56 protein-coding genes (1 of these 56 only partly in view) are annotated in these 56,484 nt (G+C 66.9%); 1 reads left to right on the top strand and 55 read right to left on the bottom strand.

Features of this window, described 5'->3' with window-relative positions; translation table 11 throughout:
- From R5H29_RS01940 to flhB, 16 genes are all read right to left on the bottom strand, one after another.
- Positions 1–1,306 carry the 5' portion of a methyl-accepting chemotaxis protein gene (locus tag R5H29_RS01940; protein ID WP_312544981.1) on the bottom strand. 944 nt of this gene lie to the left of the window's left edge, so the window shows 1,306 of its 2,250 coding nt (coding positions 1–1,306); the start codon lies at positions 1,304–1,306; its stop codon lies beyond the left edge, outside the window.
- A gap of 387 nt (positions 1,307–1,693) precedes the next feature.
- Positions 1,694–3,667, bottom strand: a complete 1,974-nt coding sequence (locus R5H29_RS01935) for a chemotaxis protein CheA (RefSeq protein WP_332328650.1) — start codon at positions 3,665–3,667, stop codon at positions 1,694–1,696.
- Positions 3,668–3,712: 45 nt separating this feature from the next.
- A complete protein-coding gene (locus tag R5H29_RS01930; protein WP_005409521.1) occupies positions 3,713–4,078 on the bottom strand; it encodes a response regulator in 366 nt (121 codons plus the stop codon).
- Positions 4,075–4,383, bottom strand: coding sequence for a lipid asymmetry maintenance protein MlaB (locus R5H29_RS01925; protein ID WP_019659587.1), 309 nt, complete (start codon positions 4,381–4,383; stop codon positions 4,075–4,077). Before R5H29_RS01925 ends, R5H29_RS01930 begins: the two co-directional genes overlap by 4 nt.
- Positions 4,384–4,552: 169 nt before the next feature.
- On the bottom strand, positions 4,553–5,764 hold the full coding sequence (locus R5H29_RS01920; protein WP_332328649.1) for a chemotaxis protein CheW: 1,212 nt from the start codon (positions 5,762–5,764) through the stop codon (positions 4,553–4,555).
- Positions 5,761–6,543: a ParA family protein gene (locus R5H29_RS01915; protein WP_019659589.1), complete on the bottom strand. Its 783-nt coding sequence runs from the start codon at positions 6,541–6,543 to the stop codon at positions 5,761–5,763. The genes R5H29_RS01920 and R5H29_RS01915 overlap by 4 nt, the downstream gene beginning before the upstream one ends.
- 4 nt (positions 6,544–6,547) lie before the next feature.
- Positions 6,548–7,564 carry a flagellar motor protein MotD gene (gene motD / locus R5H29_RS01910; RefSeq protein WP_407073515.1) on the bottom strand — a complete coding sequence of 339 codons (1,017 nt, stop codon included), beginning with the start codon at positions 7,562–7,564 and terminating at the stop codon, positions 6,548–6,550.
- Position 7,565: 1 nt separating this feature from the next.
- Positions 7,566–8,306: a flagellar motor protein gene (locus R5H29_RS01905; RefSeq protein ID WP_010482457.1), complete on the bottom strand. Its 741-nt coding sequence runs from the start codon at positions 8,304–8,306 to the stop codon at positions 7,566–7,568.
- A 103-nt stretch (positions 8,307–8,409) separates the two neighbouring features.
- Entirely contained in the window at positions 8,410–10,242 is a 1,833-nt protein-coding gene (locus R5H29_RS01900; protein ID WP_026346971.1) for a chemotaxis protein CheA, read from the bottom strand.
- 2 nt (positions 10,243–10,244) lie between these two features.
- Positions 10,245–10,850 carry a protein phosphatase CheZ gene (locus R5H29_RS01895; RefSeq protein ID WP_019659591.1) on the bottom strand — a complete coding sequence of 202 codons (606 nt, stop codon included), beginning with the start codon at positions 10,848–10,850 and terminating at the stop codon, positions 10,245–10,247.
- Positions 10,850–11,242 (bottom strand): chemotaxis response regulator CheY, encoded by a 393-nt coding sequence (gene cheY / locus R5H29_RS01890; protein ID WP_019659592.1) that lies wholly within the window; start codon positions 11,240–11,242, stop codon positions 10,850–10,852. The genes R5H29_RS01895 and cheY overlap by 1 nt, the downstream gene beginning before the upstream one ends.
- Positions 11,243–11,299: 57 nt before the next feature.
- Positions 11,300–12,043: an RNA polymerase sigma factor FliA gene (locus R5H29_RS01885; protein ID WP_019659593.1), complete on the bottom strand. Its 744-nt coding sequence runs from the start codon at positions 12,041–12,043 to the stop codon at positions 11,300–11,302.
- Positions 12,040–12,927, bottom strand: coding sequence for a P-loop NTPase (locus tag R5H29_RS01880; RefSeq protein ID WP_005409532.1), 888 nt, complete (start codon positions 12,925–12,927; stop codon positions 12,040–12,042). The genes R5H29_RS01885 and R5H29_RS01880 overlap by 4 nt, the downstream gene beginning before the upstream one ends.
- Positions 12,914–14,530 carry a flagellar biosynthesis protein FlhF gene (gene flhF / locus R5H29_RS01875; protein WP_180877481.1) on the bottom strand — a complete coding sequence of 539 codons (1,617 nt, stop codon included), beginning with the start codon at positions 14,528–14,530 and terminating at the stop codon, positions 12,914–12,916. Before flhF ends, R5H29_RS01880 begins: the two co-directional genes overlap by 14 nt.
- Before the next feature lie 145 nt (positions 14,531–14,675).
- The gene (gene flhA / locus R5H29_RS01870) at positions 14,676–16,736 is read right to left on the bottom strand and encodes a flagellar biosynthesis protein FlhA (RefSeq protein ID WP_180832666.1); all 2,061 of its coding nucleotides are present in this window, start codon (positions 16,734–16,736) and stop codon (positions 14,676–14,678) included.
- 44 nt (positions 16,737–16,780) lie between these two features.
- Positions 16,781–17,911 carry a flagellar biosynthesis protein FlhB gene (flhB, locus tag R5H29_RS01865; RefSeq protein WP_134732470.1) on the bottom strand — a complete coding sequence of 377 codons (1,131 nt, stop codon included), beginning with the start codon at positions 17,909–17,911 and terminating at the stop codon, positions 16,781–16,783.
- Between the two features lie 196 nt (positions 17,912–18,107).
- Here flhB and R5H29_RS01860 point away from each other — a divergent pair, with 196 nt between their 5' ends.
- On the top strand, positions 18,108–18,527 hold the full coding sequence (locus R5H29_RS01860; protein ID WP_235643019.1) for a hypothetical protein: 420 nt from the start codon (positions 18,108–18,110) through the stop codon (positions 18,525–18,527).
- A gap of 292 nt (positions 18,528–18,819) precedes the next feature.
- Here the strand turns inward: R5H29_RS01860 and R5H29_RS01855 are convergent, their stop codons facing one another.
- From R5H29_RS01855 to flgB, 39 genes are all read right to left on the bottom strand, one after another.
- Positions 18,820–20,955, bottom strand: coding sequence for a bifunctional diguanylate cyclase/phosphodiesterase (locus R5H29_RS01855; protein WP_332328648.1), 2,136 nt, complete (start codon positions 20,953–20,955; stop codon positions 18,820–18,822).
- A gap of 274 nt (positions 20,956–21,229) precedes the next feature.
- Positions 21,230–22,021, bottom strand: coding sequence for a flagellar biosynthetic protein FliR (fliR, locus tag R5H29_RS01850; RefSeq protein WP_049397365.1), 792 nt, complete (start codon positions 22,019–22,021; stop codon positions 21,230–21,232).
- A gap of 13 nt (positions 22,022–22,034) precedes the next feature.
- Positions 22,035–22,304: a flagellar biosynthetic protein FliQ gene (locus R5H29_RS01845; protein ID WP_005413254.1), complete on the bottom strand. Its 270-nt coding sequence runs from the start codon at positions 22,302–22,304 to the stop codon at positions 22,035–22,037.
- 60 nt (positions 22,305–22,364) lie between these two features.
- A complete protein-coding gene (gene fliP, locus R5H29_RS01840; RefSeq protein WP_019659599.1) occupies positions 22,365–23,144 on the bottom strand; it encodes a flagellar type III secretion system pore protein FliP in 780 nt (259 codons plus the stop codon).
- A 1-nt stretch (position 23,145) separates the two neighbouring features.
- The gene (fliO, locus tag R5H29_RS01835) at positions 23,146–23,565 is read right to left on the bottom strand and encodes a flagellar biosynthetic protein FliO (protein WP_014037105.1); all 420 of its coding nucleotides are present in this window, start codon (positions 23,563–23,565) and stop codon (positions 23,146–23,148) included.
- Complete coding sequence (fliN, locus tag R5H29_RS01830) at positions 23,562–23,897, bottom strand: flagellar motor switch protein FliN (RefSeq protein WP_005409543.1); 336 nt, start codon at positions 23,895–23,897, stop codon at positions 23,562–23,564. The genes fliO and fliN overlap by 4 nt, the downstream gene beginning before the upstream one ends.
- Positions 23,894–24,898: a flagellar motor switch protein FliM gene (fliM, locus tag R5H29_RS01825; protein ID WP_332328647.1), complete on the bottom strand. Its 1,005-nt coding sequence runs from the start codon at positions 24,896–24,898 to the stop codon at positions 23,894–23,896. Before fliM ends, fliN begins: the two co-directional genes overlap by 4 nt.
- A gap of 10 nt (positions 24,899–24,908) precedes the next feature.
- Positions 24,909–25,424, bottom strand: coding sequence for a flagellar basal body-associated protein FliL (gene fliL / locus R5H29_RS01820; RefSeq protein WP_019659602.1), 516 nt, complete (start codon positions 25,422–25,424; stop codon positions 24,909–24,911).
- 137 nt (positions 25,425–25,561) lie between these two features.
- Positions 25,562–26,707: a flagellar hook-length control protein FliK gene (locus R5H29_RS01815; RefSeq protein WP_332328646.1), complete on the bottom strand. Its 1,146-nt coding sequence runs from the start codon at positions 26,705–26,707 to the stop codon at positions 25,562–25,564.
- A complete protein-coding gene (fliJ, locus tag R5H29_RS01810) occupies positions 26,707–27,174 on the bottom strand; it encodes a flagellar export protein FliJ (RefSeq protein WP_021203862.1) in 468 nt (155 codons plus the stop codon). Before fliJ ends, R5H29_RS01815 begins: the two co-directional genes overlap by 1 nt.
- A 3-nt stretch (positions 27,175–27,177) precedes the next feature.
- A complete protein-coding gene (locus tag R5H29_RS01805; protein WP_088610806.1) occupies positions 27,178–28,563 on the bottom strand; it encodes a FliI/YscN family ATPase in 1,386 nt (461 codons plus the stop codon).
- Complete coding sequence (locus tag R5H29_RS01800) at positions 28,560–29,201, bottom strand: FliH/SctL family protein (protein ID WP_180877476.1); 642 nt, start codon at positions 29,199–29,201, stop codon at positions 28,560–28,562. The genes R5H29_RS01805 and R5H29_RS01800 overlap by 4 nt, the downstream gene beginning before the upstream one ends.
- Complete coding sequence (gene fliG / locus R5H29_RS01795; protein WP_024958226.1) at positions 29,198–30,184, bottom strand: flagellar motor switch protein FliG; 987 nt, start codon at positions 30,182–30,184, stop codon at positions 29,198–29,200. The genes R5H29_RS01800 and fliG overlap by 4 nt, the downstream gene beginning before the upstream one ends.
- Positions 30,185–30,191: 7 nt before the next feature.
- The gene (gene fliF / locus R5H29_RS01790) at positions 30,192–31,838 is read right to left on the bottom strand and encodes a flagellar basal-body MS-ring/collar protein FliF (RefSeq protein ID WP_332328645.1); all 1,647 of its coding nucleotides are present in this window, start codon (positions 31,836–31,838) and stop codon (positions 30,192–30,194) included.
- A gap of 13 nt (positions 31,839–31,851) precedes the next feature.
- Entirely contained in the window at positions 31,852–32,217 is a 366-nt protein-coding gene (fliE, locus tag R5H29_RS01785; protein ID WP_005409552.1) for a flagellar hook-basal body complex protein FliE, read from the bottom strand.
- 448 nt (positions 32,218–32,665) lie between these two features.
- Positions 32,666–33,082 (bottom strand): hypothetical protein, encoded by a 417-nt coding sequence (locus tag R5H29_RS01780; RefSeq protein ID WP_134734887.1) that lies wholly within the window; start codon positions 33,080–33,082, stop codon positions 32,666–32,668.
- Positions 33,083–33,212: 130 nt separating this feature from the next.
- On the bottom strand, positions 33,213–33,683 hold the full coding sequence (locus R5H29_RS01775; protein ID WP_308305464.1) for a hypothetical protein: 471 nt from the start codon (positions 33,681–33,683) through the stop codon (positions 33,213–33,215).
- A 140-nt stretch (positions 33,684–33,823) separates the two neighbouring features.
- Entirely contained in the window at positions 33,824–35,329 is a 1,506-nt protein-coding gene (locus R5H29_RS01770; RefSeq protein WP_088610805.1) for a sigma-54 dependent transcriptional regulator, read from the bottom strand.
- Positions 35,326–35,703 carry a response regulator transcription factor gene (locus R5H29_RS01765; RefSeq protein ID WP_005409556.1) on the bottom strand — a complete coding sequence of 126 codons (378 nt, stop codon included), beginning with the start codon at positions 35,701–35,703 and terminating at the stop codon, positions 35,326–35,328. The genes R5H29_RS01770 and R5H29_RS01765 overlap by 4 nt, the downstream gene beginning before the upstream one ends.
- 14 nt (positions 35,704–35,717) lie before the next feature.
- Positions 35,718–37,127 carry an RNA polymerase factor sigma-54 gene (rpoN, locus tag R5H29_RS01760; protein WP_332328644.1) on the bottom strand — a complete coding sequence of 470 codons (1,410 nt, stop codon included), beginning with the start codon at positions 37,125–37,127 and terminating at the stop codon, positions 35,718–35,720.
- Positions 37,128–37,565: 438 nt separating this feature from the next.
- A complete protein-coding gene (locus R5H29_RS01755) occupies positions 37,566–38,198 on the bottom strand; it encodes a response regulator transcription factor (protein ID WP_005413261.1) in 633 nt (210 codons plus the stop codon).
- 92 nt (positions 38,199–38,290) lie between these two features.
- Positions 38,291–38,869: a PilZ domain-containing protein gene (locus R5H29_RS01750; RefSeq protein ID WP_019659609.1), complete on the bottom strand. Its 579-nt coding sequence runs from the start codon at positions 38,867–38,869 to the stop codon at positions 38,291–38,293.
- Complete coding sequence (locus R5H29_RS01745) at positions 38,866–39,159, bottom strand: hypothetical protein (protein ID WP_332328643.1); 294 nt, start codon at positions 39,157–39,159, stop codon at positions 38,866–38,868. The genes R5H29_RS01750 and R5H29_RS01745 overlap by 4 nt, the downstream gene beginning before the upstream one ends.
- The gene (gene fliS, locus R5H29_RS01740) at positions 39,156–39,572 is read right to left on the bottom strand and encodes a flagellar export chaperone FliS (protein WP_021201753.1); all 417 of its coding nucleotides are present in this window, start codon (positions 39,570–39,572) and stop codon (positions 39,156–39,158) included. Before fliS ends, R5H29_RS01745 begins: the two co-directional genes overlap by 4 nt.
- 128 nt (positions 39,573–39,700) lie before the next feature.
- The gene (gene fliD, locus R5H29_RS01735; protein WP_111104208.1) at positions 39,701–41,119 is read right to left on the bottom strand and encodes a flagellar filament capping protein FliD; all 1,419 of its coding nucleotides are present in this window, start codon (positions 41,117–41,119) and stop codon (positions 39,701–39,703) included.
- 441 nt (positions 41,120–41,560) lie between these two features.
- The gene (locus R5H29_RS01730; RefSeq protein ID WP_134731958.1) at positions 41,561–42,796 is read right to left on the bottom strand and encodes a flagellin; all 1,236 of its coding nucleotides are present in this window, start codon (positions 42,794–42,796) and stop codon (positions 41,561–41,563) included.
- An 86-nt stretch (positions 42,797–42,882) separates the two neighbouring features.
- Positions 42,883–44,100, bottom strand: a complete 1,218-nt coding sequence (locus tag R5H29_RS01725) for a flagellin (RefSeq protein WP_134731956.1) — start codon at positions 44,098–44,100, stop codon at positions 42,883–42,885.
- A gap of 72 nt (positions 44,101–44,172) precedes the next feature.
- A complete protein-coding gene (locus tag R5H29_RS01720) occupies positions 44,173–45,393 on the bottom strand; it encodes a flagellin (protein WP_019659613.1) in 1,221 nt (406 codons plus the stop codon).
- Positions 45,394–45,788: 395 nt separating this feature from the next.
- Positions 45,789–46,991, bottom strand: coding sequence for a flagellar hook-associated protein FlgL (gene flgL, locus R5H29_RS01715; RefSeq protein WP_019659614.1), 1,203 nt, complete (start codon positions 46,989–46,991; stop codon positions 45,789–45,791).
- Positions 46,988–48,868 (bottom strand): flagellar hook-associated protein FlgK, encoded by a 1,881-nt coding sequence (gene flgK / locus R5H29_RS01710; protein WP_332328642.1) that lies wholly within the window; start codon positions 48,866–48,868, stop codon positions 46,988–46,990. Before flgK ends, flgL begins: the two co-directional genes overlap by 4 nt.
- Positions 48,869–48,876: 8 nt before the next feature.
- Entirely contained in the window at positions 48,877–50,076 is a 1,200-nt protein-coding gene (gene flgJ / locus R5H29_RS01705; RefSeq protein ID WP_111098329.1) for a flagellar assembly peptidoglycan hydrolase FlgJ, read from the bottom strand.
- A gap of 1 nt (position 50,077) precedes the next feature.
- Entirely contained in the window at positions 50,078–51,214 is a 1,137-nt protein-coding gene (locus R5H29_RS01700) for a flagellar basal body P-ring protein FlgI (protein WP_019659617.1), read from the bottom strand.
- Positions 51,215–51,216: 2 nt separating this feature from the next.
- Positions 51,217–51,909 carry a flagellar basal body L-ring protein FlgH gene (gene flgH / locus R5H29_RS01695; protein ID WP_019659618.1) on the bottom strand — a complete coding sequence of 231 codons (693 nt, stop codon included), beginning with the start codon at positions 51,907–51,909 and terminating at the stop codon, positions 51,217–51,219.
- 23 nt (positions 51,910–51,932) lie between these two features.
- A complete protein-coding gene (flgG, locus tag R5H29_RS01690; RefSeq protein ID WP_005416457.1) occupies positions 51,933–52,718 on the bottom strand; it encodes a flagellar basal-body rod protein FlgG in 786 nt (261 codons plus the stop codon).
- A gap of 102 nt (positions 52,719–52,820) precedes the next feature.
- Positions 52,821–53,570: a flagellar basal body rod protein FlgF gene (locus tag R5H29_RS01685; protein WP_019659619.1), complete on the bottom strand. Its 750-nt coding sequence runs from the start codon at positions 53,568–53,570 to the stop codon at positions 52,821–52,823.
- 32 nt (positions 53,571–53,602) lie between these two features.
- The gene (flgE, locus tag R5H29_RS01680; protein WP_019659620.1) at positions 53,603–54,826 is read right to left on the bottom strand and encodes a flagellar hook protein FlgE; all 1,224 of its coding nucleotides are present in this window, start codon (positions 54,824–54,826) and stop codon (positions 53,603–53,605) included.
- Positions 54,827–54,858: 32 nt separating this feature from the next.
- Positions 54,859–55,542 (bottom strand): flagellar hook capping FlgD N-terminal domain-containing protein, encoded by a 684-nt coding sequence (locus R5H29_RS01675; protein ID WP_019659621.1) that lies wholly within the window; start codon positions 55,540–55,542, stop codon positions 54,859–54,861.
- A gap of 23 nt (positions 55,543–55,565) precedes the next feature.
- Positions 55,566–55,973, bottom strand: a complete 408-nt coding sequence (flgC, locus tag R5H29_RS01670) for a flagellar basal body rod protein FlgC (protein WP_005409575.1) — start codon at positions 55,971–55,973, stop codon at positions 55,566–55,568.
- 3 nt (positions 55,974–55,976) lie between these two features.
- The gene (gene flgB / locus R5H29_RS01665) at positions 55,977–56,372 is read right to left on the bottom strand and encodes a flagellar basal body rod protein FlgB (RefSeq protein ID WP_005409576.1); all 396 of its coding nucleotides are present in this window, start codon (positions 56,370–56,372) and stop codon (positions 55,977–55,979) included.
- Between the last annotated feature and the right edge of the window lie 112 nt (positions 56,373–56,484).

Genomic DNA, 56,484 nt, shown 5'->3' with positions numbered 1-56,484 from the left:
TGTTGGCGTCGTCGCGCATGCGCGCGAACACGCCGTTGAACTGGCCGTCCATGCGTGCGGTCAGGTCGCCGGCGGCGATCGACTGCAGCAGCTGCGAGAGCTGGCCGAGGTTGCCGTCGGCCACCTGCATCATGCTGTTGAGCTGCTCGATCATCACGCGGAAATCGTGATCGAAGCGCTGCGCGTCACCGCGCTGGCTGAAGTCGCCCGCAGCGGCGGCCGAGGCCAGGTGCTGGATCTGCGTATTGATGGCCAGCAGGCTGGCCTTGGCGGCGTCCATCGATTCGTGCAGGATCGCGCGGCTGCCGGGCAGGCGGCGGGCGTCCGGAGCAAGGTTGCCGATGGCGTACTGGTTGAGCACTTCGATGGCATCGACGATCGCATCGAGGTGTTCGAAGATCACCGTGTTGATGCCGCTGGCCAGCTGGCCGTAGACGCCCGGGAAGTCTTCCGGAATACGGTGGCTGATGTCCGGGCCGGCATGCATCTGTGCCATCAGCTGCGTCTGCTCGCTGAAACGGCGCAGCATTGCGGTCATTTCGGCCGTGGCCGTAAGCATCCTGCCGGCTTCGTCCCTGCTGGTGGCCTGGGTGCTGACGCTGAGATCGCCGCGGGCGACCGCCTGGATGGCATGCACGGCCTTGCCCAGCGGGCCGGTGACCGCGCGCGAGATGACGATGGCCAGCGCGGCGGCCACCAGCGACAGCAGGATGATGCAGCCGATGATGGCGATCATGCTGTTGCGATGGGTGGCGTTGGCGTCGGCGATCTTGCCGTCCATCTGCCCGGCGATATGGGCGCCCAGTGCCTTCATCGCAGCGAACAGGTCGCGGCGCGCCGGGCGTGACTGCTCGTCGGAGATCTGCCGCGCCAGGACGCCGTCACCGGCGGTCACGGCGTCGCGCATCGCCTTGTTGGCGGCGAAGTAGCGATCCAGTTGCGCGCTGGCTGCGCGATACAGTTCACGCTCCTTGTCCAGCGCCGGCAGCGCCGCGTACGCCGCCAGTTCGTCATGTACGGCCTTGGCGGTGTCGTCCATGCGCTTGTTGTAGTCGGCCACCTTTTCCGGCTGGTCGAGCATGCTCAGCTGGGCCAGTTCGTAGGTGCGGAACTCCCCGAGCTGCGAGCGCGCCTCGCCCAGGTGCTGGACCGAGGGGATATCGTTGCCAGCCATGTCGCGTAGCTGCGCGTTGGCTTCGCTCAGTCGCAGCAGGGCGAACGCGCCGAGGATCAGGGTCATCAACGTGGTGAGGGTGAACCCCACAGCCAGCTTGCGGGCGATGGGCAGATCTTGGAACCACTTCATGCAGGGTGCTCCAGGTGGGCAGAGTGCCGGCGTCTGTGCGCCGGTTTGGGGGTGGTTGCAGAGCGAACGGTGGTTCCCGGTGGGGTTCGGTGACGGCCGTCAATGCGAAATAGCGGCGCAGTCTCGATGGACTTTATGGACGCAGATCACATTCGGATGCGTAGGGAGGGCAACACGGAAGCGTTGCAGCGACGCGGTTTTCGATTGGATGAAGTGGTTGCGACAGCAACTAGCGTGCCGACGGAGTTCACGATTTGGTTTCGGGGTGCCGTCCCGCAGTCAGATTCCGTTCCTGCGGAAGGGGAATCTGACCCCCCTGGCAGGCCGAACACAAACGAAAACCGCCGCCCCGAGGGGCGGCGGTCCATGGTTCGCATGCAGCGTGGATCAGGCCGCCTGCGGCATCCGCAGCGAGCGCACCAACCCACCGATGTCGACGATCAGCGCGACCCGGCCGTCGCCGAGGATGGTGGCGCCGGATACTCCGCCGATGCGGCGGTAGTTGTTCTCGATGTTCTTCACCACGACCTGCTGCTGGCCGACCAGTTCGTCCACCTCCAGCGCGATCTTCTGGCCATCACCTTCGACCACCACCACCAGCGATTCGCTGCCGGGTGCGCGGTTGCCGTAGCCGTAGTACTCGCTCAGCGAGAGGATCGGCAGGTACTCGCCACGCACGCGCAGCACGCGGCCCTCGCCGGCCATGCTGCGGATGTCCTCGGCCTGCGGCTGCAGCGCCTCCAGCACGTACGCCAGGGGCAGGATCAGGGTTTCGCCGGCCACCGCTACGGTCATGCCGTCGAGGATGGCCAGGGTCAGCGGCAGGCGGATCAGCGTGCGGGTGCCGGTACCGAGGCTGCTTTCGATCTGCACCTCGCCGCCCAGTGCCTGGATGTTGCGGCGGACCACGTCCATGCCGACACCACGCCCGGACAGGTCGGTGACCGCATCGGCCGTGGAGAAGCCTGGCTGGAAGATCAGGTCCCAGACCTGCGAATCGGTCGGGTTGTCCGGCACGGCCAGGCCGCGTTCGTGAGCCTTGGCCAGGATCTTGGCGCGGTCCAGGCCACGGCCATCGTCGCTGACTTCGATGACGATATGGCCGCCCTGATGCGAGGCCGCCAGGGTGATCGTGCCGGTCTCGTCCTTGCCTGCACCGCGGCGCACGTCGGGCATTTCCAGGCCGTGGTCGATCGAGTTGCGCACCAGGTGCACCAGCGGATCGGCGATCTTCTCGATCAGGCCCTTGTCCAGCTCGGTACCTTCGCCGACGGTGCGCAGGCGCACCTGCTTGCCGAGGCGGCTGGACAGGTCGCGGACCAGGCGCGGGAAACGGCGGAACACCGCATCGACCGGCAGCATGCGCACGCCGATTACCGCTTCCTGCAGGTCGCGGGTGTTGCGTTCAAGCTGGTCCAGGCCGGCGAACAGGCTTTCGGCGTGGACCGGGTCCAGTGCGTGCGAGACCTGCTTGAGCATGGCCTGGGTGATGACCAGTTCGCCGACCAGGTTGATCAGCGCATCGACCTTGTCGACGCTGACGCGGATCGAGGTTTCCGCTTCCTGGTTGGCGCCGCCACTGGCGGCTGGCGCGGCAGGTGCCGACGGCGCCGCTGCCACCGGAGCGGGGGCCTGGGTGGCCAGGCTTGGCGGCGCGGCCGGTCGGATGTCCAGTTCGCAGTCGTCCAGCACCCAGGCGAAGGTGTCTTCGATCTTGCTGCGCGGCACCTTGCCGACCAGGCCCAGATCCCACGCCAGGTGGGCCTCCAGCGGGTCGAGCTGGGCGAAGCCGGGCAGGCGTTCCATGCGCGCGGCGACCTGCAGCGAGCCGAGGTGTTCCAGCTCGCGGATGATGCGCAGCGGGTCGTTGCCGCTCATGAACAGCGACGGCGCCGGAGTGAATCCGATCTGCCAGGCTTCGGGGGTATCGTCCACCTTGGCCGCTGTCGCGACCGGAGCGCTCGATGCGGCCTGGCCGGAGAGAACGGCTTCCAGGCGCGCCTTCACTGCGGCGACAGCGGCGGGGTCGGCAGCCTGGCCGTGTTCGGCTTCGCGCAGCAGGGCGCGAAGCACGTCCACCGAAGACAGCATGGCGTCGACGGCATGGCCTTCCAGCGCCCGCTTGCCGGCACGCAGCTCATCGAGCAGCGTTTCCAGCACGTGGGTCAGGCCGGCGATGGCATCGAAGCCGAAGGTGCCGGCGCCGCCCTTGATCGAGTGGGCGGCGCGGAATACCGAATTGATGATCTCCGCGTCCTGCTGCCCCGATTCCAGGGCCAGCAGGCCAGCCTCCATCGCGTCGAGGCCTTCGCGGCTCTCCTCGAAGAAGGTGGCGTGGAAGCGTTGCAGGTCCATGCTCATGGCATTGGTGGTCCGGAAGCGAAGAAGGGAAGCGGTGCGGGGCGATCAGCCCAGCACTTTCTGCACGGTGGCGACCAGCTGTTCCGGATTGAACGGCTTGACCAGCCAGCCGGTGGCACCGGCGGCCTTGCCTTCGGACTTCTTGTCGGCGGCCGATTCGGTGGTCAGCATCAGCAGCGGGGTGAACTTGTAGTCCGGCAGCTGGCGCAGTTCGCGGATCAGCGCGATGCCGTCCATGTTCGGCATGTTGACGTCGGTGACCACCGCGTTGAAGCGCTGGCCCTTGGCGCGACCGAGCGCGACCGCGCCGTCTTCGGCTTCTTCGACGGCAAAACCGGCCGAGGTGAGGGCGAAGGAAACCATCTGGCGCATCGACGCCGAATCGTCCACCACCAAGATACGTGCGCTCATGCAGCGTTCTCCACAGATTTCAGGTTGTCATGGGTTGCGTCCAGGCCCAGGGCCTGGGTGACGCCCAGCAGGCGCGCGGCGTCACGGAAGGTTGCGGTGCAACCGTGGAAGCCGGTGCCCAGGCCGGCCTCGCGGCGGGCCTGCACGAATGCACACAGCACCTGCACGGCGGCCGTGTGGATGCGGGCGACCTGACTTGCATCCAGGGTCAGCTCGCCTGCCTGCGCCACCAGCGGGGCGAGGCGGTTCTTGAGCTCGGTGCTGCTCTCGATGCCGAGATCCCCACCCAGTTCGACAGTGCTCATCGTTGCTCCGGACAAACGGTTCCGTGATCCATAACGGCACCCCGGCAGGGTTCTTTAGGGGAATCGACGCGTTGCGCCGATGCGGTGTTGTTCGGGGACGGGAGATGCCAATGCTGCGCATCGGCACCTGCAATCCCCGACAGGCACCGCGTCGGCGCAAAGCGCCGACTCAACTCAACAGCCGTGTGGCGTCGAGCAGGATCATCGGACGCTGGCTGACCCGGGCGACGCCACGGAACAGGTCGTTGGAAATCTGGCAGATGCGCGCGGTATCAGGCGGCTCGATCTGCGAGTCGGTAAGGTTGGCGACATCTTCCACCGCCGACACGCGCAGGCCGATGGTTTCGCCGTCTTCCTCCAGCACCACGATGCGGGTCTGCGAATCGTCTTCGGCAGCGGCCGCACCCAGGTGCAGGCCGAGATCCATCACCGGTACCACCTGGCCCCGAAGGTTCATGATGCCGAGCATCGCTGGTGCGGTGCCGCGCAATGGCAGCAGGGGAACTGGCAGCACCACTTCCTGCACCTTCAGCAGTTCCAGCGCATAAGCCTGGGTGCCGCAACGCAGGCGCAGCCAGCGCGAGGTGCGCTCGCCGGCGCGGCGGTTCTGCGGATGCGGGCTGCTGGCGGGCTGGAGAGCCTGTGCCTGCAGTTCCTGCCAGGTGCCGGGACGGTTGGTGGCCGGGGCATCCACGGCAACGCGGGGCGGCGGCGCGACGGCAGCGGGCGCAGCCGGGGCAGGCGCGGGTGCAGGGCGCGGCGCCGGGGGCGCTACCACGGCCGGGGGCGGCGTGGGGACATCCGCGCCGCCGGCAGCGGCCTCGAACGCAGCCTGCAGGCCGGGGCTGTCAGTGTGGGCGAGGTGATGGCTGTCGGCCGCGTCGGTCTCGTAGATCACTTCGTCGGGCAGGTCGTCCCAGGTGGGCTCCGGGCCGGCCTTGGCCGGGGCCGTCTCGTGGATCACCTCGTCAGGCAGATCATCCCAGGTCGGTTCCCGCTCGAGAGCGGCGACCGGCATTGCGGCGGCCTCGAAGGCGGCCTCCAGTGCTGCGTCGTCCTCTGCCGGTGCAACGGCAACAGTCTCCGTTTCGTAGATCACCTCGGCAGGCAGATCGTCCCAGGTGGGTTCGCGCCCGGCCGTTGCGGCGGCCTCGAAGGCGGCTTCGAGCGCGGCGTTGTCCGCGGCAGGCGCCGCGGCGACGGTGTCGGTTTCGTAGATCACCTCGGCCGGCAGGTCATCCCAGGTCGGCTCACGTTCCGGTTGCGATATGCTGGCCGGGGCCGGGGCGACGCTGTCCGGCGTTGGAAGCACGACGGCCGGAGCGATCGCTTCGCCCAGCAGTTCGTCCAGATAGTCGTCCAGTACGCCGGTGCTGTTCATGCGGCCTGCTCCAGGGCGCGGGCATCCTCACCGAGGATCCAGTTCAGTGCGCGGCGATAGGCGGCCAGGCCGCGGCCCGGGTACTCCTCACCAACGCTGGGCAGGGTCAGGCCTGCGGCATTGCTGATGCGGGTGTCGATCGGAATGGCGTCTTCCCACACGCGGGTGCCATGGCGATCCTGCATGGTGCGCAGCGACTCGTTGCCGGCGCGGGTGCGGCGGTCGAACAGGGTCGGCAGGATCGAGATCGGCAGCGGGCGGCGGCGCGAGCGCTCGACCATCTCGCCGGTGCGGACCATGCCGTCCAGGCCATGCAGGGCCAGCGGCTCGGCCTGGGTGGGGATGATCAGGCGGTCGGCAGCGGCCAGCGCGTTGATCATCAACAGGCCAAGGGTGGGGGCACAGTCCAGCAGGATGTAGTCGTGCTGGCCCTGGTGGCGCGCCAGTGCGTTCTGCAGGGCCAGGCCGAGGCCGGGCTGGTTGGCGCTGCGGCGCTCCAGCGTGGCCAGCGCCGACTGCGCGCAGACATAGTCCAGGCCTTGGATGCTGCTGGCATGGCACAGGCTGGAAAGATCGGCCGGCGGAGCGCCGAACAGTTCCAGCACGCCGGCCGGCGGCGGATCCACCGGTACGCCGAAGGCGCGGCTGAGCGAGGCGTGCGGATCGAGATCGATCAGCAGCACGCGATGGCCCAGCGCGGCCAGGCCGCGGCCGAGGGCGAGGGTGGTGGTGGTCTTGCCGACTCCGCCCTTCTGGTTGGCGATTGCCCAGATGCGCATCGGTTTACTCCTTCATTGCCGGGGGAACGGCGGCGCCGACGCGGCTGCCAGCCGGCACCGGCGGCAACTTCACCGGTGCGATGGGGGAGGTGGGGGCGCTGGCCGAAGTTGCGGCGGCTTGTTCGGTGGTGCTGTTGTCGACGGCGCCGGTGGCCGCATTGAGGCGCTGGCCGAGCGGATCCACCGAATGCGAGGTGTCGGCCAGGATGATGACCATCACCCGGCGGTTGCGGTTGCGCCCCTGCGCGCTGTCGTTCTCTTCGCGCGGACGAAACTGGCCATAGCCGACCATCGCCAGCCGCGACGGCTGCAGGCCCTGGTCGGCGAACAGATGCACCACGCTGGCGGCGCGTCCGGCCGACAGTTCCCAGTTCGAAGGGAAGGTGGCGGTGGCGATCGGCACGTTGTCGGTGTGGCCTTCCACGCGCACGCTGTTGGGCACGTCACGCAGCACCTCGGCGAGGCTGGCCAGCGTCTGCCGTGCATGCACGTCCAGCGCGGCCGAGCCGGTGGGGAACAGGATGTCGCTGTTGATCTCCACTTCAATCCACAACTCGGTGCGGCGCACGCTGATCATGCCGCGGTCGATCAGCGGCGCCAATGCAGCGGTGAGGCGGTCGGCGATGCTGTTGAGCTGGCGCTCGGCACGGGCGATCTGTTCCTGGTTGTGCACGGAGACCGGCATGCGCATCTGCGAGGCCATCGACGGCAGCAGGGTCGGGTCGTGCGACGGCGCCGGCGCGGAGGGGCCGATCTTGGTGCCGGACTTGATCACCGAAGGGCTGTCCCAGCCGCCACCCTGCACCTGCTTGTTCCCCACCTGCACCGGGTTGATGGTGCGCGGTGCGCCACCGAAGGCATCGGTGAGCGCGTCGGCCATGATCCGGTACTTGCCCTCGTTGACCGAGGAGATCGCGTACATGACCACGAAGAAGGCGAGCAGCAGCGTCATCAGGTCGGCATAGGGGATCGCCCATGCTTCATGGTTGGCATGCTCTTCGTGGTGCTTGCGGCGGGCCATGTCAGTGCAGGAAGCCGGAAAGGTTGGTTTCGATGTTGCGCGGGTTCTCGCCCTGGGCGATCGAAATCAGGCCTTCAATGACCATTTCGCGGTCGCGGGTGTTGTGCGAGATCACACTCTTGAGCTTGGCAGCCACCGGCAGGAACAGCAGGTTGGCCGAGGCGATGCCGTAGATGGTGGCGGTGAACGCGGCGGCGATGCCGTGGCCGAGCTTGCTCGGGTCGGCCAGGTTCTTCATCACCGCGATCAGGCCGAGCACGGCACCGATGATGCCGAGTGTCGGTGCGTAGATGCCCATCGCTTCGAAGACCTTGGCGCCGGCCTGGTCCTGGTGTTCCTGGCTGCCCAGTTCGATTTCCAGCATGTGCCGCATCGATTCGGGCTCGACGCCGTCCACCAGCAGCTGCAGGCCCTTGCGCAGGAACGGGTCCTGCTGCGCTTCCACCTGCGATTCCAGGCCCAGCAGGCCCTGGCGGCGGGCGATGTTGCTCCACTCGACGATCTGCTGGATCAGTTCACGGCGATCGCTGTGTGGCGGGCGTACGACCCAGCGCACGATCTTGAACGCATGCTTGAACACCGCCGGCGAGGTATGCAGCAGGATCGCGGCGACGGTGCCGACGATGACGATCACGAACGCCGCAGGCGACCACAACGACGCCAGGCCGGCGCCCTTGAGGATGCTGCCGCCGACCAGCGAGGCCAGGGCGAGAAAGAGTCCAATGAGGCTGAGTCTATCCATGGTTCCGGTATCGGCGTGTATGAATGGGACTTGAGACACCGGTAGATCGCGTACAGACGGTAGTCACAGTTTTTCGGGTCGCCGGGCATGGCCCTGGCGGGGTTCAACGCAGCCCGTCCACGTCCAGGATCAGGGCCATGCGACCATCGCCGATCAAGGTTGCACCGGCATAACCGCGCAGGCCGCGCAGGGCCTTCGGCAGTGGCTTGATGACCACTTCCTCACGCCCGCGCACCTGGTCCACGACCAGCCCGAAGCGGGCTTCGCCGGCCTGCAGCACCACGATGGTCAGCAGGGTTGACGCGGCCGGTGTCACATCCAGCCACTGGCGCAGGTCGACCAGCGGCAGGGTGTGCGAGCGGCGATCAAGTACGGCGCGGCCATCGAACCAGCCCAGCGAGGTGCGCGGCGCGTGCAGCACTTCCATCACGCGTGCCAGGGGTAGTGCGTAGACGTCCTCGCCGGCCTGCACCAGCAGGGTCGGCAGGATCGCCAGGGTGAGCGGCACGCGGATCAGGAAGCGGCTGCCACGACCCAGTTCCGACTGGATCTGGATCTGGCCGCTCAGTTCGCGGATGCGCGACTGCACCACGTCCATGCCGACGCCACGGCCGGAGATATCGGTGACCTGCTGCTTGGTCGAGAAGCCCGGCAGGAACACCAGGTGCAGGCACTCCTCGCTGCTCAGGCGGGCAGCGGCTTCTGGATCGATCAGGCCTTTCTCGCGCGCCTTGGCGCGCAGCTTCTCCGGGTCGATGCCGGCGCCATCGTCCTGCACCTCGATGCTGACGTAGTCGCCTTCCTGCTGCGCCGACAGGCGTACATGGCCCATCCGCGGCTTGCCTTGTGCTTCGCGCAGGTCGGGCATTTCCACGCCATGGTCGATGGCGTTGCGGACCAGGTGCACCAGCGGGTCGGCCAGGGCCTCGACCAGGTTGCGGTCGAGCTCGGTCTCGGCACCGATCAGCTCCAGGTCCACTTCCTTCTTCAGCGAGCGGGCAACGTCGCGGGCGACCTTGGGGAACCGCGAGAACACCTTGCCCACCGGCTGCATGCGGGTGCGCATCACCGCCGATTGCAGGCGCGCGGTGGCGATATCCAGCGTCGACACGGCGCGGTCCAGCTCTTCATCGCGCAGGCGTGCACGCAGGGTCTTGAGCCGATTGCGCGACAGCACCAGTTCGCCGATCAGGTTGACGATCGCGTCCAGGCGTTTGGTATCAACGCGCACCGTGTGTTCGGCCTCGGCCAGCGGCTTGGCCGCCGGCTTGGCCACGGGTGCCGGTGCAGCGACCGGGCGCGGCGCGGGCGCCGGCGCCGGTGCCAGGACTGCAGCAGGCTTGGCACCCGGTGCGGCGCCACCGTGCAACTGGTCGAGCAGGGCTTCGAACTCGTCCTCGCTGATCAGGCCGTCGTCGGCTTTTTTTGCCGGCGCGATCGCAGTCGGAGCATTGCCACCGTGCAGCTGGTCGAGCAGCGCCTCGAATTCGTCGTCGGTGATCAGGTCGCTGCCCCCCGCGGCGGGTGCTGCTGCGGCGGCGGGCGCAGCCACGGCACCCCCGTGCACGTCGAACTGGGCGATCAGGTCCGGCGGCGCATAGCCCGGCTCGGTGCCGGACGACACGGCGTCCAGCATCGACTGCAGGTAATCCAGTGATTGCTGGGCCGCGTCGAAGTGGTGGGCCTGCAGCACGGCTTGGCCGGCGCGCGCCGCGCCCAGCGCCTCCTCAGCGGCGTGGCACAGCTCGACCATGGCAGTGACGCCGAGGAAGCCGGCGCCGCCCTTGAGCGTGTGGTAGCCGCGGAACACCGCATTGAGCTGGTCGCTGTCCTGCGGTGCCTGCTCCAGCGACACCAGCTGTTCGCCGAGGCGGTCCAGGATCTCCTGCGCCTCGATGATGAAATCGGCAGTGATGTCGTCGGATACCGCGCTCATGCTTACAGCCCCAGATCCGACAACAGGTCGTCGGCGTCGTTCTGCGAGACCGCGTGGCGGTCCAGTCCCTTCAGTGCCGGCCCGGCCAGTGCCGGGTCGGTGCGATGCTGTTCCGGCGGCAGGCCGAGTGCGCCGAAGCCCTCGTGCACGCGGCGGACGATGCCGACCACGCGACGGATGATCTGCCCGGTCAGGTCCTGGTAGCTCTGGGTCAGGGCGATCTCGGTCAGGTTGTGGCGGATGCGCTCGAGCTGCGCGTCCTGGCCTGGCTGCAGGCCTTCGGCACGCAGCTGTTCGGTCAGGCTGCGGCATTCCTCGGCCAGGTCCAGGGTACGGTGGGTGGCCTGTTCGGTCATCGCCACCACGTGGTCCAGGCGCGCGCAGGCGTCATCCAGCTCACCGGCCTCGCTGGGCACGGTCGGCAGTTCACCCAGCGCCTGTCCCAGCTCGCGGGCCAGCCGCGACAGGCCGCTCATCATCGGCTGCGTGCGCAGCGCGACCAGTCCGTCGATGCGTTGCCGCCAGGCAGCTTCGTCACCGGACTCCAGTGCGTCCAGGGCTTCCTGCAGGCGCAGGGCCAGGGCGTTCTTGTCGACCGTGGTATCCATCAGGCGCTGGCCGCCAGGCGTTCGAAGATCTTGCCGAGCTTCTCTTCCAGCGTCTGCGCGGTGAAGGGCTTGATGATGTAGCCGTTCACGCCGTTCTGGGCGGCTTCGATGATCTGTTCGCGCTTGGCTTCGGCAGTGACCATCAGCACTGGCAGGGTCTTCAGCTTGGCATCGGCGCGGATCGCCTTGAGCAGCTCGATGCCGGTCATCACCGGCATGTTCCAGTCGGTGACGACGAAATCGAACGACTGGCTCTGCAGCAGCGACAGCGCGGCATGCCCGTCCTCGGCTTCGGCGGTATTGGTGAAGCCAAGATCGCCCAGCAGGTTCTTGACGATGCGACGCATGGTCGAGAAGTCGTCGACGATCAGGATGCGCATGTTCTTGTTCAAAGCAGAGTTCCTTTGTTGTTCATTCCGGGTGGCCGGGGGCAGCCGCCTCGGGCATGTTCACTCTTCCAGGCCGGCGTCGGCCGCCTCGAAAATCTTCAATCGTCCACGCAGGCGCAGCACGGCCTGGCCGTGGATCTGGCAGACCCGCGACTCGCTCACGCCGAGCACCGCGCCGATCTCCTTCAGGTTCAGTTCCTGCTCGTAATAGAGCGAGAGCACCAGCTGTTCGCGCTCGGGCAGGTGGCCGATGGCCTTGCCCAGCTCGCGGCCGAACTCGCCGCGCTCCAGCACCTGCTGCGGGGTCGGGCCGCCCTGGGCGACGGTGTCCAGCTCGCCCTGGTCCTCGATGCGTGACTCCAGGCTCAGCACCTGGCCACGCGCGGCGTCTTCCATCAGCCGCAGGTATTCGGGCAGCGGCATCTCCATCGCGGCGGCCACTTCGGTGGCGCTGGCGGCACGGCCGGTGCTCTGTTCCAGGCGGCGGATGGTGGCAGCGGCGTCGCGTGCGCGGCGATGCACCGAGCGCGGCACCCAGTCGCCACGGCGGATCTCGTCGATCATCGAACCGCGGATGCGGATCGAGGCGTAGGTCTCGAACGAGGCGCCCTGGTCGGCGTCGTAGCTGCGCGACGCTTCGATCAGCCCCATCATGCCGGCCTGGATCAGGTCGTCCACCTCCACGCTCGCCGGCAGGCGTGCGGCCAGGTGGTGGGCGATGCGCCGCACCAGGTCCGAGTGCTGGGAGATGACCTCGTTGGCCGCCGAGCGCTGGACCTCCCGGTACTGGGCTGCGCCTTTCATGCGGCCACCCCGCGCTGCTTGAGAATGCGCTCGAGGAAGAACTCGACGCCGCCACGCGGTTCGGTCGGCGCCTGCCAGCGTGCGGTGCGGCGCGCGATCTCGGTGATCGCCAACGCGGCCGGGCTGGACGGGTAGGCCTTTACCACTGGCTGCTGGCGCTGCACCGACAGGCGCAGCCAATCATCCTGCGGCACACAGCCCAGATAGTTCAGCGAGACATCGGCGAGGAATTTCTCGCAGACCCGGGTCAGCTTTTCGTACAGCACGCGGCCCTCGTTGGGGTCGCGCACCATGTTGGCCACCACCTGGATGCGGTCCACGCCGCGCTCGCGCGACAGCACCTTGATCAGCGCATAGGCGTCGGTGATCGAGGCCGGCTCGTCACAGACCACCACCACGGTGTCCTGCGCGGCCTGGCAGAAGGTCAGCACGCCATCGGTGATGCCGGCGGCGGTGTCCACCACCATGATGTCCAGTTCGCGTTCCAGTTCGGAGAACACGTTGACCAGGCCGACGTGCTCGGCCGGGGCCAGCTCGGCCATGTGGCGGCGACCGGACGCGGCCGGGACCACCAGCACGCCGTTCGGGCCTTCGACGATGACGTCGTCCAGCGAGCAGCGGCCGGCCACCAGGTCGGCCAGCGTAAAGGTGGGGTTCAAGCCCAGGATCACGTCGATGTTGGCCAGGCCCAGGTCGGCGTCCAGCAGCAGCGTGCGCTTGCCCATGCCCGCCAGCGCCACAGCCAGGTTGGCCGAGACGTTGGTCTTGCCCACGCCGCCCTTGCCGCCGGTCACCGCGATGGTGCGCACAGGGCCGAGCGGCTCGCTGCGGGTGGCCGACAGCGGGAAGGTCTTGGTCAGCTTGGCGTACTCACGCGACGGCATGGTTCAACTCCGGGTTGCAGGGCATATCGGCCGCTCGGCGCAAATCTTCAAGGCGAAGTACGAGATTGGCTGCACTGGCCCTATGCAGGTCCTCCGGGACGTCCTGGCCATCGGTCACCCAGGTGATCGGCAGGGCATGGTCCACGGCCACAGACAGGGCGTTGCCGAAGCGGCCGGTCTCGTCCAGCTTGCTCAGCACCAGACCCTGCAGGTTGGCGGCGCCGAAGCGGCGGACCACCTCGTCCATGTCGCCGAAGCTGGTATTGGCCGGCAGCACCAGCAGGGTGCGCACCTGGCGGGCGGCACGCAGCCACTGCAGCTGGGCGGCCAGCGCGCGGTCGCGCGGGCCCAGCCCGGCGGTGTCGATCAGCACCAGCTTGTAGTCCTTCAGGCGTTCCAGCAGCTGGTCCAGGTCGGTGCCGCTGTTGGCCTCGTGCACCGCGATGCCGAGCTGGCGGCCGTAGCCGTAGAGCTGCTCGCGGGCGCCGATGCGGGCGGTATCGGTGGTGACCAGGGCGACGTCACGCGGCGCGTGCTTCTCGGCGAATCGCGAGGCCAGCTTGGCGATGGTGGTGGTCTTGCCGGCGCCGGTCGGGCCGACCAGGGCGATCACGCCGCCTTCTTCCAGCGGGTCGACCGGGGCGATCGGAAGCTTGCGCGAGATCAGCCCCAGCATCAGGCCGCGGCCACGATGGGCTTCGGTCTCCAGCGGGATCTGCATGGCCACGTCGCGGGCCAGGCCGGCATCGAAGCCATATTCGTCCATCAGGTCCAACGCGGTGGCGCGCACCGGGCAGCCGCGCAGGCGCTCGTCGGTGAAGCGGTTCATCTCGCGCTCGATCACCTGGCGCATGCCGGCCACTTCCTGGCGCAACTGGCGGATCTCGGCGTCGTCCTGGGCGACCACCGTCAGCACCGGAGCCGGAGCCAGGGTGGGGGCCGGCGCGGTTTCGACCATGGCATCGGCCAACGCCGGTTCGCCGGCGGCGCTGGCCGGCTGCGCGTCGGCGACGGCAGCGGTCGGCAGCGGCGGCGGCTGCACGGCCGGCGCCACGCTTTCGTGATGCGCCTCGTGCGGCGGATCGATCTGGAAGCGGGCGCGGTTGGCCGGCACGGCGGCGGCCGGTGCAACGATGGCCTCGGCGAACGGCGCGAAGATCTGTTCCGGCAGCGCCGGTTCGTTGACGGCGGCACGCGCGAGGGTGGCCGCAAAGCCGGTGCTGCCGCGGGTCGGCACGATCTCGTCGGCGCTGTCCAGGGTGCGGCCGGTGGCGCCGACCGCGGCGCGGGCGAGGGCGGCCACCGCCGAGGTGGTGGCGGCGACCGGCTCCGGTGCCGGGGTGGCGCTGCGACGGCGGGTGACGGCGGCGATCACCGCATCGGCGGCGGTGCGCGGCTTGGGCGCCGGCGGCGGCGCCACGTCGCGGCGCGAGGCTTCCAGCGCACGCTGCACGGCGCTTTCATCGTAGTTGGCGGCGGCGACGATCTCGATGCCTTCCTCGATCCGGCGGTTGGACAGGATCACGGCATCAGGACCATGTTCCTTGCGCACCAGGTTCATGGCCGAACGCATGTCGGCGGCGACGAATCGTTTGATTTTCATGCTGTGGTCACGAGGCGAAGACGGCGGAGTGGCGGCCGGGGAACTCGGGTGGTCGGTGGTCTGCACGGTGCGGGTTCCCCTTGGTATCTGTCTGTTGCGTTGGTTCGAAGGTGGTGTCTGTTTTCTGGCGCGTCGGCGGGCGGCGTCAGCTGATCGTTCCGACCAGCTTCAGGCGCTTGTCCTCCGGCACCTCGCTGTAGGCCAGGACCGACAGCGACGGAACGCTGTGGCGGACCAGGCGTGCCAGCGCGGCTCGCACCGGGCCAGGTACCAGCACGACCGCGGGCTCGTTGCGGGCTTCCTGCTTGCTGACACATTCGGCCAGGCTCTGGTGCAGTCGCTCAGCGAGTCCGGGTTCCAGCGCGGCGCCGTTGCCCTGCGTGGACTCCTGCAAGACACGTTCCAATTGCGGGTTGAGGGTGAACACCGGCAGCTCCGCCGACATTCCGGCGATCTCCTGCACGATGAAGCGGCCCAAGGCGGTGCGCACGGCGGCGGTCAGCACGGCCGGGTCCTGGCTGCTGGGCGCATGTTCGACCAGTGCCTCGGCGATCTTGCGCAGCTGGCGGATCGGAATGCGCTCGACCAGCAGGTTCTGCAGCACGCGCACCACCGCCGACAGCGGCAGCGCCTTCGGCGTCAGATCTTCGACGAGCTTGGGCGCGCTCTTGGCCAGGTTGGCCAGCAGGTGTTGCACTTCCTCATGGCCGAGCAACTCAGGTGCGTGCTCGCGGATCAGGTGCGAAAGGTGGGTGGCGACCACGGTGGCCGGGTCGACCACCGTGTAGCCCAGCGTTTCGGCCTGGGCACGCTGGTGCGGTTGGATCCAGGTGGCATCTAGGCCGAACGCGGGGTCCTTGCCGGCGATGCCTTCCAGCGTGCCAAGCGCGCTGCCCGGGTCCAGCGCGAGCTCGCGGTCGGGGTGGATCTCGGCGGTGGCCACCGGCACGCCGTGCACCAGCACGCGGTAGCCGTTGGCGGGCAGTTCCAGGTTGTCGCGGATGTGTACCGATGGAATCAGGAAGCCGACATCCTGGGTCAGCTTGCGGCGCACGCCCTTGATGCGCGCCATCAGTTCGCCGCCCTGGTTGCTGTCCACCAGCGGAATCAGCCGGTAGCCGACCTCCAGGCCCAGCGGATCGACCGGGCGCAGTTCGTCCCAGCTCAGTTCGGCGGTGGGCGCCGGCGCGGCCGGGCGGCCGAGGGCGCTGAGCGCCGCCGGGTCCTTGCCCGTTGCGGCGGCATCGGCGGCCGGGGCCTGGGTCTTGCGGTACAGCTTCCAGGCAATGAAGCCGAGGATCGACGCCAGCGTCAGGAAAGCGACGTTGGGCATGCCCGGCACCAGGCCCACCAGGCCGATGATGCCGGCGGTGATCGCCAGCGCCCGGTATTGGCCAAACACCTGGCCGGTCATGGCCTGGGCCATGTCCTGCGAGCGCGAGGCGCGGGTGACCAGCATCGCCACCGCACTGGAGACCAGCAGCGCCGGCAGCTGGGCCACCAGGCCGTCACCGATCGACAACAGGGTGTAGGTGGCAGCGGCTTCACCGAAGGGCATGCCATGCTGCAGCACACCCACGGCCAGGCCGCCGAGCATGTTGATGAACAGGATCAGGATGCCGGCGATGGCGTCGCCGCGGATGAACTTGCTGGCACCGTCCATCGCACCGTAGAAGTCGGCTTCCTCGCGGACTTCTTCGCGGCGCAGCTTGGCTTCTTCACGCGTCAGCAAACCGGCGTTGAGGTCGGCGTCGATCGCCATCTGCTTGCCGGGCATCGCGTCGAGGATGAAGCGCGCGGTCACTTCCGAGACCCGGCCGGCGCCCTTGGTGATCACCACGAAGTTGATGATGGTGAGGATCGCGAACACCACGATGCCCACCGCGTAGTTGCCGCCGATCACGAATTCGCCGAAGGCGGCGATGACCTTGCCCGCGGCATCGTGGCCGTTCTGGCCGTTGAGCAGGATCACGCGGGTGGAGGCCACGTTCAGCGCCAGCCGCAGCATGGTGGTGATCAGCAGCACGATCGGGAAGATGGTGAAGTCCAGCGGGCGCTTCACGTAGACCACCGCCAGCAGCACCATCAGCGAGATGGCAATGTTGAAGGTGAACAGCGCATCGAGCACCGGCGCGGCCAGCGGCACCACGACCATGGCCAGCAGGGCCAGCACGATCAGCGGCGCGCCAAGACCCTGGCGGATCATTTCCAGGGCGCGGCGGGTGTTGAAGCCGGTGGAGGGCTGGGCGCTCACGGGCGGCCTCCCTTGCCGAATTCATCCACCTGGATGTGCGGGGCGTCCGGCATCGGGCCAGTGCGCCACGCGCGCAGCTGGTAGACGTAGGACAGGACCTGGGCGACGGCCGAATACAGTCTCACGGGGATTTCCTTTCCGAGTTGGCCCTCCCGATACAAGGCGCGTGCCAAAGGTGGGGCAGAGACGATCGCGACCTTGTTGCCGTCGGCCACTTCACGGATGCGCAGGGCGGTCTCGTCCACGCCCAGGGCGACCACGGTGGGGGCGTTCATGGCGCCGCCCTCATACTTCAGGGCCACCGCGTAGTGGGTGGGGTTGACCACCACCACGTCGGCGGTGGGTACCGCTTCCATCATCCGGCGGTTGGCCATCTGCTGCTGCAGCTGGCGGATGCGGCCCTTCACCTCGGGGCTGCCCTCGCTTTCCTTCATTTCCCGGCGCAGCTCTTCCCGGGTCATCTTCAGCTTGCGCATCCAGTTCCAGCGCTGGTATGGCGCGTCGATGGCGGCCAGCACCAGCATCGCGCCGGCGGTGGCCAGCAGCAGGCGCAGGGTGAAGCCGAGGCCGTCGGTGATGGCCGTCTCCAGCGGGTGGTGGATCAGGCCGCGCAGGGTGTCAAAGCCGGTCCAGACCACCAGCCCGGCGGCGACGCCGACGAAGGCCACGCGCAGCAACGATTTGGTGAATTCGGCAATGGCCTCCGGGCCATACAGGCGCTTGAACCCGCTCATCGGGTTCATGCGGTTGATGTCGGGTAGCAACGCCTTCTGCGACCAGCGCAGTCCGCCCATCACCAGCGGGGCGACGAAGCTGGCCAGCAGGCAGACCAGCACCAGCGGCGCGATCACCAGCATGAACTGCAGCAGCAGGTCGCCGAAGTGGCCGAACAGTTCCTTCGGGTTCTGCCGCAGGCTCTGTTCCGGGCTCAGCGCCTGCTTCATCCAGGCCGTGGCGCCGCGGCCGATCGAGCCGCTCATCGCCATCACCGCCAGCACGCCGGCGCCGAACACGGCGGCCGTGCCGAGCTCGCGCGAGCGCGGCAGGTTGCCCTGTTCGCGGGCGTCGCGCAGGCGTTTTTCGGTCGGTTGTTCGGTCTTTTCGCCGGCGGATTCGTTCTCGGACATCACGGGCACTGCGGCAGGGGTTGCCGGGGTGCGTGCAAGAACTGTGCCGCTAGTAGTCAGCCGCGAACGGCAGCACTGTGTGTCTGCTCCTGCTCATTCTGGCGTTCGCAGTGCTGTATGCGCTGCCGGGCTATCGCATCCAGAGGGCGAGGAAGATCGTTCAACTGCTGCTGTACAGGGGGCAGCTAGCAGCTACATGAGGCATGATGCCAAGACACGCAGAGAGAAGGGCGGTGCTGAATGGGTTGCAGGATGGGATATCGCAGCAATGAGCTTTGACATAGTCGTTTTGAAGCTGGAAGACCTCGGTGAAGAAGACCTCTCCAATGTCGAGGCTGTGCAGGACATCGGATGTCCCCAGGCCATAATTGCATCATTGGAGTTGGTGTTCCCCGGATGTGTCCAAGGTGCATTCTCGGATGGTGAGCGCTACTCGCTCGAGTCCGCTCTGAATGGAGACCCGGTGAGCTCCATACACCTTACTCTTCGATTCGGTCGAGCATGGTCTGAGGCAGCCAATTCTGAGTTCATGGCCCTGCTTTCAACACTTTGCCAGCGGTTGCAGTCAGTCGCGTTTGCCGTCTCCGACAACTCGAGGATTACCCCTCCCTGCTGAAGCGGACGATCTTGCTCGCGACAAAGGCATGGGAGGCCAGGGCTCGTTGAGCATCGGGTGACTGGCAGGAGGAAGCATCCCCAAGATGAAGCTGGATGGCTTGCCGGCACGTCAGCGTTCGACCTGGCCGCTCCAGGGATGACGCAAATGGCAACGTCGACGTTACCGTGAATTTCGTATTCCTGCAGAAGAGTCCAGAACTCTTGCAGACAACCAACGCACCCTCCGACCATCAGGTCGGTGCGCCGAGCGCATCTCAGCAGGCCATCACCTTTTGCATCGCCAGGTGGATTCAGCGTCCCCCACCTTCGGGCGCTTTGAAGCCGGTGCTCAGCTCGATCCGCGGCCGGGGCAGGTCGTGCAGCTGCATGAAGCGCGCCGCGTCGACCGGGCGACCGAGCAGGTAGCCCTGCAGGTAGTCGCAGCCCAGGCGCTCCAGGTAGGCGCGCTGGGCCGTGGTTTCCACGCCTTCGGCGACGATGTCCATGTCCAGCGCATGGCCCAGCGCCACGATCGCCGAGACGATCACCACGTCCTCTGCACTGTGTTCCAGGTCGCGCACGAACGCATGGTCGATCTTGATCTCGGTGGCCGGCAGCCGCTTCAGGTACAGCAGGCTGGAATAGCCAGTGCCGAAGTCATCGATGGATATGCCTACGCCCAGCGCCGACAGCGCCTGCAGCAGGCGCAGGCTGGTGTCGGTATCGCGCATCACCGTGCTTTCGGTGATTTCCAGCACCAGGTGGCGCGGAGCGATGTTGTGGCGTTCGATCATCGCGCGCACATCCTGCAGCAGGTGCGGCGAACTGAACTGCACCGGCGACAGGTTCACCGACATCGACCAGCCTTCGTGACCGGCATCGTGCCAGCGCCGCAGTTGCAGGCAGGCCTGGTCCAGCGCCCAGCGCCCGATCTCGTTGATCGCGCCGCTGCGCTCGGCCAGGCGGATGAACCGATCGGGCGGAATCAGGCCATGCTCCGGATGGTGCCAGCGGATCAACGCTTCGGCACCGGCCACCTTCTGCGTGGCCACGCGGATCTTGGGCTGGTAGTGCAGGAACAGCTGCTCGCTGCCAATGGCCCGGCGCAGGTCGGCCAGCAGCCGGAACTGTTGTTCGGCGCTGTCATTCATCCAGTCGGCGAACAGCACGAAGGCGTTGCGTCCGGATTCCTTGGCCTGGTACATCGCCGCATCGGCAAACGCCATCAGCTGCCGTTCGCTGGCAGCGTGGTCGGGGCAGATTGCCACGCCGATGCTGGCGGTTACCTGCAGTTCGTTGTCCGGCAGCAACGGGCCGCTGCCCACCGCCTGCAGGATGCGCCGGGCGAGGGTGGGCAGGTCCTCGTCGTGTTCGATGCGTACCACCAGCACGAACTCGTCACCGCCCAGTCGTGCCAGCATATCGTTGGGCCGCAGCAGCTGGCGGGTGCGCTCGGCCACCGCCACCAGCAGTGCATCGCCGGCCTGGTGGCCGTAGGCATCGTTGACCTGCTTGAAGCCGTCCAGGTCCATGAACATCACGGCGAAACGGCTGCCGCCCTGCTCGGCCTCGGCCAGTGACTGCACGATGCGACGCTGCAGCAGCAGGCGGTTGGGCAGGCGGGTGAGCGGATCATGCAGTGCGGCCTGGGTCAGTTCCTGCTGCGCATCGGTCAACGAGGTGCTCAGCATGGAGTTGCGCAGTCGCAGCAGCTGCGCCTCCACCCGCTGGTCCAGCCAGGACACCACCAGCACCACCGCGAGGATCGCCACGGACAGCACCACCACCAGCATGGCCAGCCATTCGCTGTGCAAGCCGTCGCCGACGGCTGCGCCGCAGATGCTGCCCTCCGGAAAGCGAGCGGCGGCCATGCCGGTGTAGTGCATGCCGACGATCGCCAGGCCGAGCAGCCCCGCCGCGGCCAAGCGGTCGCCGATACGGGTGCGCTGCCCACGCAGGCGGAACGCAACATACAGGGCTGTCCACGAGGCGGCGACCGCCACCATCAGTGATAGCAGCAGCCAGCCCGGGTCGTAGTCGATGCCTGGCTGCATGCGCATTGCGGCCATGCCGACGTAGTGCATGCCGGCGATGCCGGTGCCCATCAGCAGGGCACCGCCGGCCAGCCGTGGATGCGGCAGAGTACGCAGCGAGACCAGCCACAGTGCGAATACCGACGAAGCGATCGCCAAGGCCAGCGAGAGCAGGGTGATCGGCAGGTCGTAGCCGAGCGGAATGGGCAGATCGAAGGCGAGCATGCCGATGAAGTGCATCGACCAGATGCCCAGGCCCATGGCGAAGCCACCACCGAGGCGCCACCACCAGGCCGCGGCCTTGCCGGGCGCGGTAATCGTGCGCCCGGCCATTGCCAGTGCAGTGTAGGAAGCCATCACGGCTACCAGCAGCGAGATTGCGACCAGCCACGGGTTGTACGTGCCTACCAGCATTCGTCAGTCTCCCGGACCTGCCTGTCGACGGAAACCACGGTGGGGCATGCATGAGGCAGGCCGACGCAGGGCGGCGGCCACGTGCGGCATCCCCCCGGTTGCCGCGCATTCACTCTAACGCGCAGACCCGGGGGAAGGGCAAGCAGTAAAACGTGAAATTGCGCCCCGTAGAGCCGAGCCCATGCTCGGCTGCCGCTCCTGCCGAAGACAGCCGAGCATGGGCTCGGCTCTATAGAAACAAAGGCATGGCAAGCAGTAAAACGTGATGATCAGGTCAGTGTGTGACCGCGTCCGCAGCCTGGAAGGCGGCATCGAACAGGCGCTGTACCGGCGGGCCCATTTCCCCGGCCAGCAGCGCCAGCAGGAACAGACCCAGCAGCAACGAGACCGGCAGGCCCAGCTGGATCGGATTCAGCGCCGGAGCGGCCCGGGCCAGCACGCCGAACGCCAGATTCACTGCCAGCATCGCCACCGTCAGCGGGATCGCCAGGGTCAGCGCGCCGCGTAGCACGGTCAGCAGGAAAGTCGGGGCGATGCTGAAGAACGCGTGCGGGTCCGGCAGCGGAGCGCCGATCGGCAGTGCGCGATAGCTGTCCACCAGCAGCGAGATCAGCGCCAAGTGGCCGTTGGCGGTGAAGAACAGCAGCCCGAACAGCAGATAGAACCACTGTCCGATCACGCCGGAGGTACCACCGCGCAGCGGGTCGCTCATCTGAGCGAAGGCCAGGCCGGTGCCCTGCGCGATCAGTTCGCCCGCCATCGCACCGGCTTCGAACACCAGCCGCAGCAGGAAGCCGATGGAGACGCCGATGGCCAGCTCGCGCGCGATGGTCAGCACCGTGGCGGCGTCGAAGCCGGTCCAGTCCGGCACCGGGGGCAGCAGCGGGGCCAGTGCGATGGCCAGGGTGCCAGCCAGCACCACGCGCACCCGTGACGGGACGGCGCGGGTCCCGACCATCGGCATGGCCATGGCCACAGCGCCGATGCGCAGCATGGTCCACAGTACGGTACCGATCATGCCGAAGGCCTGAAGGCCGTCGGCAGCCATCTGGGTGGCGGCGTCCATCGAAGCGCGTGTCCTAGCCGATCAGGTGCGGAATTCGCTGGAACAGCAGCGTGGTGAATTCAACCAGGTGGCCGATCAGCAGGCTGCCCAGCGCGAACAGCACCGCGGTCAGTGCCGCCGCCTTGGCGACGAAGGCGATGGTCGGTTCGTTGAGCTGGGTCGCGGCCTGCACCACGCCCACCACCACGCCCACCACCAGCACGGTGAGCAGCAGCGGGCCAGCCACCCACAACACGGTGATCAGGCCGCCACGCAGTTCAGTCAGGGCAAGTTCTGGAGACATTCGGGGGTCCATCTGCTCTTGTAGAGTCGAGCCATGCTCGACTGCGCTTTGCGCGGGATATCAAGCCGGATTGAAGCTGGCTGCCAACGTACCCACGGTCAGCACCCAGCCATCGACCAGCACGAACAGCAGGATCTTGAACGGTGCCGACACCAGCATCGGCGACAGCATCATCATGCCCATCGACATCAGCACGCTGGCAACGACCAGGTCGATGATCACGAACGGGATGAAGATCAGGAAGCCGATCTCGAAAGCGGTTTTCAGCTCGCTGGTGACGAACGATGCGACCAGTACCGGGAACGGGATCGCATCGGGGCTGGCGTAGGTGCCGTGCCCGGCGATGCCGGCGAAGGTCATCAGGTCGGTCTCGCGGATCTGCGCCAGCATGAAGGCGCGCAACGGCGTGGTGGTCAGCGTCCAGGCGGTCTGGAAGTCGATCTCGCCATTGAGGTACGGCGCCATGCCGGCGCTCCAGGCCTTGTCCCAGGTCGGCATCATTACCATCGCGGTGAGGAAGAGGGCCAGGCCCAGCAGCACCTGGTTGGACGGGGTCTGCCCGGTACCCAGCGCCTGGCGCAGCAGGCCCAGCACGATGATGATGCGGGTGAACGAGGTCAGCACCAGCAGCATCGACGGGATCAGGGTGATCGCCGTCATCAGCAGCAAGGTCTGCAGCGGCAGGCTGACCGGTGCACCGCCGATCTTGCCCACGTTGATGTCCGGCAGCGGCGTGTTCGGGGCGCCGGGCGCGGCGAACGCCAGTGCCGGCAACAGGCATAGGGCAAGCAACAGCAGCCACGGCATCAGGGTGGCAAGACGGGTACGGGTGACGCGCATGTCAGGGGTCCTTGCGCAGCCGCTGCTGCAGCAACTGGGCGAAATTCGGCAGGTTCTTGAAGTCCGGCACGCGCACCGGCGCCGGGGGCGGCAACGGTTCGGGCAGGGTATGCAGGGTGTTGATGCCACCGGCGGTGACGCCCAGCAGCAGTTGCTGGCCGTTGACCTCGACCACCACCACGCGCTCCTTGGCGCCCACGCTCAGGCTGGCCACCAGCTTCATGCCTTCGGCCGGGCGGAAGCCACTGCCGGGCATGCGCTTGAGCAGCCAGCCGAGGCCGATGACCAGCGCGAGCACTGCCAGCAGCGCCAGCACCGCGCCGAACAGGCTGGGTGCGGCGGCCGCATGCTGGCCGACCTGGGGCCCGATGGGCGCGGCGGTCTTGCCGACCGCCAGCAGGGTGGAGGCCAGCAGGCTCAACGCAGTCTCCGGATCCGCTCGCTCGGGCTGACCACGTCGGTCAGGCGCACGCCGAAGCGGTCGTTGATCACCACAACCTCGCCGTGGGCGATCAGGGTACCGTTGACGAACACGTCCAGCGACTCGCCGGCACCCCGTTCCAGTTCCACCACCGAGCCCTGGTTGAGCTGCAGCAGGTTGCGGATCGGCAGGCGCGCGCGACCGACTTCCAGCGACAGGGTCACCGGTACGTCCAGGATCACGTCCAGGTTCAGGTCCGGGCCGTTCGCCTCATCGGCCTGCAGGCTGCTGAACTGGGCCGGGGTGGGTTCGAGGGCGTCGATATCGTTCATTGCGGGTCTTCCTGGATGACGGGTACGCGCGGGCGGGTGCCCGGCGGATGGGTAGCGGTGATCTTCACGGCGTTCATGCCGTTGGCGATGCCGAACTCGCCGGTGAACACCGGGATGTTCTCCACGCACAACGGCACCTGCGGGCTGAGTTCGATCGGCAGGATGTCGCCGACCTTCAGCTGGGTCAGGTCGCGCAGGGTCATGCGCTTGCTGGCCAGTACGCTGGACAGGGTGACTTCGGCGATGTTGAGCTGCTCACGCAGGGTCTGGCCCCAGCTTTCGTCGCGGTCGTTGCGGTCGCTCTGGATGCCGGCGTCGAGCAGCTCGCGGATCGGCTCCAGCATCGAGTACGGCAGGGTGACGTGGATGTCGCCACCGCCGCCATCGAGTTCGACGTGCAGGCGGCACACCACCACGTATTCGCGTGGCGTCACGATGTTGGCGAAGTGCGGGTTGATCTCCGAGTTGATGTACTCGAAGTCCACGTCCATCACCGGCGCCCAGGCCTCGCGCAGGTCGGCGAAGGTCTGCTTCAGCAGCAGGTGGATCACCCGCATTTCAGTGGCGGTGAACTCGCGGCCTTCGATGCGGGTCGGGTAGCGCCCGTCGCCACCGAAGAAGTTGTCGACGATGGCGAACACCAGGGTCGGCTCGAACACGATCAGGCCGGTGCCGCGCAGCGGCTTGAAGCGGATCAGGTTCAGGTTGGTCGGTACATACAGCGAGTGCATGTAGTCGTTGAACTTGATCAGTTCGATGCCGCGCACCGACAGCTCGGCCGAGCGGCGGATCAGGTTGAACAGGCCGATCCGCCACAGGCGCGCGAAACGCTCGTGGACCATTTCCAGGGTCGGCATGCGACCGCGGATGATGCGGTCCTGGCTGGCGAAGTCGTACGTGCGCGCTTCGCCTGACGGCGGTTCCGGATCGGTTTCGACCGCGCCAGTGTCCACGCCGTGGAGCAGGGCATCGATCTCGTCCTGGGACAACAGATCATTCATCGGTGGGCCCTTACTGGGTCACGAAGCTGGTGAACAGCAGGTCGTCGGCACCATTGCTGCCGGTCTCGGCCTTGAGCACTTTCTGCACTTCGGCCAGCGACGCAGCCTGCAGCTTCTGCTTGCCGGCGACATCGGCGATCTGGTCCGGGCTGACCTGCGAGAACAGCATCAGCAGGCGTGCGCGGATGGCGGGAGCATGGGTCTTGATCGCTTCCAGCGCAGCCGGGTCACGGGTCATCAGCTGCACTTCCAGCTGCAGGTAGCGCGGACCATCGACCGGGCCATTGAGATTGACCACGAACGCCGGGTCCAGCGCGAAGTACTGCGCGGGGGCCGGGGTGGCGCTCTTCTTCGGCGCCTGCGCAGTCTTGTCTTCGTGCTTGGACTGGGTGAAGAACCATACGCCGCCACCGGCGGCAGCGGCGGCCAGCACGGCCACCAGTGCGGTGATCAGGATCGGACTGCGTGGCTTGGCGGCCTTGTCCTTCTCGGCGGTCTTCTTGGTTTTGTCAGCGGCTGCGGCCACGGGGTGAAGCTCCTGAGGGTTGCTTCACCGGGATATGCAAGGGGTGTGCCGGAGCCGGGGTAGAGGGGTGCGACGGAATTCCGTCGGGGTGCCAGCCGCATCGCTCTGGTGGCTGCCAACCTTGGTTGGCACGCCTGTCAGGCGTAAGCGTCCAGCAATCCGCGCTGGCGGATCAGCTGCGCCGACGACACGCTGCCATCGCCCGGCGTCGGTTCTCCGTCGCCGGGCAGACCGCCGCCACCGGGCCGCCCCGACGCATTGCCGTCACCCCCCGGGGCCTGCTGGCCGACATCGGCGTGGGCCAGCTGGAAGCCCTGTTCGCCCAGCAGTTCGCGCAGGCGCGGCAGGCTGCTTTCCAGTGCCTGGCGCACGTCCACATGCGGGCTGCTGAAACTGGCGTGCACCTTGTCGCCGTTCAGTTGCAGGCGCACATCCACCGGGCCCATGTCGTCCGGGCTCAGGCGGATGTGGGCGTGGCCGATCTTCTGGTCGGCCAGCCAGCCCAGGCGCGCGCCAATGGCCTGGTCGAAACCATCGTCGCCGAACACGGGCCTGGGCGTCGGTTCGCCGTTGAAGACCGCAGTGCCGGTAGCGAGCGCAGCCTTGAGGTCCTGCAGGAGCGCCGGGGCCGGGGCGTGCAGGAATGGGGCAGCGCTACGGTCGCCGATCGCGGTCACGTCGTTGCTGTCGCGGTCGCCATGCTTGCTGCCCGGCAGGACCGTCTCCGGTAGTGGCAGGGTCGTGGCATCGCCGGCGCTGGCGGCCGGCGGCGTGCTGTCAGCCATCGATGCGACGGCTGCGCCCGGCGCCGGGGTCGGCGTCGGGGCAGGCAGTCCCGGTCCGGCAGTGGCCGGCAGCGCCGTGCCCGCACCCGTTGCAGCAGGAGCAGTGGCGGCAGGATCGGAGGGGGCCGGCATCGCCAGGACCAGGCCGGCCAGGCCCAGCGGCGGCCACGGCGCGTCCTCGGTGGCCACCGGCGTGTCCTTGTCCGTCGCCCGATCACCCGCAGGCGGAGTTTGCGGCGGCAAGGGCGACGTCTCGTTTCCCGTCGCCGCCGCATCCATGCTGCGTTCCTCCGGCGCCTGGCCATTTCCATCGGCGCTCGTCTGCGGCTTCGGTGCCGAGGTGGGCGGTGACGTGGCGGCGCCGGCGAGCGCGTCCGGCGCGCCGCCCTGCAACAGTTGGCTGAAATCCTTGCTGGCCTCGCTGCGTGGCGTGCGCGCTGCGGCGCCGCCGGCAGTCTGTGCCTGCGCGTTGGCGCTGCTGGCGAGCGGGGCGGGCATCACGGGCGGCCTCCCTGCTCGGTGCCATCCTGGTCTTCGGCCTGCACCAGACGCGCACGGCGCGCACCGATGTCGTCCATCTCGCGCTGGTCGCGGCGGTCGGTGACCACTTTCTCCTGCGCGCGGTAGCTGGCCGCCAGCTGTTCCAGCACGGCCTTGTCACGGCTAGCCAGGATCAGGCGGGCGCGCTCGGCTTCCACCTTCTCGCGGTTGCCATTGACCGTGGCCTGCTGCTGTTCGACCGCACTGTCGAGGCGGTCGAGAAACGCGCGCCGGTTCAGCAGCTGCGCCGGGCTGGTCGCCGCCATCTGCGCGTTGGCGTACTCCTCGGCATAACGGCGCAGTTCGTCCAGTCGCGATAGATGGGTGTCGAGCACGCGCTGGCGTTCGGCCAGGTCGCGGGCGACCGCGTCCTCGTGTTCCTGGGCCCGCTTGAGTAGGGGATCGATGCGCTTGGACTGGTTCATGGCTTAACTCTCTTGTTCCACCAGGCGCTGCAGCGCCGCCTGGCTGTGCGGGAGATCTGCGGCCTTGGCAACGTCCTGGCCGAGGAACTCCATGATTTCCGGCCAACGTTCCAGGGCTTCGTCGGTGGCCGCGTCGTTGCCGCGCTGGTAGGCACCGATGGCGATCAGGTCACGGTTGGCCGAGTAGGCCGAGACCAGTCGTTTCAGTTTGCGGATGCGCAGGCGCCACGGCTCGTCGGCGATTTCCGTGACCACGCGGCTGACCGACGATTCGACGTCGATGGCCGGGTACAGACCGCTGTCGGCCACGCGCCGCGAGAGCAGGATGTGGCCGTCGAGGATCGCGCGCGCCGCATCGGCGATCGGGTCCTGCGGATCATCGCCTTCGGTGAGCACCGTGTAGAACGCAGTGATCGAGCCACGGCCCTTGGCGCCGTTGCCGGCGCGTTCGACCAGTGCCGGCAGCTTGGCGAACACCGACGGTGGGTAACCGCGGGTGGTCGGCGGTTCGCCGACCGACAGGCCGATCTCGCGCTGCGCCTGAGCAAAGCGGGTCAGCGAGTCCATCAGCAGCAGCACGTTCAGTCCCTGGTCGCGGAACCATTCGGCGATGGCGGTAGCGCGGTAGGCGCCGTGCAGGCGCGCCAGCGGCGGCCGGTCGGCGGGACTGGCCACCACCACGGCGCGGCGCAGGCCTTCCTCGCCCAGCGTGGTCTCGACGAAATCGCGGACTTCGCGTCCACGTTCACCGATCAGGCCGACCACGATCACGTCGGCGGCGGTATAGCGGGTCATCATGCCCAGCAGCGTCGACTTGCCGACGCCGGAGCCGGCGAACAGGCCGACACGCTGGCCGCGGCCGATCGGCAGCAGCGCGTTGATCGCGCGCACGCCCACGTCCAGCGGCTGGGTGATCGGTTCACGCGCCAGCGGATTGATCGACACGCCGGCCATGCCAACGTGGCCCTCGGCGCGGATCGGGCCCTTGCCGTCCAGCGGCACGCCATCGCTGTCGATGACGCGGCCGAGCAGCCCTTCGCCCACTTCAACGCCGCCACGGCGCGCAGACGGCACCACCCGTGCGTTGGGCAGCAGGCCGTGCAGTTCCGCGCTCGGCATCAGGTAAGTGCGCTCGCCGGCGAAGCCGACCACTTCGGCATCGACCCAGCCACCATCGACCACTTCCACCTTGCAGCTGGCACCCAGCGGCGCTTCGCAGCCGACCGCTTCCAGGGTCAGTCCGACCGCGCGGCGCAGCACGCCTTCGCGGATCAGGCCACGGCCATGGGAGGTATCCACGCGCAGGCCGTCGAGCCGACGGGCCAGGCGCAGGTTGCGGGCCATGGCCCAGTCGGCCGGTGGCGGCGTCGGCTGCGGATCGGGATTCATGTATTGGCTCCGGTCTGGCGGATCACCGCGTCCAGCGCGCCGCGCAGGCGCGCTTCCAGGGTGCCGTCGATGCGCACCGCTTCGGCGTGCACGCGAAGATCGCCGCGGCTGAGACTGGTATCCGGCACCAGGCGTTGCTGTGGCGGCAGGCTCAACAGCGGGGCGAGCGCGGCGATGTCGTCCGGGTGCAGCCGCACTTCGACCTCGCGGGTGCTGCCACCCACCGCGTCGATCGCCTCACCGACCAGCTGTGCCAGCAGTGCCGGCTCAGCTTCGTAGGCACGGCCGACCAGCGCACCGGCGATGCGTACGGCCAGCTCGCCGAGCGCGCCGACCACTTCGTTTTCCAGCCGCACCAGCGGCCGGCTGAAGTTGTCGAGGATGCCTTCGATCTGCGCGGCGAGGCGGCGCACTTCGGCCTGCCCCTGGCCGTAGCCTTCGGCATGGCCGTGCTGGAAGCCTTCCTTCTCGGCGCTGTCCTGTATTGCCTGGATTTCCTCCAGCGTCGGCAGCTGCAGCGGTGGCTCGGGTTCATGCTCCGGGTCCGGCTCGGTGAGTTCGAATGTATCCTCCTGCTCCAGCGCCGGTTCGGGCTGGGCCAGCAGGTCCGGGGCAAGCCAGCGCACGACGTTGCTCACAGCATGGCCTCCGCGCTGCCGCCGATGGTAACGGTGCCTTCATCGGCCATGCGCTTGACGATGGCCAGGATCTCGCGCTGGGCGCCTTCCACGTCGGACAGGCGCACCGGGCCACGAGCTTCCATGTCTTCCAGCAGGATTTCGGCCGCGCGCTGCGACATGTTGCGGGTGATCTTGTCGCGCACCTTGATGTCGGCACCGCGCAGGGCCAGGCCCAGGCGCTCGCCGCTCACTTCGCGCAGCACCAGCTGCATTTCGCGGTCATCCAGGTCGACCAGATCGTCGAACACGAACATCAGGTCCTGGATGCGGTTGCTCAGCGGCGCATCGATGCGGGCGATCTCGCCCAGGATGGCCTGATCCTGGCCGCTGTCCATGAAGTTCAGGATGTTGGCCGCGCACTGCACGCCGCCGATGTTGGACGATTTCAGGTTCTGGTTGCCGGCGAACTGGCGCTCCATGATCTCGTTGAGTTCATTGAGCGCGTTCGGCGGAATGCCGTCGAGGGTGGCGATGCGCAGCAGCACGTCCACGCGGGTACGGTCCGGCAGCAGCTTCAGCGCGTCGGCGGCCTGGTCGGTTTCCAGGTGCGCCATCACGATGGCGATGATCTGCGGGTGCTCGTTGCGCACCAGGTCGGCCACCGCACGCGGGTCCATCCATTTCAGCGCGTCCAGGCCGGTGGTGTTGCGGCCCAGCAGGATGCGGTCGATCAGGTTGCCGGCCTTCTCGCTGCCCAGCGCCTGCACCAGCATGTTGCGGATGTAGTCGTCCGAACCCACGCCCAGCGAGGTCTTCGAGCCCAGCTCCTGGCCGAACTGGTCCATTACCCGTTCCACCTGCTCGCGGGTGATGTCGGTCATGGTGGCCATGGCGATGCCGATCTTCTGCACTTCCTTGGGTTCCATGTGGCGCAGCACTTCGGCCGCGTCCAGCTCACCCAGGGACAGCAGCAGCACGGCCGCGCGCTGTACGCCGGTCAGTTGTGCCTCAGTCATTGGCCACCCATCCCTTGACCACCTGGGCCACGCGCTTGGAGTCGGTCTTTACGGCTTCACGCGCCATCCGCAGTCGTTCCTCATATGAATCCACCGGCAGGGCCAGGGCCTCCGGCCCAGCCAGGCTCGCCCGGTCGGCGCCCAGCGCCGGCAGCGGCATGCCATCGTCATCCACCAGCTGCACGTCCGCGGTGTGCGGCTCCAGTGCCTGCGGGTCGTCCTTCCTGTTCTGGCCGGTGATCGCGCGCAGCGCCGGGCGCAGTACGCCGAACAACAACGCCAGCACCACCACCGCGCCGAGCAGCATGCGGCCGGCATCGTGCACCCATGGCAGTTCCCACCAGGCCGGCCCTTCGACCGGCGTGGTGTCACGCACGAACGGGGCATTCATCACCGACACGGTGTCGCCACGCTCGGCGTTGAAGCCGACGGCCTGCTTCACCAGCGCCTCGACGCGGGTCAGTTCCGCGGCCGACAGCGGCTGCGGGCTGACCTTGCCGTTGGCAGCGGCGCGCGGCACGTTGTCCACCAGTACCGCCACCGACACGCGCTTGATGCGGCCGGCCGGCTGGCGGGTGTGCTGCAGGGTGCGGTCCAGCTCGTAGTTGCGGGTGGCGTTCTTGCTGCTTTCGGTCGGGGTCTGTGCGGTGGCCGGTGCAGCCTGCTGGCCCGGCGGGCTGTTGCTGGTGGCACCCGGCACACCCTGCGGGCCAGGGGTGCTGGTGGTGTTCTCGCTCATCTGCTCGCTGCGCAGCTTCTGCGGCTCACCGTTGTAGAGCTCGCGGGCCTCCTCGGTCACCGAGAAATCCATGTCCACGCTCACTTCCGGGTTGACGCGGCCAGGGCCGGTCATCGGTTCCAGCAGTTCGCGGATGCGCTGGTTGAACGAGGTTTCCTGGCGGCGCACCTGTTCGAACTGGGCAGCGTTGACCGCCGCCTCGCTGTTCGGGTCGCTGACGCTGAGCATGCGCCCGCTCTGGTCAACCACGGTCACCCGTTCCGGGGCGAGATCCGGGATGCTGGCCGCGACCATGTGCACGATGGCGTCCACCTGGCTGCGTTCCAGCTGCTGGCCGCCACGCAGTTCCAGGGTCACCGAGGCGCTGGCCACGTCACGCTGGCGGGTGAAGGCGCTGGGCTTGGGAATGGCCAGGTGCACGCGCGAATCGCGCACCGGGCGCAGCGTGTTGATGGTGCGCGACAGCTCGGTTTCCAGCGCATGCTGGTAGCGCGCGCTTTCCACGAACTGGCTGACGCCGAAGCCCGGGTCGCGCTCCATCAGCTCGAAGCCGAGCTTGCCGCTGTCGGTCAGGCCGGAGCCGGCCAGCTTCAGGCGCGCGTCGTGCAGGTTCTTTTCCGGCACGGTGATGCCACCCGTGGCCGGGTCGAGTGCGAACGGAATCTGTGCGGCGCGCAGCAGGTCGGTCGCTTCAGCGGTCGCCTTCTGGTCCAGGCCGGTGTACAGCGGGACCATGCCCGGCTTCTGCGACCAGAAGAACACGGACAGGCCTGCCGCCACCGCCACCGCGATCATCGCCATCAGGCCCAGCCGACGGGTGATCTGCAGACTCTGCAGGCGGTCGAACCATTGCCCGGCCTTTTCGGCGTTCAGGCTGTCCTTGGAGAGCGTCAGTGCCATGCGTCTCTATTCCTTACAGCGGCATGTTCATCACGTCCTGGTAAGCCTGGACGAGACGGTTGCGAACTTCCACGGTGGCGCGGAAGGCGATCTGGGACTGCTGCGAGGCGACCATCACCTTGGCCAGGTCGGCGCTGGGGTCGCCCATTTCGAAGGCCTTGGCGAGGGCGCCGGATTTCTGTTGCGCATCGTTGACGCCGGCAATCGCACCACGCAGGGTTTCGGTGAAGCTGGCCGGCTGGGCTTGCGGCGCGTCCAGCACCGTGCCCGGCAGGGCGTTGCTGCGCGGCGTTTCGCCCAGCGGGTTGAGCGCCGGCTGTCCCATCTGGGTCTGATAGGAGCGGATCTGCGAAAGGATCGAAGTGACGGAGTGGGACATCTGCAACGGTTCCAGAAACAGGGATGGGGTTGTCTGCTGTAGCCAGTGCAAGTGCCGTGCCGAAACCGGTTTTCGATTCAGTGAAGTGAGGGTTGGGGGTGTTTGGTGGCAGGGCTGCGCCCTGCACCCGCCGACGCGACGTCAACATCAACGTCAAAATCGGGCTATCCGTGGGGTGGCGGGGTGGGTCCGGTTGCGGGGGACGCCGTGAATACGTCCCTGTAGGCTCGGTCGCGCCATCCATGGCGCTCACGCCCCCGCAACCGGACCCACCCCGCCTTCGACAGTTGGCCGCGATCTGTTGGAACCTGCTGCCTATGGTGCTTCTGATGGTGCTTCTGATGGTGGTGGGTGCCGACCGTTGGTCGGCACGGGGTCGGATCCCGTTGCAACACAACCGGCTCTGACTCCGGTCGTGGCGCCATTTAACCGGCGTCGGTTTTCTGGCCTAGGGCTGCAGGGTCCATCGGCCGGAATTCTGGCGCTGGCGCGGGGCGATGGGGCCGTCGTGCTGGGTGTAGATGAAACGACCCTGCCGGTCGCTCAGGCAGGTCAGCAGCAGGGTGTAGTGGGCGGCGCCGGCCGGGTGGCTTTCGCTCATCCGGATCTCGGCGATGTGTGGGGCCAGCCGCTGGTAGCGGTAGCTGCCGCCGATGCGTAGGTCGGTGCCGAGGATATCCAGCACGTACTGGCTGCCGGCAAAGCTGACCTGCACCATGCGCCCGGCGTTGGGGTTGTCCGGCGCGTACAGCGGGTCGCTGAGGTTGGTGAACTGACGTTGGTCGAGCGTGGCGGGTAGGGTGCAGTTGGCGGCGGTGGCCAGGGCGGGGCAGAGCAGGGCGGTGAGCAGGATCAGGCGATGCATGGTGGAACCTCCTTGGGATGTCCTTGCCATACTCCGCACTGCGGCCGTGTTGTCTCTAGGAAAACCTGCAAATGCGATGGGGTCAGATCCCTTTCCGCAGGAAAGGGATCTGACCGCGATGACCGCGATGTCAATCCGCGCGTGGTCGCTGCCACCTTAGTTCTTCGAACCACGCTTCGAATATGTCGTTGGCCATCAAGGTGTCGTGGTTGGAGTACTTCAGGGCATAGCTGTAGTCCACCGTGAGGCTGTGCCGCACGACGTCATACCGGGCTTTAAGCTCGGTGGGTGACTCTCGATGGTGGCGCACGTGAAGGGCGATCAACTGTTTGAGATCGCTCAGAAGACAATCCAGAAGCGCAGACTGCTGCTCCTCGGATGTATTGAAGACAGCTGCTTCTGCCGTGCAAACGGACTTGTTCAGCAAGTGCTTCTCATAGAAGCCACCACCGATCTCGTAGAAGACATCAGCAGCGAGCAGCCCTTGTTCTGCGGAGCAATAGAGATAGACCCCATTGGCTCTGTCATCGCTGTACTCAAGACAAACGCTGAGCATGGATTCCAGTATTTCCTGCATGGAGCTTTCAAAGGTCTCGCTCATGACATTCCTCGGTGGCAATCGCAACCCCTGAGGCTATTGCGTCCCGGAGTGAAGCGCATCGGGAATAGTTGCAAATCCCACAAACACCAACGCCTGGGCAAGCCCAGGCGTTCGTGCCCCCTTCATGCTGACAGCGCGCTTCAGCCGGCCAGTTCGGCCTGCTCGCGTTCGATGCCGTACTTGCGCAGCTTTTCCACCAGGGTGGTGCGGCGCAGGCCGAGCAGCTGGGCGGCGTGGGCAACCACGCCCTGGGTGCGTTCCAGTGCTTCGTTGATCAGGCCCAGTTCGATGTTGGCCATGTGGTTGCGCAGGTCCATGCCTTCGTCGGGCAGGGCGGCCGGTGCCGCCGGGCGATTGACGGCGATGCCGTGCTCCAGCGCCGGCTGGTTGCCGCTGCCGGGGGTGTGGAACGAGAAGCTGCGCAGGTCCAGGCGTTCTTCGTTGGCAACCGTAGCTGCCGGTGCCGGTGCAGCCACCGCTGCCAGTGCGGCATCGCCACGGTAGCGGGCCGGCAGGTCCTGCACGCGTACTGAACCGCCCGGATGCAGCACCGCCAGGCGCTCGACCAGGTTGGTCAGCTCGCGCACGTTGCCCGGCCATTCGTAGCTGGACAGCGCCTGCAGCGCTTCGGGAGTGAAGCGCACTTCGCCACGGCCGGTGCGGGCCAGCTGCGCGGCGATGGTTTCCACCAGCGCCGGCAGGTCCTCACGGCGCTCGCGCAACGCGGGCACTTCGATCGGGAACACGTTGAGGCGGTAGAACAGATCCTCGCGGAACTTGCCCTCGGCGATGCGGGTCTCCAGGTCGCGGTGGGTCGCGGCCACCACGCGCACGTTGCAGCGGATGGTCTGGTTGCCACCGACGCGCTCGAAGCTGCGTTCCTGCAGCACGCGCAGCAGCTTCACCTGCATCGGCAGGCTCATGTCGCCGATCTCGTCGAGCAGCAGGGTGCCGCCTTCGGCCATTTCGAAACGGCCCTTGCGCGCGGTCAGTGCGCCAGTGAAGGCACCCTTTTCGTGGCCGAACAGCTCGCTTTCCAGCAGGTCAGGCGGAATGGCGCCGCAATTGATCGCCACGAACGGGCCGTCACGGCGCGGCGAACGCTGGTGGATCGCGCGCGACACCACTTCCTTGCCGGTGCCGGATTCGCCCAGCACCAGCACGGTGGTGTCGAACGCGGCCACCTGTTCGATCATGGTGCGCAGCGCGGTGACCGCCGGGCCGTTGCCGGTCGGTCCCTGCTCCTGCGCGGCACCGGCCTGGTGCTCGGCATCCAGGCGCTTGAGGCTGGCGCGGCGCAGCAGGGCTTCCATCTGCGCGTGGCGCAGCGGGGTTTCCAGCGGCCAGATGTTGGCTTCGTGCAGGCCATGCTGCTGCGCGAACGCAGCGGCATCACCGTCGGCCAGCAGTACCGGCGGCGGCAGGCTGCTGCCGCCAAGCCAGTGATACAGCGCGGTGCTGGCGGGGCTGTCGTCCAGGCTGCCGACGATCACCGCCATCCAGTCGTTCTGGCGCTGTCGGCCCAGGTCGAAGTCGGCTGCGTCGGACACCCAGCGCGGGTTGAAGTCCATGAATTCCAGTAGGGCAACGGTGCGCTCCGCGCGCACGGCGTCGTTGTCCAGCACCAGGATGCGCGATTCGCTCACGACTGTTCCTCCCTGAGGCCTTCCAGGATCGGCATGACTTCCTGGATGTAGGACAGCTTGCTGACAAAGTTGTCGGCGCCGGCGCGCAACGCGTGTTCGCGGTGCTCGGCGTCGTCGAAGTGGCTGGCGATCACGATGTACGGCGCATCGTCCTGCGACTTGATCAGGCGGGTGGCCTGCAGCCCCCCCATTTCCGGCATGGCCAGATCCATCAGCACCACCTGCGGGCGCAGCGTTTCCGAGCGCTCGATCGCTTCCAGGCCGTTGCCGGCGCTGCCGACGATCTGCAGCCAGTCGATCTTGCGGAAATGGCGCATCGCCGCGTTGATGAAGCCCTCGTGGTCATCGACCAGCAGGACCGTGAGCTTGTTCATGTCCAACATCCTTTTCAGCCCACCCGGGCCAGCTGGGGTTGCCTGGCGCTGAGCCGGCGCCGTTCGCGGGCCGGGGCGATATCCAGTTGTTCTCGGTATTTTGCGACGGTTCGGCGGGCAATGTTCACCCCCTGGCGCGACAGCAGGCCGGCAATGGCCTCGTCGGCCAACGGGCGGCCGGCCGGTTCGGCGTCGATCAGGCGGCGGACCATGGCCTTCACCGCCTGGCCGGAGACGCTGGCGCCCTCCAGGCGCACGGCGAAGAAGTGCTTCAGCTCGAAGGTGCCGCGCGGGGTCTGCAGGAACTTGCCGGTGGTGATGCGCGAGACGGTGGACTCATGCATGCCGATTTCCTCGGCCACTTCCTTCAGGGTCAACGGCGCCATGGCCTCTTCGCCGCGCACCAGGAAGGCGGCCTGGCGCTCGACGATCACCCGCGCCGTACGCAGCAGGGTGTCGTAGCGCATCGACAGGCCACGGCTGAACCAGCGCGCCTCCTGCAGCATCTCGCGCAGCGCCGGGGCGGCGTCGCTGGTTTCGGCCAGCACCTGTTCGTACTGGCTGTTGATCGACACGCGGCGGCTGGTGGCCGGGTTCAGGGCGACCTTCCACTGCCCGTCGGCGTGCCAGGCGACGACGTCCGGCACCACCACCGCGTTGCGCTCGGGCAGCAGGCTGTCGCCGGGGCGCGGCTGCAGCGACAGTATCAGGCGCACCGCCTCGCGCACGTCGTCGATCTCGGCGTCGTGCTGGCGGGCGAGGGCGGGGTAGTCGTGGGCAGCCAGTGCGTCGAGCGCGCCGTCCAGGATGCGCGCAGCCAGATGGCGGGCCGGCACCACGCCGTGCAGGCTGCGCAGCTGCGCCTGCAGGCCTTCGCGCAGGTCCTGTGCGGCCATGCCGGCCGGCTCGCCGTGCAGCAGCTGCTGGCGGATGGTTTCCACGCCAGCGGCGGCGATGTCGAACTGGGCGCTGGCCAGCAGCTGCAGCTGTGCCAGCGGCGCCTGCAGGTAGCCGGCCTCATCGCAGTGGTCGAGCCAGAACGCGGCCACTGCCAGTTCGCGGTCATCCATGTCCAGCGACAGGCGCTGCAGCACGCGCAATTGCGGGTCGGTCGATTCGCCGGCGGCGATGCGTGCCATGCGATCGTCGTCGCCGTCCTGCCAGCTGGCGCCGGCCACGTCCCACATCGAAGACTCGGGCAACTCGTCGAACGCGGCGGTTTCCAGCGTGGTCGCGCTGGCCTCGGTGGCTTCGGCGGCAGGCGCTTCGGCCTCTTCGATTTCGAGCAGCGGGTTGGAGTCCAGCAGGCGCTGGATTTCCTGTTCCAGTTGCAGGCCGTCGAGTTGCAGCAGCCGGATCGACTGCAGCAACTGCGGGGTGAGGTGAAGTTGTTGGCCCAGCTGGGTCGAGAGTGCAGCCTTCATCGTGGTTCCCCGGCGCCGCTCCCCGGCGCCTTGTGGAACGCATCTTGCTTTTGATCCGGCGGGGGCGAAATCAGGGGGTTCCTGAGGGGCTTGGTGAATGTCCTGACAGGGTGTAGGGGTATTCCCTACATCGACGCGGATTGTTGACGATGATCGCTGCTAAGTTGCTGATTTCCGGTGCAAGGCCCGGATTGATCGGGCTGCGCCGTGTACGGATTCCTGTCGGGGAGTGTCAGGGCGACGGGAATTCGTCGCTGGGTGCGGGTTGGCTGCGTCGGCTGTCGATAGAGACGATCACCGGTAGAGTCGACTGTCAGTCGACTGCTCTCCGATCAGACCAAGGAAAAGTCCCGCGCTCCGCGCGCAAGTCGACTGGCAGTCGACTCTACCAACAGCCCACTCTACCCAGCCATCGTTTCGCGCCGCCGAGGCTCGCGCTTACTCCAGCTCGTGCTGGTGGCGCGCGGCCAGCAGCAGCAGATCGTTGGCGCGGCGGCAGCCCAACGACTCCATCATGCGTGCGCGATGGGTCTCCACCGTCTTCACGCTGATGCCGAGGTCCGCGGCGATTTCCTTGTTGCTTTCGCCCTTGCCGATGCGGCGCAGGATCTCGCGCTGGCGCGGCGACAGCGCGGCGATGCCGGTGGGCTTCTCGCGGCCCAGCATCGGTGCCAGCATCTTGGCGGAGATCTGCGGGCTCAGGAACACCTGGCCGGCGTGCGCGGCGCGCAGCGCCAGTTCCAACTCCTGCGGTGCTGCATCCTTGACCACGAACCCGACCGCGCCCCGATCCAGCGCATCGCGCACGTGAGCGGCATCGTCGTGCATGGTCATCATCACCACCCGGGTACCGGGCGCGCGCAGGCGGATGTCGCTGAGTGCTTCCAGGCCGGTGCGGCCCGGCAGCGAGAGGTCCATCAGCACCACATCCGGTGCGTGCTGCAGGGCCAGCTGCAGTGCCTGCTCGGCGTTGCTGGCCTCGGCAACAAGCTGCACGTCGGCAAACCCCTGCAGCAGCCGCGCCAGGCCGGCGCGGACGAGGGTGTGATCGTCGACGATGAGAACTCGCACAGGCACGCAGCAGATCCGTGTAGGGGAGTCCACCTTAACTTAGCTGAACGGGCGCGCCAAGGCTTGCCCGCAAAGCGTGATGGTGGCAGGTTTCAGCGGGCGCGGCGCGCCTCGGCCACCTGGCGGCGGTGCAGGCGGAACAAGTGCCGCTCCATTGCCATCTCAAGGCCATCGCCAAGACGCTGGAAACGCAGCCACAGGTAGTGACCGCCGCCACCGTCCGCCGCTTCGGCGATCACTTCCACCGGCAGGTCGATATGGTCGGGCAGCCAATCGCTGGGCTGCAGGCGCACCACGCCGGCCTGGCCGGGGCTGGCGCCACTGCGTGGGCCCAGCTGCAGGCGGATGCCGCGGCGCGACCAGCGCACAGGGCGCAGGGTCAGTTCCTGGCCCTGCTGGCGTACCAGCCGGCCGAGCAGCACCATCGCCAGATCCAGCTTGGCCTCCAGCCGCTGCAACTGCAGGCTGGCCTCATTGCGGTCGTCATGTTCGTCAACGCGGCTGTCTTCAACCAGCGCCAGGCTGCGCAGCAGGCCTTCGGCGCTGCTGGTGCGACCGGCCGCGCTGCCTGCCTGGAACTCGGCCGGCAGGGCCAGCTCGCAGCTGAGCGTCTCGTCGAACAGCTCGCTTTCAGCCGGGTGGTGCAGCGACGTGGTCGGCAATTGGGTCATGCCAGCGATTCTGCCTGCAGGTAGGCATGCGCTGCGCGAAGGGAACGCTGGCCGTCATTCATCAGTGCTGCCACCGCATCACGGCGCTGGCGCAGCAGGCCGAGCAGATTCTGCTGGCGATCGAACAGCGCAGCCAGCGGTGCGTGGTCGGTGGCGGCCAGCGGCTGGCTGAGCAGCGCATGCAGCGTGCTGTCGTGGCCGTCGAGCAGGCTGTCGGCCTGGTCGAGGGACTCTTCGCCCAGGGCCTTCTCGAAGGCATCCAGCTGGGCGTGCAGTTCCTGCAGGCTCATGGCGCCACCGCGGCCGGGCGGCGCTGTTCCTGCGGGATCGCATTCCAGGCGCTGTCGATCTCGCCCAGCAGTTGAAGCGATTCATCCAGCGCGGCACGGTCGTTGTGCAGGTTGGCCTCGGTCAGGCGCTGCAACACGTAGTCGTACAGTGCCGACAGATTGCCGGCGATCTCGCCGCCGGCTTCGTGATCCAGCGAGCCGTTGAGGTGGCCGACAATCGCGCAGACTTCGCCGATCGCCTTGCCCTTTCCGGCCTGGTCGCCACGCTCAAGACTGGCCTGGGCACGGCGTACGCGCTCCAGCGCGCCCGCCAGCAGCATCGCCACCAGCTTGTGCGGATCGGCGTCGGCAACCGCACTGGTCACTCCCACCTGGCGGTACTGCTCGGCATATTGACGGCTGGAACCGTACATTCGTGATTCTCCTTGCGCTGGGTGCCGTCGGGTGGTCGTGGGGACCGTGGCCGGCGGTGCGGCGTTGATTGCTGTTGCGTCCGTTATCGGTGCGAACCACGCCAAACTTGAGCGTTGCACGCCGTCCTTCAGCGGTTCAGCTGTGCCAGCTGCTGCTGCAGTGCGGTGTTGCTCTGCTGCAGCTTGCCCATCAGGCTGTCGAGCGCCAGGAACTGCTTCTTGTAGCGCTCCTCGACGTTCTTCATGCGCGTGTCGAGGTCCTTGCGGCGCTTGTCGATGTTGTCCAGCGTGGTGTTCAGGCCCTTGGTGCGGGCGACGAACGCCCCTTCCTTGCCGACGGTGGTGCTGACATAGCCGTCGACCATGGTGTACAGGGTGCCAGCACCGCCGGTGTCGCCGGTGATGGCCGAGCGGATCTTCTCAGGCTGGCTGGCCAGTGCGGCGGCAAACTTGGTGGTATCGAGAACGAGGCTGCCGTCGGCGTTGGGATAACCGCGGGTCTGCAGGCCCAGCACCTTCGGATCCAGGCCGTCGGCCGAGAGCTCCTTCAACACGCTCGACATCATCGAACGCAGCTGGCTGGAGGCGCCGCGCATCTGCGCGTCACCCGTCAGGGTGGCGGCTTCCTTGGTCTTGGCGTCGTATTTGGTCTCCGTGTTGATCGCCGCGATCGCCGCGTTGTAGGCGGTCACGAATTCCTGCATGACCTTGGTCGCGGCGGCCGTGTCGGTGCTGATCACCACGGTACTCTTGCCGGGAACCTTCAGGTTCAGGGTCAGGCCCGGTACCGCATCGGTCACCGTATTGCTGGCACTGACCACTTTGACGCCGTCGATGGTCAGTTCGGCGTCCGCAGCGGCCGTGTTTTCTTTCAGGCTGCCTACCAGTGCACCCAGCTTCGGGTCGCTGCCTGCATACTCCAGCTTGATCGCGTTGGCGGCACCGGTCTTTTCCTGGGCGATCGACAGATACTGGTTGTCGCCCGAGCTGATAAGCGTGGCCTGCACGCCTTCCTTGCGCCCGGCGGCATCGATCTTGTTGCGGATGGTGGTCAGCGTGTCGCCGTCCTCCACCGTCACGTTCATGGTCTTGGCCTTGTCGCCCACGCCAACGGTCAGCGTCAAGGTTCCGGCACCGAAGGTGTCGGTCTTGGGCACCGAGGTATCGGCGATCAGCTTGTGTGCCGTGGCGAGGGATTTCACCTCCACCTGGTGCGTGCCGTTGGAGGCCGCTGCCTTGGTCGTGCCCACGTCGTACAACGCGACCGACGCCGTCAGCACATCATCTGCATTGTTCGGACCGGCCTTGCCGGTGGCGGTGACGGTGCGGGTATCGAAGGCCGTCGTGGCCTTGAGGGCCGTCAGCGCGGTCTTCAGCTTGTCGAAGGCCGCCGTAACGGTGCCGATCGACGACAGCTGCATCTTGGCCTTGGACTGCTGCAGGTTCAGCGCATTGTCGGCGGGCTTGCGGTCAGCTGCGACCAGCTGGTTGACGATGCTGGAAATGTCCAGCCCCGAGCCAATGCCACCGTATCCAAAGTCTGCCACGTCGTTTCTCCTGGTATCCGGGCCTGGCCGTCGTGCGGCGGCCCGTCGTCAACGAAAATAGCGGCCTGCGCCGCTGGGTCTTGAGGACTTCGTTGATGCATGCGCCGTGCCAATGGTCTGGCGCAGGTTCTGGCACGCAGATTGCAGGAGGGTTGGGGCAGGGTGCGGGGACATTCACCGCAGGCTGCCGGGGGTCTGCAAAAAGCCCTCCCCCAATGCAGGGGAGGGATCAGGCTACTGACAATCGGGGGGAGACGAAGCCGCCCGGTACGTACAGTCAAAGGTACAGCGCTGAAAGAGAGGTCCGCAGGAGCGGGCGATGCCGAGCCGGTTCGGGAGGTTTCCCGGGCCGGGCATGGCCCGCGCCTTCGAGCACCATGGCTTCCAGGTTGCCGCTACCGTCGATTCACTTCGACGGTAGCGGCGCCTTCTTGCCGTGGATCAGCGCAGCAGGCTGAGCACGCCCTGCGGCACCTGGTTGGCCTGGGCCAGCATGGCCGTGCCGGCCTGCTGCAGGATCTGGGTGCGGGTCAGCTCGGCGGTTTCCTTGGCGAAATCGGTATCCTTGATGCGGCTACGCGAGGCCGACAGGTTTTCCGTCGAGGTCTGCAGGTTGGCGACGACCGAAGTGAAGCGGTTCTGGATCGCGCCGAGGTCTGCACGGGTGTTGTTGATCGAGCTGAGTGCCTTGTCGACCACTTCAAGGGCCTGCTGGGCGCCGGCAACTGAAGAAATATCCACATCCTTCAGCATCTTGCCGCCGGCGGCTGGTGCAGTTGCAGTGCCGTCGAGGTCGCCACTGTCAAAACCGGTAACGCCAGCACTCGTCCCAGCAGTGACCTTCATCGCGCTCCACTTGCCGTCCTTATCAACACTCTCTTTGACCGAGGTGAGCGTGATCTGCCCGGTGGTAGCGGTGGTTTCCGCGTAAACACCCGTTTCACCAATTTTCGCATTGATTGCCGTGGCCAATGCACTTGTCATTGCTTTCCGGTCTGCAGCGGCATCACCAGTCGATACGACCTCGACCTTGTCAAGCTTGACCGCAGCGCTGAGGCCGCCACCGCTGATCTCCACGCCGGACAGCGAGATCGTAGTGCCCTTGCTGGCGGCTGTGCTGGCGCCAGCGGCGACGCTGATGTTCTGCTTGTCGAACAGGGCGTTACCGAGTGAGTCTGCTTTTGCGTCGACAACCTTGTCGATTGCGATCGCCTGCCCTGCATTGGCGCCGACCTGGAAGAGCTGGCTGGAGAAGGAGCCGTCCAACAGCTTGGTGCCATTGAACTCGGACTGCTTGGCGACGCGGTCGATCTCGCTAACAAGCTGGGTCACTTCGGCCTGCAGGGCCTTGCGGTCGCTTGCCGAGTTGGTGGCATTGGACGACTGCACCGACAGCTCACGGATACGCTGCAGGTTGTTGCCGATCTCGGTCAGCGAACCTTCGGCGACCTGGGCCAGCGAAATGCCGTCGTTGGCATTGCGGATGGCGACGTCGGTACCGCGGATCTGGGTGCCGAAGCGCTCGGAGATCGCCAGGCCTGCGGCGTCGTCCTTGGCGCTGTTGATGCGCGAACCGGAGGACAGGCGCTGGATGGTGGTGGCGAGCGAGCTGCCGCTGGTGCTCAGGTTGCGCTGAGCGTTCAACGACATGGTGTTGGTGTTGATGACTTGTGCCATGGTGCTTTTCCTTTGGCGAAGGTGGTACGTATTTCAGGAGCCGGGCGGCAGCTCAGCCGCCGCCCGGTGGTCGATCAAGGTGCAGATCAGCGCAGCAGGCTGAGCACGCCCTGCGGCACCTGGTTGGCCTGGGCCAGCATGGCCGTACCGGCCTGCTGCAGGATCTGGGTGCGGGTCAGTTCGGCGGTTTCCTTGGCGAAATCGGTATCCTTGATGCGGCTACGCGAGGCCGACAGGTTTTCCGTCGAGGTCTGCAGGTTGGCGACGACCGAGGTGAAGCGGTTCTGGATCGCGCCGAGATCCGCACGGGTGCTGTTGATCGAGCCCAAGGCCTTGTCAACGATTTCCAACGCCTGCTGAGCTCCCGAGACCGTAGAGACGTCTACGTCAGCCAACTTGCTGGAGGTGACGCCGGCCATCGTGCCGCCGCCGGTGCCAACCTGGGTCAGGCCAGTTGCGCCTTCATTGCCTGCCGTGGCGTAGCTCAGGGCGAACGTCTGGCCAGCCTTGACCGAAGTCAGGCTGATGGTGGCATCGTCGACGGAGGCCTGCACACCGGTCTCGCCGAACTTGGCATTAATGGCTGCTGCAGTAGACTTCGTGATGGATTCGCCTGCCTTGATGGTGAAAGCACCGACCACAACGTCCGAGGCCTTGCCATCGGCATCGGTCACCTTGATGGTGATCTTGTCGATGTTCATGTCAGCGGCGGCCTTGTCATTGTCGACAGGCGGGGTGCCGGCGGTCACATCGAGTTTGGTGCCCTTATAGACCTTTGCGAAATCAGCGCTTCCCAGCGACTCGGTCTTGGCGTCCACAACCTTGTCAATGGCGATGGCCTGACCAGCGTTGGCGCCCACTTGGAACAGCTGGCTGGAGAACGAGCCGTCCAGCAGCTTGGTGCCATTGAACTCGGATTGCTTGGCGACTCGGTCGATTTCGGACTTCAGCTGGGTCACTTCGGCCTGCAGCGCCTTGCGATCACTGGCCGAGTTCGTGGCATTGGACGACTGCACCGACAGCTCACGGATACGCTGCAGGTTGTTGCCGATCTCGGTCAGCGAGCCTTCGGCGACCTGGGCCAGCGAGATACCGTCGTTGGCGTTGCGGATGGCGACGTCGGTACCGCGGATCTGGGTGCCGAAGCGCTCGGAGATCGCCAGGCCGGCGGCGTCGTCCTTGGCGCTGTTGATGCGCGAACCGGAGGACAGGCGCTGGATGGTGGTGGCCAGCGAGCTGCCGCTGGTGCTCAGGTTACGCTGAGCATTCAACGACATCGTATTGGTGTTGATGACTTGTGCCATGAGGAGAGGTCCTTGAGCGGTTGCACGTGAGTTGGGTTAGACGCCCCCGACGTGCCCCGGGGGCGGCTCATGTCAGCGCTGCAACAGGCTGAGCACGTTCTGCGGTACCTGGTTGGCCTGGGCCAGCATGGCCGTACCGGCCTGCTGCAGGATCTGGGTGCGGGTCAGCTCGGCGGTTTCCTTGGCGAAGTCGGTATCGCGGATGCGGCTGCGCGAGGCCGACAGGTTCTCCGAGGAGGTCTGCAGGTTGGCCACCACCGAGGTGAAGCGGTTCTGGATGGCGCCGAGGTCGGCGCGGACGCTGTTGACCGACTCCAGGGCCTTGTCGACGATCGACATCGCCTTCTGCGCGCCCTCGGCGGTCGTGACGTTCAGGTCCTTGACGAAGCTGACCGCTGCACCGGTCAGGGTGCCGCCGTTGGTGCTGGTCTCGGTCAGGCCCAGGCCGGCGAGGGTGGCGGCGGTGACGCCGGTCGGCGGCGTTGCGGCGCTGACGCCCAGGGCGAAGGTCTGGCCATCCTTGACCGACGCCAGGCTGATGACACCGGCATTGACCGAAGCAACCACGCCGGTTTCGCCCAGCTTGTTGTTGATCGCCGCCGCGGTGGCCGAGGTGATCGATTCGCCGGCCTTCACGGTGAAGTCACTGATGGTGACCGTAGTGGCGGTGCCACCCGGCGGAGTGACCGAGACCTGCAGGCCCGAGTAGGTGGTGTCGGCGGTGGCTTTGTCGGCGGCGGCCAGGCTGGTGCCGGTGTAGCCGTTGGCAAAGGTGGCCGCGCCCAGTGAATCGGCCTTGGCGTTGACCACGCTGTTGATGGCGATGGCCTGGCCGGCGTTGGCGCCGACCTGGAACAGCTGGCTGGTGAAGCTGCCATCCAGCAGCTTGGTGCCGTTGAAGTCGGCCTGCTTGGCCACGCGGTCGATTTCGGAGACCAGCTGGGTCACTTCGGCCTGCAGCGCCTTGCGGTCGCTGGCCGAGTTGGTGGCGTTGGAGGCCTGCACGCCCAGTTCGCGGATGCGCTGCAGGTTGTTGCCGACTTCGTTCAGCGAGCCTTCGGCGACCTGGGCCAGCGAGATGCCGTCGTTGGCGTTGCGGATAGCCACGTCCAGGCCACGGATCTGGGTGGTGAAGCGCTCGCTGATGGCCAGGCCGGCCGCGTCGTCCTTCGCGCTGTTGATGCGCAGGCCGGACGAGAGGCGCTGGATGGTGGTGGCCAGCGAGCTGCCGCTGGTGCTCAGGTTGCGCTGAGCGTTGAGCGACATCGTATTGGTGTTGATTACCTGTGCCATGGGGTCGTCTCCTCTTATATGGAACCCGTTGGTGAATGAAGCGAAGCGCCGCCTGTTTTTTTGTGTGGCTGTGTGCTTCGCCGTTGCCAAATGAATAACGGCGCTTTGTCAACAACCTTTAGCCGTGAATTCCGTTGAAGTCGTAATTCGTTGCCGGAGGCTGATTTTCCGGGGTTTTCCAACCCCGAAGGGGCGTGTAGGCGCACCCGGAAGGGGCGGTTGGGCAGGCCCAACCAGCGCTGATGAAGGTATCGGCGGGGTGGGGCCGGGCTTGATGGGCAATGACGGAAAATCCGCCGAGCGCTGTCTGGAATGCTCCGCGGCGACGGGCCACGGAAACGAAAAAGGCCGCGATGCAAGCATCGCGGCCTTTCGGGGCTGAAGCGGGGGTGCTGTCAGCCGATCTTGTTGAACAGCGACATCGACTGCATCTGCGAGAAGATCGTCTGTGCCGCCTGCAGCGCGGTGCTCTGCAACTGGTACTGGCTCAGCGCATCGGCGTAGTCCAGGTCGCGCATCTGCGACAGCGTGGTTTTCAGCGTCACGCTGTTGGCTTCGCGCATGTCGGCGGCGTTGTCCAGTGCCTTCAGCTGCGCGCCACCGGCCGCACGCGAATCGATCATCCGCTCCGACGCGCGCGCCACGTCACGCAATGCACTCTGCAGTTCGTTCTGCTGGGCGCTCATCTTCGCGGTGGTGCCGGTGTCGGCATCCAGTGCGGCGATCAGCTTGTCCATGGTGTCAAAGATGTCGCGGCTGCTCGCCGGCTTCACGTTGAAGCTGTCGCCCGCTGCCGGCGCGCCGGTAATCTGCAGCCGCACGCCGTTCACTTCCACGTTGTCACCTGCCTTGAAGGTGCCGGTGCCGGTCACGTTGCCGGCGCCATCCAGCACCTCGTACTGGTCGGCAGCGGTGAAGCGGATGCTGAAGGACTGCCCGTTCCAGCTGTCGCTGCCATCACGGGTGATGTTGGTCAGCACGCCGTTACCGGTGTTGCCCGCCGCAGCGGCGCCATCGACGAAGCCATCGCCGGTGGGGATGCGCATGAAGATTTCGCTGCCGGGCAGGGCATCGCGCACGTAGGTATCGGGGCCGACCTCGATCTGGCGCTGGGTCTGGTCACCGCGGTAGACCACCTTGCCATTGATCCTGGCAAACGGCGGATCGCCGTCGTTGGTGCCGCCGAATACATAGCGACCCGTGCCGTCCTCGGCGTTGGCCAGCGACAGCAGGCCGTCGCGGATCTGGTTCAGTTCGGTGATCAGCGTCTTCTTGTCGGACGCGCTCAGGGCGGGGTTGCTGGCCTGGATGGTCAGGTCGTTGACGCGCCCCATCAGATCATTGACCTGGGCCAGGGTGTTTTCCTGCACGCCCAGCCGGTTCTGCACGTTGCCGGCGTTGAGCTTCATCCGTTCCAGTGCGGCCAGGCTGCGGTCCAGTCCGACCGCTGCGCCGGCCCCGACCGGATCGTCCTTTGCGGAGACGATCTTGCTGCCGGTGGCGATCTGCTGCTCCAGGTGGCTGAGCTTGGCCTGCTTGGCCATCATCAGCGACACCGACTGGTTGTACATCATGCTGGTGGAGATGCGGCTGCTCATCGGCGGACGGCTCCCAGGATGGTCTGGAACATGCTGTCGGCGGTGGAGATCAGCTGCGAGGCGGCCTGGTAGGCCTGCTGCAGGCGCAGCATGTCGGCCGCTTCCTCGTCCAGGTTGACGCCGGACACTTCATCGCGCGCTTCCTGCGCCTTGTCGTTGATCACCAGTTGCGCTTCCAGCGAGTACTCGGCCGAACGGGCCGCAGCACCCACCTGGGTGGTGAGGCCACCCAGCGCGCCGTTCAGCGTCACCGTGCCGGCATTGAAGGCCTTGGCGCTCTCGACCTTGGCCAGCCTGGAGGCGTTGCTGTTGTCGGAGGAGCCGGCCGGCGTCGGGGTGATGTTGAAGGTGTCGCCGACCTTCGGCGCACCGTCCAGCACGAAGCTCCAGCCATTGGCGCTGATGGTCTGGCCGGGCGTGTAGGTCTGCGGCGGGCCACCATCGATGGTGTAGGTGGTGGCCGAGGTGAACACGATCGCGGCCGGATTGCGCAGGTTGGCGTTGCTCGAATCGGTCACGGTCACGCCACTCAGCTTGCCGGTGCCCGTGTTGGCCGTCGCGGCGGCGCCCTTTACCGCGGCAGCGGCTGCAATCCGGGACGGATCGGTGATGGCGATCTCCATGCTGCCGGCGACGCCTGCGGTGGGCTGCAGCAGGAATCGGTCGTTGGCAGCGGGGGTGCCACCCACGACCAGCGTGACGCCGTTGATCACCAGCGGATCGGCGGCGGTGCCGGTGCCGGCCAGCGGAACGCTGGCGCCGGTGTCGGCCCGGCTGGCCTTCCAGTTGCTGCCATCGAACTGCAGCACCACGTTCTGCGCGTCCAGCTTGCCCAGGTCGCCATAGGTGGCGCTGAGGCTGGCGGTGCCGGTGTTGGCGTTGTTGGCGGTGACGCGCGGGTTGCCGATGTTGAAGAAGTCGCCCCCGAGCTGGCCATACATGTCCACGCCCTGGTGGTGGGCCTGGTTGAAGGTCTCGGCCAGGCCGACAGCCAACTTGCCCAGTTCGGCCTGGGCCGGGGTCAGCACGGTGTCGCGGAACTCCATCAGGCCGCCGATCTGGCCGCCTACTGCCTTCGGGTCGAGGCGGATGGTGTTGCCCTGCGTTTCCAGGGCCAGCTGCAGGCGCTCGGGCTGGTACGGGTCGGCCACGGTGGTGACCTTGGTCGCGGTGGTGCCCACCACCAGCGCGTTGCCGCCGGCGGTGTAGACATTCATGATGCCGCCGTCCTGGATCACCGCGGTGCCGCCGGTGTAGCCGATCAGCTGGCTGATCAGCTGGTCGCGCCGATCGAGCAGGTCGGGCGCGGCGGTGGCGATGTTGGTGCCGATCGCACCGTTGATCTGCGCGATCTCCTGCGCCAGGCGGTTGACCTCGGTGGCACCGGCCAGCAGGCCGTTGTTGACCTCGCTGTTGAGGTTGTTCAGGTGGGTGTTGAGCTGCACAAAGCGGTTGGCCAGGGCCTTGCCGCCATCGAGCATGTTCTGGCGATCGGCCGTGCCGGAGGCATTGGAGGACAGGCCACTGACCGAGTCGAAGAAGTTCGACCACACACCAGAGACATTCGTGGCCGCATCAGAGAACAGCGCGTTGACCCGGTCGGCCATGCCCGAAAGCTGTTTCAGGCGCGCCAGTTCGCCGCTGCTGTCGAGCAGGCGCGAGATGGCCAGCTGGTCGGCGGTGCGGCGGATGTCGGTGATGCGGGTACCGTTGCCGACCGTGCCGTAGCCATAGTTCTGCGGATCGGCGGTGGCGAAGTTGACCTTCTGCCGGCTGTAGCCGGGCGTATTGAGGTTGGCCACGTTGTGGCTGGTGGTCGCCAACGCACGCTGGAAGGCGAGCAGGGCACCGGTACCGGTGGAAAGTACGCTGGACATGGGATTCCTCAACGACGGGTGATACCCAGCGCCGCGGTCGCGGTGCTGGCGAAGGTCTGGCCAAGGCGCGAGCCGGCGTCTGCCACGGCGGCGACGGCGCGCTCGATGGTCGGGCCGCCGGCGATCGCGGCGATCTTGGCCGCGTAGCGCGGATCGGTGGCATAGCCGGCGCGCTGCAGGCCACGGGCGAAGCCCTGCACGTCGGTGCCGGCCTGCAGGGCCTGCTGGTAGCGCGGGCTGGTCTTCAGCAGGCGCACGTAGTCGGCAAAGCTCTCGGCCGGCGAACTGTAGGCGCGGAAGCTGGCGGTCTCGTTGCGGCGCACGCCATCGACATATTCATGGGTGCCGGCTACGGCGCGCTGGCCGTTCCAGCCATTGGCCTTGATGCCGAACAGGTTGTGCGAAGTGCTGCCGTCGGCATGCTTGATGTGGCGCTTGCCCCAGCCGGTTTCCAGCGCCGCCTGGGCGACCAGGGCGCGGGCATCCACGCCCAGTTCCTTGGCCGCACGCTGCGCGTGCTGCCAGATGCTGGCGACGAAGCCTTCCGGGGTGTGCTCGCCGAGCTGGGCGACAGCGGTGCGGGTCGCCATCGCATCGGCCGGGCTGATCGCGGTGCCGCGGTTGCTGGCGGTGGCCGACCACTGGTCGCTGTTGGCGGCCCAGTCCTCGCCCTGCAGGCTGCCGATGTACGGATCGTCGGTGCCCAGCGAGCGGTGCATGCTGCTGCTCTCGCGCCCGGCGATCAGATCCAGGGCCTGCTCCATCGGCGCCACTGCCGCCTGCGCACCGTGCTGCGCACCGGCGGCCATCTGCTGCAGCAGGCGCACCGCCTGGCTGCCGTCTTCCAGTGGCAGCGACGGTGCCGGCCTGGCCGGTGCATTGAGCTGGTAAGCACGGCTGGCCTTGGCCGGATCCACGCGGGTATCCAGCGCCGGGCCATCGGCGGCCTGGCCGGACAGCTGCCGGCTGATCATGCTGGACAGGCCCAGGCCTTTGCCGCGGGTCATCGCCTCGGCAATCTTCTGGTCGTACATCTCGCGGAACATCTTGTTCTCACCGGGAAACAGCGAGTCGCCGAAGCTGGCGTCACGCATGCTCTTGACCAGCATCTGCGCGAACTGGCCTTCCAGCTGGCGCGCCACCTTGTCGATCCTTGCCGGATCGTTCTGTTGCGCCGGGTGCAGGTCGAATGCGGGATTGATGCGCATGTCAGATCACCTCGAGCTCGGCACTCAATGCGCCGGCCTGCTTCAGGGCTTCCAGGATCGCGATCAGGTCGCCCGGTGCCGCACCTACGGCGTTCACCGCATGCACGATCTCGTCCAGGGTGGTGCCGCCGCTGAACTTGAACATGCGGCTGCCGTCGTTGGTGGCGGTGATGGTGGACTGCGGGCTGGCCACGGTGCGGCCGCCGGACAGGGCATTGGGCTGGCTGACGTTGGTGTTTTCCTGGATGGTCACGGTCAGCGAACCGTGCGAGATCGCCGCGGGTCCCACGCGCACCTGCTGGCCGATGACCACGGTGCCGGTGCGCGAATTGACCACCACCTTGGCCGGGGCGCTGCCCGGGGTCAGTTCCAGGTTCTCGATGCGCGCCAGCAGGCCGACGCGTGCGCCGGGGTCGGTCGGCGCGGTGACCGCGACGGTCACGCCATCGATCGCGCGTGCCGCACCTTCGCCGAAGGCGTTGTTGAGCGCGGCGACCATGCGCGAGACCGTGGTGAAATCGTTGTTGTGCAGGTTCAAGGTGATGTCGCCGCCGTTGGCCAGCGGATCGGGCAGGGCACGCTCCACGGTGGCGCCGTTGGGAATACGGCCGACGCTGGGCACGTTCACCGAGACACGGGAACCATCCTTGCCCTGCGCACCGAAGCCACCCACGATCAGGTTGCCCTGGGCGATGGCGTAGATCTGCCCGTCGGCCCCGCGCAGCGGGGCCATCAGCAGCGAGCCGCCGCGCAGCGACACCGCGTTGCCGATCGAGGACACCGTGATGTCGATCGGCTGGCCGGGCTTGGCGAACGGCGGCAGCTCGGCATGGATCGCAACGGCGGCCACGTTCTTCAGCTGCGGGTTGACGTTCGGCGGCACGTTCACGCCCAGCTCGCCGAGCAGGTTCTTCAGGCTCTGCACGGTAAAGGGCGCCTGGCTGGTGCGGTCGCCGCTGCCATCCAGGCCGACCACCAGGCCGTAGCCAACCAGTGCGTTGCCACGCACGCCGCCGACCTGTGCCAGGTCCTTGATGCGCTCGGCGCTGGCCGGGGCTGCCACGACCATCAGCATCAGCGCGACGAACGACGCCACGCGGCGCTGCCAGGAAGAAGAGGGGAGGAGTTTCATGGCCATACTCAGAACGGCGTCAGGCCGGAATTGAAGAAGCGGCTCAGCCAGCCCATCGCGTTGGACTGCGCGACCGGTCCGCGGCCGCCGTAGACGATGCGGGCCTCGGCTACGCGGCTGGAGGGAATGGTGTTGTCCTGGCTGATGTCGCCAGGGCGCACGATGCCCTGCACCTGCACCAGTTCATCGCCCTGGTTGAGCCGCAGGTTCTTCTGCCCCTGCACCACCAGGTTGCCGTTGGGCAGGCGCTGGATCACGGTGACCGTAACGCTGCCCTGCAAGCGGTTGCTCTGCGCGCTGTTGCCCTTGCCGGTGAAATCACGCTTGCCTTCCGCGCTGGCGCTGAGGATGTCCTTGCCGCCCAGGGTGACCGGCGCGCCAAAGATGCTCGGGCTGCCCAGGCTCAGGTTGGACTCCTTGTTGGTGGCGGTGTTTGCACTGGTCTGCGCGGTGGTGCTTTCCAGCAGGGTGATGGTCAGCAGGTCGCCGACATCGCGTGCGCGGCGGTCTGAATACAGCTGCAGGGTCGGGCCGGCGGCATAGATCGCCCCGGCGGTGGGCGCGGCCTGCGGCGGCATGATCGGCTGGATCGGCGCCATCGCCGGGTAGGGGCGCACGTCGCCCGCGATCACGCAGCCACCGAGCAGGGCGGCCACGGTGCAGGCGAGGGCAGTGCGGGCAAAGTTGGAAATGGGCGACATGGCGGTTTTCCCGGTTGGGCCGGTCAGATCTTGTTGTTGAGATAGCCGAGCATCGAGTCGGTGGTGGAGATCGCCTTGGCATTCATTTCGTAGGCGCGCTGGGTTTCGATCATCGACACCAGCTCTTCCACCACATTGACGTTGCTGCCTTCCAGCGCCCCCTGCACCACGGTGCCGAGGCCGTTCAGGCCGGGATTACCGTTCTGGGCCGGGCCCGAGGCCGTGGTTTCCAGGAACAGGTTCTCGCCGCGCGCCTGCAGGCCGGCCGGATTGACGAAGTCGGTCAGGGTCAGCGCACCGACTTCCACCGACGCGGCGTTGTCGGCCATCTTCACGCTGATGGTGCCGTCGCTGCCGATGGTGACCGACTGCGCGCCCTCGGGAATCTGGATGCCCGGTTGCACCGGGTAGCCGCTGTTGGTGACCAGCTCGCTGTCCTGATTGATCTTGAACGAGCCATCACGGGTGTAGGCCGAGCTGCCGTCGGGCATCTGCACTTCGAAGAAGCCGCGGCCGTTGACCATCACATCCAGGGCGCGGCCGGTCTGCTGCTGGCCACCCTGTTCGAAGTTCTTGGCGGTTGCTACCACGCGCACGCCGGTGCCCAGCTGCAGGCCGGTCGGCAGCTGCGTCTGCGCCGACGAAGAGCCGCCCGGCTGGCGCACCTGCTGGTACAGCAGGTCCTCGAAGCTGGCACGGTCCTGCTTGAAGCCGGTGGTGTTGGTGTTGGCGAGGTTGTTGGAAACCACCGACATGCGCATCTGCTGCGCATCCAGTCCGGTTTTCGCGATCCACAATGCCTGGTTCATCTTCGATGTCCTGTCTGGTGAAACCGGCCGCGTGGTGCGGCCCTTGTATGCGGGTGTGCAAGCGGTGTGCCAGCGCCGGCATCAGCCGGCGCCGGAATTCCGTCAACTGCCCAGGCGCAGCATGCTGTTGGCGCTGCGCGCGTTTTCGTCGCCGTGTTTGATCACCTGCACCTGCATTTCGTACTGGCGCTGCAGCTGGATCATCTGCACCAGTGCCCCGGCCGCATCGACATTGCTGCCTTCCAGCTGGCCGCTGTGCACTGCGGTGCCCTGTGCCGGTGCGAACGGCTGTTGCGGGTCGGTATTGCGGAACAGGCCATCCAGGCCGCGCTCGAGGCGCTCGTCCGGTGCCTGCACCACCTTGATCCGGCCGATCTGCGCCATGGTCTGCGGGCCTTCACCCTGCGGGATGATCGAGATCGTGCCGTCGGCACCGATCTCCATCGCCTGGTAGGGCGGAATGGCGATCGGGTTGTTGTTGTCATCCAGTACCGTGCGGCCGCCGGAGGTCACCAGCTGGCCATTGGGGGTGACCGACAAGGCCGCGCCGCGCGTATACGCCTCGCTGCCATCGCTGGCCTGCACCGCCAGCCAGGTGCCGCTCTGCAGCGCCAGGTCCAGCGGTTTGCCGGTGATGTGCTGCGCGCCGGGCGTGCGGTTGAAGCCAGCGTCGACGTGCAGCGCATCCACCCGCGAGGCAAAGCCGGGGCCGCGGATCGGGAAGGCTTCGGTGTTGGCCAGCGCTTCCTTGAAGCCGGGGGTGTCCGAGTTGGCGAGATTGTGGCTGAGCGTTCCCTGCGCCTGCAGGGAGGCGCGGGCACCGGTCATCGCCACGTAAAGGGCTTTATCCATGCGGGGAGTTCCGTGACAGGGTCAGCGGGTCATCAACGGATGTTGATGACCGTCTGGGTGATCTGGTCCTGGGTGGTGATCATCTGTGCGTTGGCCTGGAAGTTGCGCTGCGCGGTGATCATGTTGACCAGCTGCTCGGTGAGGTCGACGGTGGACGCTTCCAGCGAACCTGCCTGGATCTTGCCGAGGTTGGAGGTATCGGGCATGCCGGTGCGCGGCGTGCCCGACTCGAAGGTCTCGACCCACAGGTTGTTGCCCTTCGATTCCAGGCCCTGCGTGTTGTTGAAGGTCGTCAGCGCCACCTGGCCCAGCGGCTTGTCGTCGCCGTTGGAATAGCGGGCGTAGACCACGCCGGATTCGGACACGGTGATTTCATTGAGCTTGCCGGCGGCATAACCGTCCTGCTGGGTGTTGCGCAGCGCGAACTTCTCGCCGTACTGGGTCGAGCCGTTGATATCCAGCGTCATGTTCAGCTGGCCGGCGCCGGTGGTGGGGGTGAACGTGCCGAGGCCGACCTTGCCGTTGGCCGGGGCGGTCAGCTTGCCGCTGTTGTCGAAGGTGACCGCGGTCGGGGTGCCAGCGGGCTGGCCATCGACATAGTTGTGCACGGTCCATTCGTTGGGGTTGGCTCCCTTGACGAAGTACGAGACCTGGATGTGGCTCACGCCCAGCGAGTCGTACACGGTGATGCCGCCGCTGGAATGGTTGTAGCTGTTGGAATCGGCCGGGTCGAAGGTGGCCACCGTCGGCTGCTTGGCGTTGGCCGGCAGGGTGAAGCCGACCTTCACTTCGCTGGTCTGCTTCGGCGGGCTGTCGGTGGTCAGCAGCTGCAGGTCGACCAGGCGGCCGGCGTCGAAGTTGGTGCCATCGGCATTCGGTGCGAACACCTGCAGGCGCGCACCCTGCGGATTGACCACGTAGCCGGCCGAATCGGTCTGGAAGTTGCCGGCACGCGAATACACCCGCGAACCGTTCATGTTCATGGTGAAGAAGCCCTCACCGGAAATGGCCATGTCCAGGCTGCGCCCGGTCTGCTCGTTGTGGCCCTGGATGAACTGCTGGGCGACGTTGGAGACGCGCACGCCCGAGCCGGTCTGGTTCTTCGACAGGCCGTAGCTGGTGGAGGCGAACAGATCGGCGAACTCGGCGCGCGACTGCTTGAAGCCGGTGGTGTTGACGTTGGCGACGTTGTTGGCGGTGACGCTCAGGTCGGTGTTGGCGGCATTGATGCCGGACAGCGAGACATTGAAGCCCATGGGATGCTCCTGGTTGATGCGGGATGTGCGGCTCAGCTGACGCGGAGCACGTAGTCGATCGGGGCCGTGCCCAGGCCCTTGAGGTTCAGGTACAGGCCGTCGGAACCGACGGTCACGCTTTCCACCGGCGCCTGCACGTAGGTGGACAGCTTGGTGCTCTTGCCGGCGGTATCGACATGGTTGGCGACGATGGAGTACTTGCCCGGCTCCATGCGTTTGCCGTTGGCGTCCTTGCCGTCCCACTGGAAGGCGGTTTCGCCGGCGGCAGTGGCTTCCACGCTCAGCGAGGTGACCTTGGCGCCGTTGGCATCGGTGATGTCCACGGTGATGATGCCGGCCGACGGCGCGGCCACCGTGCCTTCGACGCTGCCCTCCTTCTCCAGTACCAGCTTTTCCGACGGCACCAGCACCTGGTGGCCGACCAGTGCCGCGCCACGCAGCACCTGGTCGCTGGCCATCGACTCCTGGAAGCCCTTCACCGTCTTGTTCAGATCGGTGATGCCCTGCACGGTGGACATCTGCGCCATCTGCGCGACCATCTGGGTGTTGTCCATCGGCTTCAGCGGGTCCTGGTGCTGCAGCTGCTCGGTCATCAGGCGCAGGAAATCGGCCTGGTCCAGCGTGTTCTTCTTCTTGGTGGCGTTGCTGTTCGGGGCGTTCAGACCAAGTGCGGTATAGACGTCCTGGTTGGTCTGGTTGTTGACGGCGGTGGTCATGGCGGTATCCGGTACTGCGGGCCTCAGCGGCCCATGGTCAAGGTGGCCAGGGCCAGTTCCTTGGCGGTGGTCAGCATCTCCACGCCGGCCTGGTAATTGCGCGAGGTCGAGATCAGGTTGACCATCTGCGCCACCGGGTCGACGTCGGGCTGGTAGATGTAGCCATCGCCATCGGCCAGCGGGTGGCCCGGCTCATAGCGCTTGATCGGCGCCGCATCGCTCTGGGTGATCTCCTTCACCTTCACCGAGGTGATGTTCGGATCGTTCTTGCTGGTGACAGCCTGGAAGATCGGTTCCAGCGGCTTGTACACGGCGTCGGCGGAACCGGCGACGGTGTCGGCGTTGGAGAGGTTGGAGGCGATGGTGCTCATGCGCACCGACTGCGCCTGCAGCGCGGAACCGGCGATATCGAAGATCGGCAGGTTGCTCATGGCTTATTGCCCCGTGATCGCGGTCAGCATGGAACGCACCTTGCTCTCGACGAAGCTGAGCGAGGCGCGGTACTCAAGAGCGGCGCGGCCATAGGCGGCACGCTCGGCATCGGGATCGACGGTGTTGCCGTCCAGGCTGGGCTGCACGCCTTCACGCGCGATCTGGAACGGATTCAGGCCACTACTGATTTCGTAGTGCTGCTCATGGGTGGTGGCCATCAGGCCATTGGCATCCTGCCCCTGGGCATGGCGCAGGGCGGCGTCGAAGTCCAGGTCCTGGGCCTTGTAGCCGGGCGTATCGGCATTGCCGAGGTTGCTGGCGATCAGCTTCATCCGCTGTTCGCGCAACGGCATGGCCTGGGCATGGACGCCCAGGTAGTCGGTAATCAGGTTGCGCACGGTGCACTCCCACGGGAACGTTGCCCGGGAAGCTGCAAGGGATGTGCCAAAGCACGCGCGACATCGCGTCCGCCGGGGCAGGGCCCGCCCGACCCCCCGGGGGGGGGGGGGT

This window comes from Stenotrophomonas sp. A3_2, from assembly GCF_036624925.1.
Lineage (GTDB): Bacteria > Pseudomonadota > Gammaproteobacteria > Xanthomonadales > Xanthomonadaceae > Stenotrophomonas > Stenotrophomonas hibiscicola.
This window is presented reverse-complemented; position numbering and strand designations above follow the sequence as displayed.

Coding starts and splice junctions, on each gene's coding strand:
- R5H29_RS01935 (WP_332328650.1), bottom strand. CDS start 3,667: ATGAGCATGGACCTGCAACGCTTCCACGCCACCTTCTTCGAGGAGAGC.
- R5H29_RS01930 (WP_005409521.1), bottom strand. CDS start 4,078: ATGAGCGCACGTATCTTGGTGGTGGACGATTCGGCGTCGATGCGCCAG.
- R5H29_RS01925 (WP_019659587.1), bottom strand. CDS start 4,383: ATGAGCACTGTCGAACTGGGTGGGGATCTCGGCATCGAGAGCAGCACC.
- R5H29_RS01920 (WP_332328649.1), bottom strand. CDS start 5,764: ATGAACAGCACCGGCGTACTGGACGACTATCTGGACGAACTGCTGGGC.
- R5H29_RS01915 (WP_019659589.1), bottom strand. CDS start 6,543: ATGCGCATCTGGGCAATCGCCAACCAGAAGGGCGGAGTCGGCAAGACC.
- motD (WP_407073515.1), bottom strand. CDS start 7,564: ATGGCCCGCCGCAAGCACCACGAAGAGCATGCCAACCATGAAGCATGG.
- R5H29_RS01905 (WP_010482457.1), bottom strand. CDS start 8,306: ATGGATAGACTCAGCCTCATTGGACTCTTTCTCGCCCTGGCCTCGCTG.
- R5H29_RS01900 (WP_026346971.1), bottom strand. CDS start 10,242: ATGAGCGCGGTATCCGACGACATCACTGCCGATTTCATCATCGAGGCG.
- R5H29_RS01895 (WP_019659591.1), bottom strand. CDS start 10,850: ATGGATACCACGGTCGACAAGAACGCCCTGGCCCTGCGCCTGCAGGAA.
- R5H29_RS01885 (WP_019659593.1), bottom strand. CDS start 12,043: ATGAAAGGCGCAGCCCAGTACCGGGAGGTCCAGCGCTCGGCGGCCAAC.
- R5H29_RS01880 (WP_005409532.1), bottom strand. CDS start 12,927: ATGCCGTCGCGTGAGTACGCCAAGCTGACCAAGACCTTCCCGCTGTCG.
- flhF (WP_180877481.1), bottom strand. CDS start 14,530: ATGAAAATCAAACGATTCGTCGCCGCCGACATGCGTTCGGCCATGAAC.
- flhA (WP_180832666.1), bottom strand. CDS start 16,736: ATGATCCGCCAGGGTCTTGGCGCGCCGCTGATCGTGCTGGCCCTGCTG.
- flhB (WP_134732470.1), bottom strand. CDS start 17,911: ATGTCCGAGAACGAATCCGCCGGCGAAAAGACCGAACAACCGACCGAA.
- R5H29_RS01860 (WP_235643019.1), top strand. CDS start 18,108: ATGAGGCATGATGCCAAGACACGCAGAGAGAAGGGCGGTGCTGAATGG.
- R5H29_RS01855 (WP_332328648.1), bottom strand. CDS start 20,955: ATGCTGGTAGGCACGTACAACCCGTGGCTGGTCGCAATCTCGCTGCTG.
- fliR (WP_049397365.1), bottom strand. CDS start 22,021: ATGGACGCCGCCACCCAGATGGCTGCCGACGGCCTTCAGGCCTTCGGC.
- R5H29_RS01845 (WP_005413254.1), bottom strand. CDS start 22,304: ATGTCTCCAGAACTTGCCCTGACTGAACTGCGTGGCGGCCTGATCACC.
- fliP (WP_019659599.1), bottom strand. CDS start 23,144: ATGCGCGTCACCCGTACCCGTCTTGCCACCCTGATGCCGTGGCTGCTG.
- fliN (WP_005409543.1), bottom strand. CDS start 23,897: ATGAACGATATCGACGCCCTCGAACCCACCCCGGCCCAGTTCAGCAGC.
- fliM (WP_332328647.1), bottom strand. CDS start 24,898: ATGAATGATCTGTTGTCCCAGGACGAGATCGATGCCCTGCTCCACGGC.
- R5H29_RS01815 (WP_332328646.1), bottom strand. CDS start 26,707: ATGCCCGCCCCGCTCGCCAGCAGCGCCAACGCGCAGGCACAGACTGCC.
- fliJ (WP_021203862.1), bottom strand. CDS start 27,174: ATGAACCAGTCCAAGCGCATCGATCCCCTACTCAAGCGGGCCCAGGAA.
- R5H29_RS01805 (WP_088610806.1), bottom strand. CDS start 28,563: ATGAATCCCGATCCGCAGCCGACGCCGCCACCGGCCGACTGGGCCATG.
- fliF (WP_332328645.1), bottom strand. CDS start 31,838: ATGGCACTGACGCTCTCCAAGGACAGCCTGAACGCCGAAAAGGCCGGG.
- fliE (WP_005409552.1), bottom strand. CDS start 32,217: ATGTCCCACTCCGTCACTTCGATCCTTTCGCAGATCCGCTCCTATCAG.
- R5H29_RS01780 (WP_134734887.1), bottom strand. CDS start 33,082: ATGCATCGCCTGATCCTGCTCACCGCCCTGCTCTGCCCCGCCCTGGCC.
- R5H29_RS01775 (WP_308305464.1), bottom strand. CDS start 33,683: ATGAGCGAGACCTTTGAAAGCTCCATGCAGGAAATACTGGAATCCATG.
- R5H29_RS01765 (WP_005409556.1), bottom strand. CDS start 35,703: ATGAACAAGCTCACGGTCCTGCTGGTCGATGACCACGAGGGCTTCATC.
- rpoN (WP_332328644.1), bottom strand. CDS start 37,127: ATGAAGGCTGCACTCTCGACCCAGCTGGGCCAACAACTTCACCTCACC.
- R5H29_RS01750 (WP_019659609.1), bottom strand. CDS start 38,869: ATGACCCAATTGCCGACCACGTCGCTGCACCACCCGGCTGAAAGCGAG.
- R5H29_RS01745 (WP_332328643.1), bottom strand. CDS start 39,159: ATGAGCCTGCAGGAACTGCACGCCCAGCTGGATGCCTTCGAGAAGGCC.
- fliS (WP_021201753.1), bottom strand. CDS start 39,572: ATGTACGGTTCCAGCCGTCAATATGCCGAGCAGTACCGCCAGGTGGGA.
- R5H29_RS01730 (WP_134731958.1), bottom strand. CDS start 42,796: ATGGCACAAGTCATCAACACCAACACCATGTCGTTGAACGCTCAGCGC.
- R5H29_RS01725 (WP_134731956.1), bottom strand. CDS start 44,100: ATGGCACAAGTCATCAACACCAATACGATGTCGTTGAATGCTCAGCGT.
- R5H29_RS01720 (WP_019659613.1), bottom strand. CDS start 45,393: ATGGCACAGGTAATCAACACCAATACGATGTCGCTCAACGCTCAGCGC.
- flgL (WP_019659614.1), bottom strand. CDS start 46,991: ATGAGCAGCCGCATCTCCACCAGCATGATGTACAACCAGTCGGTGTCG.
- flgK (WP_332328642.1), bottom strand. CDS start 48,868: ATGTCCAGCGTACTTTCCACCGGTACCGGTGCCCTGCTCGCCTTCCAG.
- flgJ (WP_111098329.1), bottom strand. CDS start 50,076: ATGCGCATCAATCCCGCATTCGACCTGCACCCGGCGCAACAGAACGAT.
- R5H29_RS01700 (WP_019659617.1), bottom strand. CDS start 51,214: ATGGCCATGAAACTCCTCCCCTCTTCTTCCTGGCAGCGCCGCGTGGCG.
- flgH (WP_019659618.1), bottom strand. CDS start 51,909: ATGTCGCCCATTTCCAACTTTGCCCGCACTGCCCTCGCCTGCACCGTG.
- flgG (WP_005416457.1), bottom strand. CDS start 52,718: ATGAACCAGGCATTGTGGATCGCGAAAACCGGACTGGATGCGCAGCAG.
- R5H29_RS01685 (WP_019659619.1), bottom strand. CDS start 53,570: ATGGATAAAGCCCTTTACGTGGCGATGACCGGTGCCCGCGCCTCCCTG.
- flgE (WP_019659620.1), bottom strand. CDS start 54,826: ATGGGCTTCAATGTCTCGCTGTCCGGCATCAATGCCGCCAACACCGAC.
- R5H29_RS01675 (WP_019659621.1), bottom strand. CDS start 55,542: ATGACCACCGCCGTCAACAACCAGACCAACCAGGACGTCTATACCGCA.
- flgC (WP_005409575.1), bottom strand. CDS start 55,973: ATGAGCAACCTGCCGATCTTCGATATCGCCGGTTCCGCGCTGCAGGCG.